The following is a 57671-nucleotide window of genomic DNA, read 5'->3' as shown; positions in this document are numbered from 1 at the left end:
TCGCACCCCAGCATGATTCCACGTGGTCTTTCACACCGGGCTATCCGAGCGTGGGTCCTTACACTTTGGAAGAATGCAATGAGAATGATAAGATTATTGTTGCAAAGAATGAAAACTACTACCGTGCTGATGAGATTACTCTGGATAAAATTACCTTCCAGGTTATGACAGATATGGATGCTCAGGCTCTGGCATTTAAGAACAATGATATTGATATCGCTCTGCGTGTGAATTCCACATTACCTTTAACCTATGAAAACAAAGATGAATTGTGGAAAGTTGAGAGTCCTTCAAATTACTTCTTAGTTGTTAATAGCGGTCCAACAGGTCCGGAATGGATGCAGGATGTCCGTGTTCGCCGTGCACTGGCACTGGCGATTGATAAAGAAGCTTTGGTCACAGCAGTCGGCGATCCTTCTTATTATGTACCGTTAGATGGTTATGTCCCGAATGGATTAAAGGGGTCAGAGAAAGATTTCCGTACCGAAAGTGATGAAAAAGAAAAATTCCTGGAATATGATCCGGAAGAAGCTAAAAATCTGTTGAAGGAAGCTGGTTATGATGAATCCAATCCGCTGAAGATTACGTATAAGTATTCTCAGACCACACTGCATGCGGACGTTGCGGCAGTTCTGCAGGGAATGTGGAAGTCGATCGGCGTAGAGTGTGATTTGGAAGTAGTCGAATCCGGCGTTTATTACAATCAGATTTTCAATGGTGACTTTGAAATTGCCCGTTATGGCTACACTGCCAGTGATGACCCATCCCAGTTTCTGACATTGTGGACAACAACGCAGCAGCAGACGCCAGCGGTGGATGATCCGGAATATGACAAGATGATGGATGCGGCGACTTACATTGTTGATTATAACGAGTACATGGAAGCATTGCATAACATTGAACACTATCTGGTTCAGGAGAATGTCTATGTGATCCCGCTGTTCAATTACGGCGATCCGATGCTGAAGAAAACATACGTTCAGAATACGACGCATGTCGGCGCTACGCCGTTCTATGGTTATTGCACGATCGAAAAGTAATGACTTTTTAGAGGTCTGGCTGTCCAGACCTCTTCCCCTGTCGGGGAAGCGATTGAAAAATCTTGATGGAAAATGTTTCAGAAAACTTTATGAAACAAATTGACAAGAGGTCTAAAAAAAGATAGAATAAAACCATTACAAAAACTTTGGATTCAGTCTGTCCGGTCATGATTGAATCGACAGTTTTTGCAGGAAAGGGGGCTTTTTAATGTTTAAATATGTATTAAAACGGATCGGCGTCGGAATTTTGACGTTGTTCATTCTGGCTACCGTTACCTTTTTTTTGATGAAGATCATACCAGGTTCACCCTTTGCCGGTGAAAATACGAAGATCCCGGCTTCGGTTCAGGAAAAGCTGATGGCGAAGTACAATCTGGACAAGCCGGTATTGGAACAGTATGTAATTTATATGAAAAATGCAGTTCGCGGGGACTTTGGCGTATCCACACAGCGCAAAGGCCGAAGCGTCAATGATATCATTGCGATCGGGATGCCGGTTACAGCCAAGCTGGGCTTTGTTTCCTTCGTTATTGCGATGGTTGTCGGAATCACGCTGGGAACGATTGCGGCATTTACCAAACACAAATGGGTCGACAATCTTGTTATTGCGATTGCGACGGCCGGTGTCAGTATTCCAGGCTTTCTCTTGGCGCTGCTGCTCATGATTGTGTTTGGCGTCTGGCTGCATATCTTCCCGATTGTCGGTTTGTCAAGCTGGAAACATTATGTGCTGCCGGCAGTTTCTCTGGCACTTTCGCCGATTGCGATGATTGCTCGTCTGACGCGGTCGAGCATGATGGAAGTTATGCGTCAGGATTATATGGTCTTAGCCCGTTCAAAGGGTTCCTCACAGTTAAAGGTTATCGTAAAGCATGGCTTGAAAAATGCAATGATTCCGGTCATCACCTATGCCGGACCGTTGATTGCGACGTTAATGACAGGGTCCTTTGTTATTGAAAGTCTGTTCTCAGTTCCGGGTATCGGAGCTGAATATGTTACCAGTATCTCCAACCGTGATTACACGATGATTATGGGGCTAACCATCTTCTTTGGCGCCTTCATTATCATTGCTAATATTATTACCGATATTTTAAACGCTGTCGTTGATCCGCGGATCAAGCTGGACAGCTAGAAAGGAGCTGGCGATGGAAGAAAAAGAACTGATGCTGGATGACAGCCTGTTTGAACCGCTGGACAGCAGTGAGAAAAACAATGAATTTATTGCCGTTGAAAGCAAAACCTATCTCCAGGACGCCTGGCGGCGTTTTAAGAAAAATAAGCTGGCTCTGTTCGGGCTCATCTTTCTGATTTTAATCACCTTGGCAGCGATCATCATTCCGATGGTTTCTCCATTTACCTACGACGGTCAGGATCTGGCCAACCGCAACGCTTTGCCGAATATGGTTCATTTGATGGGTACGGATAAATTAGGCCGGGATATTATGGTGCGGGTTATGTATGGCGCGCGCATCTCTTTGACAATTGGCTTTGTCGCTGCCTTTTTGAACCTAATCATCGGCGTCATCTATGGCGGAATCAGCGGCTTTGTCGGCGGGAAGGTGGATATGGTCATGATGCGGATTGTCGACTGCATCTATGCAATTCCCTCGATGCTCTATGTCATCCTGATTATGATGATTTTCGGGTCAAATATGTTCTCTGTTTTATTGGGGATATCGATTTCCTCCTGGGTTGGCATGGCCCGGCAAGTCCGTTCGCAGATTCAGACGCTGAAACAGCAGGAATTTTCTATGGCGGCATTTGTAATCGGCGCCAGTAAGAAACGAATCCTGTTTAAGCATCTGATTATCAACTGTATGGGACCGATTATTGTTTCGGCGACGCTGATGGTGCCTAACGCAATTTTCACAGAAGCGTTCCTGAGCTTTATTGGTATTGGCATCAGTGCTCCTCAGGCCAGCTGGGGTACTTTAGCTTCTGAAGCGCGCGGCTTGGTTCAGAGTTATCCAATTCAGATTATCTGGCCGGTTGCGGCGATCTGTCTGACCATGCTGTCACTGAACTTCATTGGTGATGGATTCGGCGAAGCCCTGGACCCGAAGAAGAGATAAGGAGGAGAAAACCATGAATGAACTGTTAAAAGTTGATCATCTGACCGTGGATTTCTCCACAGATCAGGGCACGGTTCACGCTGTGCGTGATGTTTCCTTCTGCGTTTATCCGCAAGAGGTACTGGGCATCGTCGGCGAATCCGGCTCCGGCAAAAGCCAGACGATGTATTCCGTTATGGGCTTACTGGCGGACAACGGCAAGATCATGGCAGAAGATATCCTGTTTGACGGTAAGAAAATCCATGAATCTGCATTTAAAAATCATTCGGAATATGAAAAGACGATGCAGCATATCCGCGGCAACGACATGGCGATGATTTTCCAGGATCCGATGACGTTTTTGAATCCAGTTCTGAAAATCGGAACACAGCTGATTGAACCGCTGCAGAATCACACCAAGATGTCAAAAAAGGAATGTGAACAAAAGGCAATTGAACTGATGCGTCAGGTCGGTATTCCTTCACCGGAAAAGCGGATGAATCAGTATCCTTATGAATTTTCCGGCGGAATGCGGCAGCGCATCATTATTGCGATGGCGCTCGCCTGCAATCCAAAACTGATCATTGCCGATGAACCGACCACAGCCTTGGACGTCACGATCCAGGCCCAGGTGCTGGAGCTGATTCAAGACATGAAGGAAAAGCTCGGTTCTTCTGTCATTATGATTACGCACGATCTTGGTGTTGTTGCCAGCCTGTGCAATCGGATTGCGATTATGTACGGCGGAAAGATTGTTGAGATCGGAACTGATAAAGAAATTTTCTATGAACCTAAGCATCCCTATACGCAGGGCTTACTGAACTGCATTAATAATCCGGAGGATGATGATAAAGATCTCCAGCCGATTCCGGGTTCTCCGCCGGATTTGCTAAATCCGCCGAAGGGCTGTCCGTTTGTCGACCGCTGCGAGAAAGCGATGAAGATCTGTAAGCAACAGATGCCGTCGGCCACCGCTTTTTCCAAGACGCACGAATGTGCCTGCTGGCTCAATGAATTGAAAAAAAGGGAGGGTAAAAAATGAATAACACTGAAGTCATTTTAAAAGTTACCAACCTGAAAACACATTTTGATGTCACAAAGGGCATGTTTGCCAAGAAGCAGATCGTCAAAGCCGTAGACGGCGTCAGCTTTGAAATTCATAAAGGTGAAACCTTTGGATTAGTGGGTGAATCTGGATGCGGCAAGTCTACGCTGGGCCGGACCATCGTTAAATTATATGAACCCACTGAAGGTACGATTGAATACAAGGGACAGGATATTACCAAACTGAAAGGCAAAGAACTGAAAGAGTTCCGCAAATCAGTTCAGATGATTTTCCAGGATCCATATGCATCCCTGAACCCGCGAATGACAGTCGGAGAAATTATTCGGGAACCGATGGATATCCACAATATATACAACAGCGCAAAAGAACGCGAAGACCGGGTCGTGGAGCTGTTAAAAATTGTTGGTCTAAAACCAGATCATATCCGTCGTTATCCCCATGAGTTTTCCGGCGGTCAGCGGCAGCGTATTTCCATTGCCAGAACCCTGGCTTTGAATCCGGAGTTCATCATCTGTGATGAACCGATTTCCGCATTGGACGTTTCCATTCAGGCACAGATTATCAATCTGTTGAAAAATATCCAAAAAGAAATGGGCATTTCCTACCTGTTTGTTGCGCATGATTTAAGCATGGTTAAGCACATTTCTGATCGGATTGGTGTTATGTATCTGGGCAACATGGTTGAGATTGGGGAAAGCAGCGATCTTTACCACAATCCAATGCATCCGTATACGAAGGCACTGTTGTCCGCTGTGCCGATTCCGGATCCGGAAATTGGCAAATCCAAGAAGCGAATCGTACTGCAGGGGGAACTGCCAAGCCCGCTGGATCCGCCGTCCGGATGTGCTTTCCGCACCCGTTGTCCCTATGCAACGGAAGAATGTGCCAAAGCGAAACCTCAGCCATCCATGATCAATGGCCGGCAGGTTTCCTGTTTCCAGTTTCAGGCAGGCATTAAATAAAAATCAGAATTGACACGGGATTTCGCAAGAGGTTCCGTGTTTTTCTTTTTTGTCTGTTACAGAAATAGGCAGAAATGAAAAAATAGAGTACAATAAGGAAAAGTTGAAGATTATAATGGAAAAACAAGCGTGGATTGATTATTTAAAAAGCCTGGAAAAAAATGCGATTACTGCGACAGCCTCACGTCAGCTGAAACCACCGACACAGATTCACACAAAGGTCGGCGGCATTCCGGATCGGCCACCTGATTTTGAATGGCCTTACTTTGAAAATTTAAGGAAGTGGCCGTATTCTTCCCGTCATCCGCTATCCTTTATCGCGCAGATCAGACTGGATGAATTGATTCCTTACAATATAGAGCATCTTCTGCCAAACCACGGTATTTTGTATTTCTTTTTTGATCTGGAAGCCTATGAAGATGTGGAATCATGGGTTAAAAATGTATTCTATTACGATGGTGATCTGGCGTTATTGAAACCCCATCCGCTGCCGGAAGGAATATCCGATGAGGGAAGATTTCCTGAATTCACGTTAAATTATCAAACCTTGCGGGATCATCCAAGCTGCCAGGTATATTGTAAATATTATGACAGGGAACAGAAGTATGAAAAATGGGATGAAAGCTATGAGGTTGATGCAGAAGAGGCCGGCTATGTGGCTCGTTCTATTTGTGATGATCGTGTTTTTAAACTGTTAGGTTATGGAGGATATCATCCAAAATGAGGTGCTCAGCAGTGCGGTTTATCAATATCAAAGTTTGTGTTCTGAGTCTCAGGAAGAAAGTCAGCCGCTGGATTGGATTAACTTATTCCAGACAGGCTTTTTGATCAGTTCTGACTGTCAGGAGTATTGGGGAGACAATGGGAGTCTTTATTTCTACATTCGCAAACAAAATTTCAAGTATAAAAACTTTCATCACGTTTGTGTTATGCACGAATGCGCTTGAGTTAGGTTAAATACAAAGATAAATCTGCCGACAATAATTTGTCGGCTTTTTTTATAAAAGCAGCAGACTTTGTACATAATTTGACCCGGATTGAGGATAAAAAATGGGCTCAGATTCTGTCCGAAAAGTAGCATGGATAAGCAATGAAGTATAAGGAAAACGCATTTACAATGAAAGTAAAGAAAGGAGGAGCCGTTATGAAAAAGAAAATTGTGGGATTATGCGCCTGTCCGGCAGGCATTGCCCATACCTACATCGTTGCTGACAAATTGGAAGGGGAAGCCAGACGGTTAGGCTACGAAGCAAAAGTTGAAACACAAGGCTTTGCCGGAATCGAAAATGAATTGACCCGACAAGATCTGGATGAAGCGTGCCTCATCATATTAGCCAATGACATTGCCATCAGTGGTGAGGAGCGATTTGAAGGTTATGAAACAAAAACGGTTCATTCCAGCATGCACGAAATACTCCATCATGCTCAAGAAGTTATCGAACGCTATTTTGAAGAGGAGGGATAATTATGAGCAAAACAAAGTGGCAACAAGGCTTTAATACATTTCAAAAACATCTGATGACCGGAATTGGCTACATGATTCCAGTCATTGTTGCTCCGGGAATTGTGATGGGTGTTGCTCAGGTCGCAGCATCGATGTTAGGCTTGGACATCAAATCCGCGGAAGCGCTAGTCAGCATGGATGCCCTAACTCGTTGTCTGGCCTGGATGCAGCAAGTGGCAGGACCTCAGTGCCGGGATCTGATGTATCCAGTACTGGCAGCCTATATTTCTTACTCGATAGCCAATCGAACTGGCCTGATTGTCGGCTTCTTTGGCGGCTTACTCTCCGTCCTGTCCGGCGCCGGTTTCTTTGGGGCAGTGATTACCGGCTTTCTCGGCGGCTATCTAATGAATTTCTTAAAGAAACAAATAAAGGTCAGCCGAACCTATTTACCGGTTATGAATATGGTCGTTTATCCATTAATCGGAACCCTGGCAATTTTTCTGGCTGCTTATTTTATCATCAATCCGCTGGGAAATTGGATTACTCAAAGCATCGTGTCATTAATTAATGTTATTGGTAATCTGGGAGGCGTGGCGATTAGTTTTATCTTGGCGGCAGGCAATTCCTTTGATATCGGCGGACCGGTTTCTAAAGGTTTTATGGCCATTACACTGCAGCTAGCTGATGCTGGATTCTCAAAAGGTCCTTTATCCATCGGTTCTGTAGTTCCAGCAATAGGATTTGGATTTGCGACTTTGCTAGATAAGTTTGTTTTGCGCAAACACCTGTTTACAGAAGATTTGCAGGCCAGCGGAACGCCGGCCCTGATATTAGGTTTGCTGTGTGTTGCCGAAGGAGGTCTGCCCTTGCTGCTGTCGGACCTGCTGTTTATGATCCCCATTAATTGCTTGGGCGGAGGACTTGCTGCGGCCAGTGCCTACCTGTTTGGAGTACACATGCCGAAAACTGTACCTGGAGGCATTCTTGGCGTACCCCTGATGGAGAAACCCTTGCTTTATATTCTTTCCATTCTGATCGGTGCCTTGACGGTCGCAGCATTGATTTTATTACGGAGAATGCGTCTGGCTAAAAAATTTCAAAATGAGAAGGAGGCTTAAAATGACACAAAAACGATTCTTATCCGCGACCCCCAGCGAACTTACCGCGATGACTCCGGTTGAGCTGTTAAGTGCAATCCGGATGTCTGAAGGCCGGATCATTCGCGCCGCAGCCCGGATCCGCGGTGCAAATATGATTGATCATGTAACGAATGCAGAATTAGCAGCTGCTTTTGGTGCAGATATTGTAAATATTGATACTTTCGATCCTTTTAACCCTTATATTCCAGGGTGGCCCAGCAAAGATCCAGCTCTGGATGAAGTGACAGAGCAAACAGTTCAAATTCCGTTGGGACGAGGATATACATTTCAGGAAATCAGCGAGATTGTGGGGCGACCTCTGTCTATCCTCATGTTTGCATGCAATCCTGAGGATAGGCAGCGAACAGAGCAGGTCTATGGCAAAGGGATTGTTGCGACAGTCGATAGAATGATTGAAGCCCGTCGTTTAGGCGTTAAACATATTTGTGTATCGGGTTGGGCACACCTTGAATCTTTTGTCGAATTGTTTACCGCCGTCCGCAAGGAACTTGGTGATGATTTGATTCTTCAGTTTAATCGTCCCCACGGACCTGGCATTTTGAATCAAAAAGCCGGATTTAAGGAATTGATCACAGAAGCTGAGATCGTCGCTTTTATTCAGGCCGGCGTGAACATTGTTGGGATTCCAGCTCCCGGTTCTCTGCCAGGATGGGATTTGACGCGATGCAAACACTTTGTTGATTTGATTCATGAATACGGTGCCTTGGCTTCGCTGGGTGTCCATACATCACAAGAAGGTTCGTTTCCTCAGACTGTGGAACAAATCGCTCTTTACGCGAAAATGGCCGGAGCCGACATTCACGATTTAGGAGATTCCGGCTATAACGAACAGGTTCCGGATCCGCTGAATATTTTCCATTATTCAATGGCAATCCGTGGCCGCCGGCATACGTATCGCAGAATGGCCATGTCGAACAGACGATAGGAGGAATAGAAGACAATGCTTCCATTAATACAATGGATTGAACGCGTTCCGGAAAAAGGACGCTTATTAATCAAAACCCGCAAGCAAAATCTGCAGCCTTTGCTGGATTACCTCAAAGATCAATTGGAAACCATCAATGAACTTGTTTATGTAGGTTCTGGAAGTTCTTTTAATTCCGTGATGAGTGCTAAAGGATGGATAGAACAAATCACGCGATTGAAGGTCAGCGTTATGACTCCGAATGAATATCTGTATGATCGCACAGTTCGTAATCCTAAAGCACTGACAATTTTTCCTTCCCAATCCGGGACTTCGGTGACGACCCGGAAAGCACTCCAGTTTGCTCAGCAGCAAGGTTTGCTGAATGTCGCTGTAACACAGAATCCTCAGCAGTACATGTCACAAGAATGCGGTGTTCATGTGGACATGATGTGTGCCGATGAAGAGTATAAGATGCGGACAGTGGGTTATGTTTCGGGAATTCTGATTCAGCTTTTGATCGCAGTGGAAATCGGCTTGAAAAAAGGAACAGTTACGCCGGAACAAGAAGAAAAGTGGATCGGTCAGATGGAGGCAGCTTTGGCAAGCTGGCCGGAAATCGAAGAAAAAACAAAGACTTGGTTTAAAAACAATCAAAATCAGCTTTTAGGCTCATCCATGTTTGCTGTATATGGAATTGATGGTTTATGGGGTGTTGCCTTGGAAGGGGCACTGAAATTGATTGAAATCGGGAAGACAATGGCCATAGGCTATGAATTGGAAGAAGGAATGCATGGACCGACTTTAGGTTTTCATCCCCAGCTCTGTGTGTTGGTGATGAATGACGGCGGTCGGGAAACGGAGCGTGCCCGAGGTCTGGCTCGATTTGTGAAATGTGAATTCGGCAATGGTTTTCTGATTGGCGCCAATCCGGTGGATGAGACCGATCTGGCTTGGACGCCTCAATCGGAGTTTCCAGCCTTGGAATTTCCTTGTGTCTTTCAAGTGCTGAGCTGGTGTTTGGCGCAAGCAAAGGATGTCGATCTAACGCTGCCAATTGCCCAAAACGAAAAGCCTTATTTCCAAACGCATCAATATACGGAGAAGCTTTAATTGAATCGGAATGATTGAAGTATGGAACGGAGGGAGTTTTGCAGACGCTTTTCATGTTCTTGAAGCCATGAACAATGAGTCTTCAGGTAAAAAGTAAATATAAAAAAATTAAGAAACTAAACATAAGTGCTGAAATCAGATACGGCAGTGCTTATGTTTTTTTTCAGGATATCCAGGTCATGGCAGAGAAAAAGACTGGGATTCAAAGTGGAATTGAAGATCTTTCTATCAATCAGAATCATACAGTCTTTTCTAGGATTTCGTTTATGTGTCTGTTTAAGACTTTTACTGAATTTACAGCTCGGTCTCGATCGTTTTTTATTTTCGATTCTATCGAAAGCTTGCAGCGGATAATGGATGATCGATTTTTAAGTTTAGAGTTCTGTTTCAATACTTTCAAATAAAATGCGCAGGAAATCATCAGCCTGTGTTTGTTGAATTAATCGCTGAACCTTATCGGAGTCTTGGATTAAGCGGTAAATCATGGGAAACACACATTTATTCTTCTTAACTGCAGGATTAATGATTCCTACAAAAACTAACTGAACATGAGCAGTCCCCCAAGCCACAGGTTCTTTTAATATACCCACTGCTAGCATGGTGTCAATCGGAACTGACAGAAAACAATGCGGAATCGCAACTTTTTCTGTGATCTCAGTTGAAGACATGGCTTCCCGTTCTTTGATGGCGGTGGCAAAGGCTTCGCTGATCAATCCGGTCATCACCATAGAATCTGTTAAGTGATTCAAGGCTTCATCTTTGTTATTTCCAGGAATATCCGGGAAAAACAATTCACTGCGAAATAAAGAACGCAAATATTGCAGGGATGTATAATTGTTAATCATAAATTCGACTTTTTGAATATCGCTGGCTGTGACCATTGGACTGATCAGAACTGCCGGAAGCTGAATTTCCGTCATGGACAGCGGAACGGTTGTGATAATGAAATCAGCGCTCAGAGTTGGAGTATCAAGCAGCTCATAGGAGGCAAGCACGGCCTGGATAGCTAATTGTGGGATATTCCGGCTTAAGCGCAGCCGAATGAGTTCAGAAGTCCCCATTCCACTGCCGCAGACAATAATTGTCCGGCATAAAATTGTCGGCCGCTCTTTTTCTAAGGCTGCTGCAAAATGCAGAGCAATGTAGCCAAGATCATCGTCATTGATTGCCAGCTGATGCTTCTCTTTCAGCATTTCACAGCCAATTAAAGAATAATTATAAGCTTCAACATACTGAGATTTGATCAATGAAATCAGCGGATTGGGTAAAGTTGCTTTCAGATAATAGCGGGAAAACGAGGCGTATAAATGGGTCATCAACGCTTTTTTTAAGGTTTCATCACTACGGAAATCGACCTTGCAGAGATTCAAAATATTATTCAGCATATCCTCTACCAACTCTTTCAGCCAAACTGCAGAATCCAAGACCTCTGACTGAAGGGCTTGAGTGCGATTGCCGATAATTGAGGCAAAGTATAAGCGTTCTTCATCACGGATGAGGACTTGATCGCAAAAAAGGTTCAGAATCGCAGAAGCGGCACGCTGAACTGTTGGCTGAAGAGTTTCGCTTAAGTGCGGAATAGAAAGATGGATCAGCGCACCGTTGTGAATTCGGCACAGACTCACCATTAAATATTTGAGACAGTAATGCACAAGATCTTCTTCAGGAGGAATACCTTCTTCCTTCAGTATTTGACAGATTTGACTTGTTGACTGACTGAGCGAAAACGGCATGCTTGCTAATAATTCAGGTTCTGCAGAGAGAAAGGAGGCTGTAACAAACAGCGTTTTTACCATAAAATTGCGAATGTCAATTTCGTTTCCTGCAATGTAATACCCATAATAAGGTCGATTGGCTAACTGAATTCCGTTCTCCTTCAGCGTTGCTTTTACTTCAATCATTAATTTGTTGAGTGTTGAGCGAGAGATATAAAGTTGATCAATCATTTCGTTCTGAGATAAAGTTGAATGAACTAACAGGTTTTTTAAAATCTCGAATTGCAGCTCACCACTGTTTTCAGAGAATTCAAAAACTTTTGTTTTTTCCCGCAGAAAAGCCTCAAAAAGAAGGGCATCGCGGACTTCCAGATGGTAGCCAGTCTTATCAGAAAGGATACAGGCGCCGTGCTTTTCCATCCGCGGGATCAGTTCGGCGATGTAACGTTTACAGGTGCGGGGAGACAGTTTGAGCTGCTGAGCCAGCATACCGCTGGTCAGCGGATGGTGCTGTTGGTTCAGCAGCTTGATCAGCTGAAACATTTTTCCGTTCAGCATGGAGCTCACCTCCTTGCATTACAGCTGAATATCGTTGAATAAAGTACAGATGTCGCTTACTTTGTCAAGCGAGCGAAGCTGGCCGACAAAAGTTTCATCGATCAATTTGCGCGCAAGCTGGGATAATAATTTAATGTGAGTATTCTCAGCATTGGATAGGGGAACAGCCAAGACGAGAACCAAATCAACTTGTTCATCAGGACTCCAACAGATCGGCTGCTCCAGATGGGCAAAGAAGACAGAAGGCCGGCGAATGGCTTCCAATCGACAATGAGGAATAGCGATTCCATCGCCGACACCGGTGGAAAATTCAGCTTCGCGATCCCATAATCCGTGGAGAAAGATTTCAGCATTTTCTATAATTTGTGCTTCTGCCGCCCATTGACTGGCTGCTTGAAACAGGGATTCTTTGGTCGTGAGCGAACAGTGCAGATGAATATAATCAGATTTGATAATTTCATTCATAATGGTTACTCCTTATGAATGTATTGTAATAACAAGGAAGGAGAACTTCATTTTCTACTTTTACGCTGCAGGGTGACAGAAAAAAGGAAGCCTGAATTTCAATAACAAGGGTAGTATAACAAAGATCATCCTCGTTTAAGCGCTGGCAATAATTGGAAAAAAAGAATAAGGTTCAGTCAGTTCGGAACTTGATTCGAAAAATTGACCTGTTTTTAGCAGCTTTTAATGTATAATTAAAGACAACAAGAGCGGTGCGAAGGGGGATTCAATGCGGCATCCATTTTATGAATATTTGTCCCGGAAAGGGTGGACGTATAATCAGTTAGAAACATTGTGGGCACATAATCGAAGACAGAATCTCTGGGCTCTTATTATGATTAGCCTTGGCGGCGTTATGTTTTGGTATTCCCATCATGATGTAAAGCCGGAGCTGCCGCAAGTGATCCATTTTCCGAATCATTACGTGGCTGAGGAAACGGTGGAAAAAAAAGATCGCTGGCAGGATGCTCGCGGCGATCAGCGCTATCAATGCATTCTCAGCGGCCATTTGGCAGAAACGGATCAATGGATAAATTGGGATTTGACAGTGATTGAATTTCAGGAAGAAAGCGATCCTCTCTTAGGCTATCTGCGGGAGATGGGAATGATCATTAACCAAGCCCAGTTTCAGGCAAATCAAGCTAATTCTTATCTTGATCAGCGACCCGGATTGGAAATGTTGGATGCCGGTCAATGGAATTGTGACCGAGCTTATTTGGATACCAGTGAGCAGCGGCGGAGTAGCGTCTATCTGCTTTCAGAAAACCGGGTCATCGTTTTTCGATTTACTCCGTCGATGGAATTGTCAGCGGAGCTCATGAAGCAGCTCAGCGCTGTTTTCACAAGAACGGACTTGTTTAAATCCTGAGTTTGTGAACGGAATGGATTTCAAGTGAGGTCATCGAACTGATTTATTTGTTTTTTAATTTCTTAATTCAGAAATCCGGCGTTTATCCACGCCGTTTTTCTTTTCCTGCATAGACATGAATGAGGAGGTGAGATCAATGGCGAAAATACTGATTTATGATCCGGATACCAATCAGATTTATGTCGAGTGGCGAGAGGAAAGTGATCCGATGCCGTATTCTTATGGCCGAACCTTATTGGTCAGGGAATTTCGCGGTTCCAGCCGGTCTACGGTTTTCTGGACCACGACGACCGCGATGGAAGCCTGGAACGCAACCCGCCGGACGTATGGAGCGGCGATTCCAGTCGGCTATGCGTTTAAGCGAATTTGGGAAGGCGGTCACGGTCTGCAGTCACAGCATTATGTCGGCGTATCCTTTGACGTTGGGCAGCGGCTGTCCCAATCCCAGCGCAATCAGATCTGGCGGACAGCGAACAACCTCGGCGTGTGGGGATATGTCGAACCTCTGTCCATGACGCCGACCTGGGTTCATTTCGACCGCCGTTATGCACGCGGTGCCTGCGGCGGCACATCCGGCTTCCCGACACTGCGCGAGGGTGCCGTCGGCTGCTATACCCTGGTGCTGCAGGATGCGCTGAATGCTTTAGGGTATTCCACGCGCTGGCTGGATGGAAAATTCGGCAACGCAACCCGAACAGCGCTGATTCAATATCAGCGCGACAACGGCTTAGGCGCCGATGGCATTGCCGGATGCAATACGTGGAAAAGAATTGCGGCGGAAGTCGTCGGCATCGGACGCACTCCGACGGTGATTGATCCGTAAGAAAAGCTTCAAGGCAGGCATCTGCCTGTCTTACATCGAAAAAGAAGCAGAAAACAAGAATGAGAGAGGGGAGAAATTCCAAACTATTAATGTGGAAAAATACGGTAATCCCGCTCAATGAAGGCGTTTTCTTGCTGAAAGAACGAAAAAAAACAAATGAAAGTTAATTTTCAACTTTGCAAAAAACATTTCTATGCTATAATCATTGAGTCTTATCGTATATCTTCACAGGGAACAGCGTGAAGAGTTTCTACCCAATGGCTATATATTGGACTACGATAGAACTCCAGGGGTAATTTTTGCCTGTGACTTCTATCGGACCGATAGAAGTTTTTTATTTGAAATCAGGAAGGGGAACTCATGAAAAAACAGTCAACAATCCTGCTGATCGCGCCGATCACGATCCTGCTTGTGGTCGTGCTGATCCTTCCGCTTCTGGCGGTGCTGCTGCCGACCGTATGGGAAGGCGGTGCGGTGACGCTAAGCCGCTATCTTTCCTTTTTCCAGGATCCGTATTACATCAAAATCTTTGTCCGGACCCTGCGGATCGCCTTGATCTGCACGCTGGTCTGCATGATCCTGGGAATTCCGACGGCGTATTTTATCTCCCGTGTTTCTAAAAAATGGCGTGGGATTCTGATGTCCATTGCGTTGTTTCCGATGCTGACCAACTCCGTGATCCGGGCGTTTGCCTGGATCAACATCCTGGGCAAGAACGGAATCGTCAATCAGATTCTGACTGCTCTGCATGTAGTAGATCAGCCGCTGTCGATGCTGTACACTGAATTCTCGGTTCTGATCGGAACGATTTATCTGTTTCTGCCTTTGATGATCATCACGCTGGTCGGGGTCATGGAGAATATCGACAACGATATGATGGAAGCGGCGGAAAGTTTAGGTGCCAGCCGGCTGCTTTCCTTTGTCAAGGTGATTCTGCCGATGTCGATTCCCGGTATCATCACTGGTTCAGTGCTAGTCTTCACCGGCGCTATGACAGCGTATACGACGCCGCAGTTATTGGGCGGGCCGAAAAATATGCTGCTGTCGACACTGATCTATCAGCGGGCCATGACGCTCAACGACTGGACCGGCGCCAGCGTGGTTGCGTTAGTCATGATCGTCACGACGCTGATTGTCATGAAGGGGCTGAATTTTGTTGCCGATCGTTTGGATAAGCGGGGTGAAAACTGATGCGTAAAAATAAATTTCTGACATTCTATGCCTGTCTTGTCTTCGGCTTTCTGTTTCTGCCGCTGGCGATCATTGCCGTAACGGCATTCAACACGGCGCCGACGATCAGTTTTCCGATCTCCGGTTTCACGCTGAAATGGTTTGCCAACGTCTTTGCGACGAAATCCTTTCTCAGCGGATTTCAGCTCAGCTTCATGCTGGCGATTGTTGCCACGTTGATCGCGCTGTTAGTCGGTGTGCCGGCAGCTTATGCGCTCAGCCGCAACAGTGTTAAAGGAAAAAAGCTGCTAAAGAGCTTCTTTCTCTCACCGACGATCATTCCGGGAATCGTTGTCGGTTATTCGCTGTATCAGTTCATCGTACTGAAGATGAAGCTGCCTGTCATGCAGGGACTTTTGATCGGCCACTTTCTGGTCGTTTTGCCGTATGTCATTCGAGTTGTCGGCTCAGCTTTGGAGCAGTTTGATTTCTCGATTGAGGAAATGGCCTGGACGCTGGGCTGCGGAAAGGTCAAGGCTTTCTTCAAAGTTGTGCTGCCGAATATTTCTTCGGGCATTGTTGCAGCGTTTATGCTGGCATTTATCAATTCTTTCAACAACATTCCGGTTTCAATGTTCCTGAGCGGTCCAGGTGTGCGGACATTGCCGACCGCCTTGATGAATTACATTGAATATTTCTATGATCCGACCGTATCGGCAGTCAGCGTCTTGTTGATGGCGGCGACGATCGTTATCATGTTTGTAGTTGAGAAGACACTGGGCATCGGGGCCCTGACGAAGTAGGAGGAAAAGCATGTCAAAGGTAACCTTAAATGATATCAACGTCAGCTATGACGGCAAAACTCAGATCCTCAAGGGCCTGAATTTAGAGATCGGCGAAGGCGAACTGGTTTCTCTGCTGGGGCCTTCCGGGTGTGGGAAAACAACGACACTGCGGGTCATCGCCGGGTTCATCATTCCCAGCAGCGGTCAGCTGCTTGTCGATACCGAGGAAATGACAAAAGTTCCGGTGCATAAACGGAATTTCGGACTGGTCTTTCAGAGCTATGCTCTGTTTCCGCATCTGAGTGTTTATGAGAACGTGGCGTTCGGCTTAAAGCTGCGCAAAATGGATAAAAATGAAATGGACCGTAAGATCAAGGAAATTCTTGAAGTCTGCGATCTGACAGAATATGCCCAGCGTTTTCCGAAACAGCTTTCCGGCGGTCAGCGCCAGCGGGTAGCTCTGGCCCGTGCGTTAGTCATCGAACCACGCCTGCTGCTGTTGGATGAACCCTTGTCCAATTTGGATGCCAAACTGCGTCTGAACATGCGGGTTGAAATCAAGCGGCTGCAGAAAAAGCTGGGGATCACCACGGTGTTCGTTACGCATGATCAGGAAGAATGCTTCTCGATTTCCGATAAAGTCGCCGTCATGAATGGCGGGGTGATCGAGCAGTTTGGGACGCCGGAAGAAATTTATTCCCGGCCGAAAACAGAATTTGTTGCTCGGTTTATTGGCTTTGAGAATTTCATCAAACTGCGCAGAAAAGCAGCGCAGACGTATGTGGCTGAAGATGGATCGGTCTTTGCTGTGGAGAAGGATGGCGGACAGGAAGAATGTCTGGGAACGATCCGTCCAGACGATATTCAGATCGTCAGCTCCAATGATACGGGCAGCAATACAATTTTGGCTAAAGTCGAAGTCCGCACTTATTTGGGCAAAAGTTATCAGTATGAGCTGAGCACGCCGATTGGCCGATTGGTTGTCAACGACGGTTCCGGCAACCTGGTCAATGCCGGTGAAACGATGCGGATCATGCTGCCAAGCACGAAGATTGTTTTGGTCTGAGAATCAGATTGGTATTGATTCGGGCAGGAAGACGGCTGATTTTGAAAACAGGTTTTTAGCTTCTGAGAAACGGCCGCAGGGAGAACGAAATTTCCCTGGAAATTTCAGCGGCAGTTCCATTCTCAGAATTAAAATAGAAAAACAAGCTGAACATTTTAAGGAGGAAAGAAAATGAAAAAGCTGATGATTTCGCTCTGCGCTCTGGCCATGATTGCGGCTGTGAGCGGCTGTTCCAGCAAACCGGCAGGGGATGGCAAGACAGAAGGACAGCGCACGCTGACCGTTTCCACCTGGGGTTTAAGTGAAGACGTGCTCGTTGAAGATGTGTACGGCCCGTTTGAAGAACTGTGCAACTGCAAGGTAATTCTGGAAACTGACACAACGGCCAATCGTTATACCAAGCTGTCCACCAATCCGGATTCAACGGTTGATGTCATTGAACTGTCTCAGGCAGCCGCCGCTAATGGCTATGTTGCGGACCTGTTTGAAAAGATTGACACAACACAGATTCCAAATCTGGAAAACATCATCGACGGAGCGAAAGCCACGGTTGCCCAAGGATATGGCCCGGCCTATACGCTCAACAGCATCGGCATTATCTATGATAAGGAAGCAGTCGGCTTTGAAATCACAAGCTGGTCGGATCTGTGGAAACCGGAGCTGGCGGGGAAGCTGTCGATTCCGGAACTGTCCACCACCTTTGGCCCGGCCATGGTCTATCTGGCTTCGGATTACAAGGGTGTTGATATTACATCCGATGACGGTGCTGCGGCTTTTGAAGCGCTGAATGAACTGAAACCGAACATTGTCAGAACCTATTCCAAGTCCAGCGATCTGGCCAATATGTTTGCGGCTGGTGAAATTGCGGTTGCGGTTGTCGGCGACTTCGGCGTTCCAGTGATCCAGAATGCTGCACCAAGCACAGAGTTTGTCGTTCCTGCGGATTACACCTATGCGAACTTCAATACAATTGATATCAACAAGAATTCCAAGAACAAGGATTTAGCGTATATGTATATCAACTGGCGGATTTCCCAGGAGCTGCAGTCCGTTACAGCTGTGACGCTGAACGAAGGCCCGGTAAACAAGAATGTCGAACTGACACCGGAACAGGCCGCCAACATGACCTATGGCGAAGTTGCGGAACGGGCGAAATCGATTGACTATTCGTTTGTTAATCCGCTGATGGCGCAATGGACGGACCAGTGGAACCGTACGATCAACAACTAACTGAAATGAAGCTTTCCTAAAAATGGGAAGGACAATGACAAGGCAGGGTCCGTTCGGGTCCTGCCCTGTTTCAAATTTAAGACGAAAGGAGAAACCGCCTATGAATACAATCAGAATTCGCAATGCCCGTGTTTACAACAGCTATACGCAGTCCTTTGAAGAAAAAAGTGTGCTGATCCGCGGCGAGCAGTTCGTGCAGCTGCAGGAAACCGAGGAGGAAATGCGCCAGAAAGTCGATCAGGAGATTGATGCTCAGGGCCGCTGGATGCTTCCCGGACTCATCGATATTCACATGCATGTTGAAAGCTCGATGACGATTCCGACCGAATTCTCTCGTCAGGCACTGTCCTTTGGAGTGACGACGGTGGTCGCCGATCCGCATGAAATAGCCAACGTATTTGGCTTAAAGGGGATCGAGGCGTTTATGGACAGCGAACCAGTCATGGATATTTTTTACGGCATTCCTTCCTCTGTTCCCTCGACAAATCCGGATTGCGAAACCACCGGCGGCGTGATCGGGCTGGAAGAAGTGGAAAAGCTATTGGATCATCCGCAGATCCGCTGCCTGGGAGAAGTCATGAACTTTAAGGAACTGGTCAGTGAGGACGAAACATTGATCAAACAGATCATCGCCCTGTGCCGGAAAAAACGGCCGCTTCTGCCGCTGGAAGGACATTGTCCGAAGATCAGCGGTGCGGATCTGGCCAAGTTTATCGCTTCCGGAGTCAATGCCGATCACACGCAGCAAACCCCGGAAAGCATCGTCGAGAAAATTACTAATGGCATGTTTTTGGAAATGCAGGGCAAGTCAATCAATCCGGATACGATCCGCACTTTGGTGGATCATCAGTTCTACGAATATTTCAGTCTTGTGACAGATGATGTCATGCCGGATCACTTTCTGCATGGACACCTCAATCAGGTTCTGCTTTCTGCGGTGAAATGCGGTCTGCCGATGGAAAAAGCCATTTACTGCAGCACCTTCACTTCTGCACGGCGGATGCATCTGGATGACCGCGGCGTGATTGCCCCGGGAAAACTGGCTGATTTTGTCCTGCTGGACAGCCTTGAGGACTGGCAGGTTCATCAGGTTTATAAAAACGGCGCTCTGGTCAGCGAGCCGAAAACCGGCTTTGCGGCGACAGAAAAACCGGTTTCCTTTCCACAGGAATTCTATCATTCACTGCAGCATCGCCCTTTAACGGCGGAGGATTTTGTCATCCGGGTCGCTTCTGAAACACAATCTGTTTTAGTGCATGGGATTGAAATTAATCCCCAGGCGACGTTTACCCGTCTGATCCGCACGCAGCTGCCGGTCAAGAATGGCGTAGTGCAGTGGCAGGACAGCGGTCTGGCATTGATCGCCTGCATTGAACGTTACGGCAAAGGCGGTCATATCGCACTGGCCTTTACGCAAGGCGGAATTCATAAGCAGGGCGCGGTCGCTTCCTCATGGGCGCATGATCATCATAATCTGATGGTGATGGGCTCCAATGTTCAGGATATGGTGTGTGCTGCCAATCATCTGCTTGCGATTCAAGGGGGTTATTGCGTCTGTGTCAATGAAAAAATCCAGGCGTGTGCCTCTTTGAACGTCGGCGGCATTGTTTCGGATCAGCCGCTGGCGCAGCTGGCATCGCAGGTGGAAGCAGTGCGGACAGCGATGGAAGAACAGCTGGGATATGTTCATCATAATGCGGTCATGTCCTTTGCGACCTTGTCCTTACCAGTATCACCGGAAATTAAATTGACGGATAAGGGCTTGCTGATCGGCAAGACGCTGGAATTTATCCCTTTGATTATTGAGGAACAGGCATGAGAACTCGGATTGAAAATGTGACGTTGGTCACCACTGACGAAGCCAATCATCTTTATCCCCAAGGTTGTCTGGTCATCGAGGATGATACGATTCTGGCTTTGAACGACTTCGATCTGGAAGTGGATGAAGTGATCGACGGAAAGCAGGGATTGCTTCTTCCGGGAATGGTCAATACGCATTGTCATCTGGGCATGATTCCTTTCCGGTCGTTGGGAGATGATTGTCCGGATCGGCTGCGGCGGTTTTTGTTTCCGCTCGAAAATGCAGCGATGACACGGGAGCTGGCTCAAGCTTCAGCTCGTTATGCCGCGGCAGAAATGATGCTGGGCGGCGTGACGACGGTGTTTGATATGTATTATTTTGAGGATGCGTTAGCCGAAGCGATGATAGAGATGAACATGCGCGCGGTTCTGGCGGAAACGATTGTGGATTTCGCCAACTGCGACAGTAACGAACCGTACGGCGGACTGGCGATCAGCGAACAGTTCATTGCCCAATGGAAAAACCGCCATCCTTTGATCACGCCGGCGATCGGTCCGCATGCGACCAACACCAACAGTGCCGAAGCTTTGAAACAAGCGCAGGCTATTGCTGAGCGGTACGATGTGCTGCTTTCCCTACATGCGGCAGAGATGGATTATGAAATGGAAATGTTCCGCAAAGAGAAAAATCAGACGCCGATCGAATATCTGGAATCGATTGGTTTGCTGAGTACGCATCTGGTGGCCGCGCATTGCATTCATGTCCATGATCATGATCTGAAACTGATGGCTCAGCATGGCTGTCGGATTGCGCATTGTATTGGTTCCAATACGAAGGCCGGCAAGGGTGTTGCACCATTAAAAAAGATGATAGAACAGGGGATACCGGTGGGATTGGGGAGCGACGGGGCTTCCAGCGGGAATACGCTGGATCTGTTTTCCCAGCTGCCGCTTATCGGCAAAGCGCACAAAACGGCCAATCATGACCGGTCGCTGTTTCCGGCAAAAGAGATTCTGCCGCTGGCGACCCTTGGCGGTGCCCGCGTACTGAATTTAGAGAATCAGATCGGTTCCTTGACTCCAGGCAAGAAAGCGGATTTGGTATTGGTGGAAACCCAATCGGTCAATATGTATCCGATCTATGATCCATTTTCCGTTTTGGTTTACAGCGCTAACGCGTCCAATGTGGATTCGGTATGGGTCAATGGCGTTCAGACGGTCAAGCATAAACAATTAGTTAAGCATGACTTGCGTGCTTTGCGTGCGGATCTGGAAGCGAAGATGCAAGTGTTCAAGGCCGAAGCGCTGCGGCGCAGTGAGGATTTATAAAGTAATTGAGAAGCAGTTTTGTAATTAATGAAAAGATGCGCGGAAGTTTTGACAAATAACGCACATCTTTTTGTTTTAATATCGAATATAGGTAAACTCGGCAATTCATTGCTTTCAAGTTCACTGGAATGCAGCCAGATTAGGTCCGGATGACTTTAAAGCTGCCTTAATTCATATCTGAAAGCGGCGAAAGATCGGATATTGTTATGGCAGCCGTCAAAGGGAAGAAAAGAATCGGTCTGCATTAACAATAAATAGTGAAAAGGGTGAGTGACAAGGGAAATCGTCTGAACAAGAATTTTTAAATGAATCTTTATCGAAATAACGTGGGATCAATCAGCTGCGGATCATACATCACTTTGGCATGATTGGTGATCAGCTCACGATCAAAGGCAACAAGACCGCTGTCTTTGTTAATCGCCTTAAGACGTACAATATTGTGACGGTAAGCGCCGTCTGCTTCCCAACTAAACCAGCTGTCCTGTTCATAGACATGAAATTTCAGCGGCTGAGGATGATCCGCCCGCAGTTCCCCGCGCAGATAACGATCATCCGTTGTAATGATGAGCTGAAAGGTATCCAAGGTGTTGTTTGTCACACGGTAATCTAAGTAATTGTAAACGATGGAGGTTCCTATGCCGAAAGGTACCTGCCGCCCGAAATCTGGAAATAAATCAAACCGACCATGATGATGGTGCTCCGTGATTGTCAAGGAACTGTGCAGAATCATCCAATGAATCAAATTGGTCATTTGGCACATCCCGCCGCCAATGCCGCTGGACGGATGATTGCCGGAGATAGTCAAACCTTCCTGATAGCCTTTTTCCGATGTACACTCGCCAACCAAATGCCAGAATGAGAATGTTTCGTTAGGCCTAATCAGGATCTTATTGAGTTTGGGGGCAGCCAGCGCCAGATTTACAGCCTTGTTTTCCTGCAGCTGCTGATCAACATCACCTAACTTGCGGCGGATTAGTGAATTATGTCGGTTGATTACATGGGGAAGCAAGGAATCACTGTAAGTTTCGGCAAACTGAGTATGATGAAGGCGGTCTTGAAAGTTCCGTTTGAAGATTTCCTTCTTTCGTGACAGCTGATAGGCGCGCGGCCCCAACTGATATAAATGAATTCGCTGCATCGGTTTATCCCTTTCTTAACTGATCGGCACACCTGCTCCTTACTCAGCAATCAACGTTAGCTGGAAGGCTGAGGCTCCTTGGTTTGTTCTTTTCTATATCGTAGCAATTATGTTGACAAATGTCAATGAAAGAAAAACAGGTTTTCTGCTTGTGTCCTGCCAGAGTTTGTTTATAATAATACACAGGAGGATTTTACTTGATGAAAACAGTATGGAGTAAAACGCAGGGGGCAGAACGTGAAGCGTTATTTGCCTTCAATGAAGCGTATAAGCATTTTATTTCGGTCTGCAAGACGGAACGGGAATGCGTGAAAGAAACCGTTCGACTAGCGGAAGAAAACGGTTACCGCGATCTGAATGCAGTGCTGGCAGCGAAAGAAAAAATTCAGGCCGGCGACAAGTTTTATGCGGTGAACAAAGATAAGGACATCGCGCTGTTTGTGATCGGCAGTGAACCGCTGGAAGCGGGCATGAATATCGTTGGAGCGCATATTGACTCTCCACGCCTGGATCTGAAGCAGCACCCGATTTATGAAGATCAGGGATTGACCTTGTTGGATACCCATTATTATGGCGGAATTAAGAAATATCAGTGGGTTGCTCATCCGATGGCTCTGCATGGCGTTGTCTTTAAGAAAGATGGCACGCGGATTGATTTGAACATTGGGGAAGATGATAACGATCCGGTTGTCGGCATCAGTGATCTGTTAGTCCACTTATCTGCGGATCAGATGCAGAAGACCGGCGCAAAGGTCGTCGAAGGCGAAGATCTAAATGTTTTGGTTGGAAGCATTCCGGCTGAATCGGACAAGGAAGAAAAAGAGCCGGTTAAAAAAGCGATCTTGGCTCTGTTAAAAGAAAAATACAACATTGAAGAGGATGATTTCCTTTCCGCTGAAATCGAAGTTGTTCCGGCCGGCAAAGCCCGTGATTATGGCTTAGACCGCAGTCTGGTTCTGGGCTACGGACACGATGACCGGGTTTGTGCATATACTTCGGCATTAGCGACGTTCGCGATGGAAAATCCACAGCGTACCAGCGTCTGCCTGCTGGTGGATAAAGAAGAAGTGGGAAGCAATGGCGCCAGCGGCATGCATTCGCATTTCTTTGAGAACACCGTTGCGGAAATTCTCAATGCGATGGGCGATTACAGCGAATTAAAAGTTCGCCGCGCTTTGCAAAACAGTAAGATGCTGAGCAGCGATGTCAGCGCGGGTTATGATCCGAACTATCCATCCGTGAATGAAATGAAAAATACGGCGTTTTTGGGAAAAGGGATTGTTTTCAACAAGTATACCGGCTCCCGCGGCAAGAGTGGATGCAACGATGCCAATCCGGAATTTATCGCTGAGCTGCGCCGGATTATGGAGGAAGAGAACGTGATGTTCCAGACTGCTGAGCTGGGACGTGTTGATCAGGGCGGCGGCGGAACCATCGCGTACATTTTGGCCAACTACAACATGGAAGTCATTGACGCCGGGATTGCAGTGCAGAATATGCACGCGCCATGGGAAGTGGTTTCCAAGGCTGACGTGTATGAAGCTTACCGTGCCTACATTGCATTCTTGAAAAAAGCATAATCGGATTTATTGCCGATCCTCAATTCCAAAATCATAAACTAAAGATAAGGTCATCATTAGAATGAACAAAGCTAAGGATGGCCTTTTTTGATTTGTAAGCACAATGTATTCCTGTTCTGTTTTCTTTGTGTGATAATAGTTGAAGGATAGGGCATAACGAATGCCAACCGTCTTATCGTTTACTGTAGAAATTCATTATTGATGGATAAAGGCAGAAAAAAGAGGTGACCAGTCTATGGCTTATAGTGAATTGGTGAAAAATTTCAGCAGAATAAGGGATTATATGCGAGAGTTTTACGTTTACGGATTTAAAAGCAGAAATGAATTTACCAAGAAAAGTGGACGCTCTTATGATGACGAAAAACGTCGATTAGAAAGCTGGCTTAAGGATTATATGCAATTTAGACAGACCGCAGAGGGGAAAAATGTTTTTCTCTCGATTGATACACGGATTACAAAACATAATCCACTTTACAAAGCATGGAAAACCAAGAGCTTCACTGAGGGTGATATTACACTTCATTTTATCTTGATGGATATTCTCAATTCCGCGGATCATCCGTTATCGTTTAATTCGATCAGGGAACAGATCGATGAATATCTATTGGACTTCGAAGAGCCTAGATTTTTCGATGAATCCACAGTGCGCAAAAAGCTCAATGAATACATTCGTGAAGGAATTGTGGTTGGCGAAATGTGCAGCAAGAAGAAAGTTTATCATGCAGCGGATCCAGCTCCCTTGTTGGATGTCGATGCAGTTCATTTCTTTTCAGAAGTTGCGCCTTGTGGAGTAATGGGTTCTTTTCTTTTAGACAAATTGGAAAATCATGAAGATCACTTGGCTTTTAAGCATCACTATATAACCGACACAATGGACAGTGAAATCCTCTGTGATATATTTAGCGCCATTCATGGGAAAAACGAAATGATGTTGAAAATGATGAATCGGCATAAAGCGCAAATCAATGAGAACACGGTGATCCCGTTAAAAGTGATGATCAGCGTACAAAATGGACGTCAGTATCTTATGGCCTATTCCTTTCGATTTCGACGCATTTCAGCCTACCGAATCGACAATATTGTTGCAGTGCAGATCAATGAGGTCAGCGATCGCTTCGATGAACTGCGAGCAAAGCTGGAAGGCATGCTTCCCCATATTTGGGGAGTCAGTACGCAAGGCGGATCGAACATGCGAATGGAACATGTTGAATTTACTATACGCTATACAGAGCAGGAGCAGCATATACCAAGACGGCTTGAAAGAGAGAAGCGCTGCGGCACTGTCGAACAGCTGGACTCGCATTCCAGCCGATTCAGCGCGGATGTTTATGATGCCAGTGAATTGATCCCTTGGATCCGAACCTTTCTTTGCCGTATAACGGAATTCAGCTTTTCTAATAAAACATTAGAAAAGCAGTTTAAAGAGGATCTGGAAGAGATGTATAAGCTTTATGGCTTAGAAAAGGAGGAGAACCATGCTTTTCAATGAACTATACAGCGCCTATTACAATACGGTTGCAGCTCTGCTGAAGCAAGCCATGGATCATCCGCTTTCCGATTCAGAGTTGAGCGAAATTATCCATCAACATGCGTTTGAAGAGAGTGAGCTATATATTCGTCCGGCATTGAAAGATCAGCGGTGGCAGCTGATTCAGACAGAGGGGACAACCTGCCTCAAGAAAATCCCGTCCATGCCGCTTACAACGTTACAGAAACAATGGTTAAAGGCGATTGGCATGGATGTGCGTATGCGTCTGTTTACGGAGGATACTTTTGATTTTCCTGATGTTGAGCCCTTGTTTATTCCTGATGATATTTTGATCTTTGATCAATATTCTGATGGTGATGATTATCAAAGTGAAACGTATATCAATAATTTTCGAATTCTCTTACAGGCGATTCGTACACATACGCCATTAAGTATTGTGCAGGAAAACAAACATGGACAAAAACTGACCGTTTTAATTCAGCCAGATTATTTAGAATATTCACAAAAAGATGATAAGTTTAGGCTGATTGGCGCAGGAAGCTACTTGGGGAATACAATTAACTTAGCGGGGATTATCAGCTGTCAACCGATCAAGGAGAATCCCCCGACGGATTTAAGAAAAAGAAATCCGTTAAAGCTGAGGAGTGTAATCTTTGAACTTGTCGATCAAAGAAATGCTTTGGAAAGAGTGTTAATGCATTTCGCTCATTTCAAGAAACGGGTTCAAAAAATAGATGTGAATCACTATGAGGTTACTTTATTCTACGATAAGGAAGATGAAACGGAGATTGTGATTCGGATTCTTTCCTTTGGACCTTTGCTCAAAGTGAAAGCACCCGTTCATTTTGTGAATTTGATAAAACAAAGATTAATCGATCAGAGAAGCTGCGGAATTTGAAAGTTCGCAGCTTTTTTTCCATGATCAAAAGACATTGCATCGTTACAATAGAGTTGTCATCAGCCGCTAAAGATGAATGAACAGGGGGCAATCTTGGTTTCCGGCGCAGTCCCTAAAATCTTTTCCATGGTAGCTGGAGGTACTTTGTCCCCTTATCAATGGATGATGGAGGTTCTGGAGAATGAGCGTTATTCTCGAATTGTAGCTTAAAAATAACAGGCGAAGATCACCGTGATCAGCAGCTTGAAAAGGAGGAAAGAAAATGTTTGAAATTAAAGGAAAAGTGAATACAGCGATTTGTTATGCCAAGGTCGTCGAGTCGGGGGCCATTGATCAGATTCGCAGAATGTGTGACTATGCTTTAACCCAGGATAGTCAAATAAGAATTATGCCGGATGTCCATGAAGGTAAAGGCTGCACGATTGGAACGACCATGACGGTTTTAGATAAGGTATGTCCGAATATCGTCGGCGTGGATATCGGCTGTGGGATGTATACCGTAAAGCTGAAGGAAAAAGAACTGGATTTTGAGAAAATCGATGAAGTCTGCCATCACATTCCTTCCGGTATGAATGTCTGGGAAGGTCGGAAGGAACATTTTGATTTGACGCAGCTTCGGTGTTATCGTTCACTAAGAGATACCCGTCGTTTAGAGCGTTCGCTGGGAACACTCGGTGGAGGAAATCATTTCATTGAAATTGATCGTGCAACAGAGGGGAGCTATTTTCTCATCATTCATTCTGGAAGCCGAAATCTTGGGAAACAAGTTGCGGAGTTCTATCAGCAGTTGGCCGTGGATCTGCATATGGGAAAAGAGGGTTACTACAAGCAACGGGAAGAGATCATTAGAACCTATAAGGAATTGGGGAAAAGATCGGAAATCCAGTCAGCCTTAAAAGCGTTGAAAGATTCGTATGAAACTCAGTTCTTGCTTGTTCCGGGAGATCTCTGTTGGCTGTATGGTTCGTTTCTGGACGATTATCTGCATGATGTTGAAATCTGTCAGATCTTTGCCCGCCGTAACCGTGAACGAATGGCAGAAATTTTTCTCGATCAGACTGGAATGACCAATTTGGAAGCCTTCCATACGATTCATAATTATATTGATACACAGGAAATGATTTTGCGCAAAGGGGCAATCGCTGCTCACCGTGCAGAGAAAGTGCTGATTCCCATCAATATGCGCAATGGATCCATTCTTGCTCTAGGAAAAGGCAATGCAGAATGGAATTATTCCGCACCCCATGGAGCGGGACGCATCATGTCCCGTGCTCAAGCGAGAGCATCACTGGATCTAAAAGATTATGAAGCATCCATGCAAGGAATTTATACAACGTCGGTCAATAAAAAAACGATTGATGAAGCGCCGATGGCTTACAAATCATTGGAGGATATTTTGGATGTGGTTCGAGAATCCGTGGAAGTTATTGATATCATGAAGCCGGTTTATAACTTTAAAGCATCCGATGAACAGCCAACCTGGAAAAAGCAGAAAGAGGGATAAGATGGAGAAGCAAATCATAACTAAGCTGCATAACTTAGAAGCAAAAGAGAATATCAAGATTTTACTTGCTGTAGAATCTGGAAGCCGGGCTTGGGGCTTTGCCTCACCAGACAGTGATTATGACGTTCGATTCATCTATGTTCGCCCGCAAGAAGAATATTTAAGACTTGAGAAAAAGCGGGATGTCATCGAGTTGCCGATCGAGGAAGAATTGGATATCAATGGATGGGATCTTCAGAAAACGTTAAGGCTTTTGCATAAGTCAAATCCTACGTTATGGGAATGGGTTTATTCACCGATTATTTATCTGGAAACTGAATTTTTAGAAACCTGCCAAAATGAAATGAACGCTTACTTCTCAGTAAAACGAAGTCTGTATCATTATCTCAGCATGGCAGAAAAAAATTATCGTGAATATCTAAGGAAAGACGATGTCAGAATGAAGAAGTATTTTTATGTCTTAAGACCGATTCTTGCTTGCCGCTGGCTTCTTAACCGAAAAACCCCACCACCCGTCTTATTTACAGAACTATTGGCAGCCGAGCTTCCCACCCCACTTGAGACTGAGGTTTATTCCCTTTTAGAATTAAAACAGCATTCACCAGAAGTTAAGATTATTCCGCGAATTGACAAACTCAATGCTTATCTGGATATCTCCGTTGCTGAAATAAAAAAGGAATTACAGAGGATGGATGAATCTCCGGTGGCCGATTGGAAAGAACTGAATGCCTGGTTTCTCCGGGAATTGAATAAGAATTAAGACATAAAGGCAAAGAAGCGAGCGTTTTTTTGCTTCTTAGTTAAAATGGAGGAAGGGCTCAAATTTAACACTTCAGATAAAAAAATCGGAGTGCGGTATCCATTCAGGAAATCGCATTTCCGATTTTTTTATTCCATTTCCGGATCGACTTCATCCAGATGTCCTTCATCCAGATAATAGCGTGTATCTTTAGCAATGACGCGGGTCAGAAGCAGCACGGCAATTAAATTGGGGATCGCCATGAGTCCATTCAATGTGTCGGCAATCGTCCACACCAGATCCAGCTGCATCGTACAGCCCAAATACAGCACGATAATCCACAGAAAGCGGTAAGGTTTAAGCACCTTTTTGCCAAACAGATACTCCATGCACCGTTCGCCGTAATAACTCCAGCCTAAAATGGTCGAATAGGCAAACGTCAGAATGCCAAAGATCAATAACGGCGTACCGATGACAGGAATCTGTGCGAAACACAAGGTTGTCAGCGTGCCGCCCTCCAGACCGACCGTGGAAATGGCGGGATTGGCTAGAATGCTGGAAACCAGCACCAGTCCTGTGATCAGACAAACGACGACCGTATCCCAGAACGTCCCGGTGGAAGCGATCAGGGCCTGACGCACTGGGTTGCGGGATTGTGCGGCAGCGGCGACAATCGGAGCGGAGCCCATCCCGGATTCATTGGAAAACAAGCCGCGTGCGCAGCCATAACGGCAGGCTGTCATGATCGTACTGCCGATAAATCCCCCAGCCATAGCCCGCGGTGTAAAGGCTGCCTGAACGATCAGCTCAATCGCGGGAATCAAATAGGCCCGATTGTAGAATAAGATATAAAAGCAGCCCAAGGTATAAAATAAAGACATGAACGGCACGAGTTTTTCACAGACATTGGCAATGGACTTCACGCCGCCGAAGATGACCAGAAACGTAACGACGGCCAGCACCACCCCAACAACCGGCGCGGAAAAACCAAAGTTGGTCACCAGCGCGTCCGCAATCGCATTGGACTGCACGCTGCAGCCAATTCCGAACGCCGCCAGTCCTGTCAGCAGGGCAAACACCACACCCAGCTTAGGATGACCGATCTTTTCCAGCACGACCATTGCCCCGCCCAGATAAGTTCCATCTTCGGTTTTGCGCCGATATTTGACTGCGATCAAGCTTTCCGCATATTTAGTCGCGATTCCGAATAAGCCTGTCAGCCAAGTCCATAACACAGCTCCCGGTCCGCCGGAAACGATTGCGGTCGCAACACCGATGATGTTGCCGGTTCCGATGGTGGAAGCCAGTGCTGTGGTCAGCGCCGCAAACGGACTGATGTCGCCTTCGGTTTTATCCGGGGTGACCGACAGCTTGATTCCTTTAAAAATCCAGCGCTGCACACCACGGGTCCGTAGGGTCATCCAGCAATGCGTCCCTAAAAGCAGAATGATCAGCGGCGGTCCCCACAGTACCTCGTTGAACTGACTGAAAATTTCATTGAATAATTCCATAATTAAAATCCCTCACCGGTATATTTTACCTCGGCCCGTTTCAATCGCAAAGTAAAATTTGATCTTAACCTGTATTTTTGTGTTAAAACCTTTGTTCTTTAACAGAAAATTGAGTAAAATGAAAACTAAAGATCACAGCTTTCCACCCGCTTTGCCGGATTGTGGAAAGAAGGTTTAGCTTAAACCTAGAAACGGAGGCGTATCGCTATGAATTTGATCCAACCTGATTATCAAACAGGAATTCTGGGGGTTATCAACGCCTGGCGTCAGCGTCTGGGGCTGCAGGTGCATCATCCTGCCGATCCGCAGCTGAGTGCCTGGCTGAACGATCATGCATGGGATCAGATCGTTGTTTTATTGATCGACGGCATGGGCTCGCGCCTGATGGAAACGATGCTGGATGAGGAAAGCTTTCTGCGCCGGCATCAGCTGAAAGAAGTCACAACGGTATATCCGTCGACCACCTCGGCGGCGACCACCAGCGTATTAAGCGGAAAATCACCCGCGGAAAATGGCTGGATTGGCTGGCATCAGTATTTTAAAGAACTGGACGATTCGCTGATCCTGTTCATGAACCGCAGCTATTATGGAACGCATTCCTATCCTGATTATTCCTATACGCATATCCCATTTCTGAATCAGAAGGAAGAGCTGCATCAGCTTGGAAAAACCGCGCTGGAACTGTATCCGGCATTTCGTGAGGGCGGAGCGCACAGCTTTGATGAGCTGTGCTGTCAGATCGCTATGCACAGTCAAGCGCAGGATGCCCAGTTTATCTATGCTTATTGGGATCATTTTGATTCATTGATGCATGCGAAAGGACCTTCGGATCCGCAATGCAGGGAAGAATTAAAGCAGATCGATCAGCGCTGCCGTCAGCTGGCAGCCCAGCTAAATCCCCGGACCGGTTTGATTATTCTTGCCGATCATGGTCAAATTGACGTGGACAACATAAATTTAAAAGACGATCCGGAATTATTGGACTGCCTGCGGTTTGGGCCAACCGTTGAACCGAGGGGAACAGTGTTCTTTGTTAAACCTGGCCAACAGGACTCGTTTGTCCGTCAATTCGAAGCGAAATACGGAGATCGGTTTGTGCTGAAACCTTCTGCGCAATGGCTGGAAGAAGGGCTGTTTGGTCCAGGGCAGCCGCATCCGCGAACCTTGGAATTTCTCGGCGATTACTTTGCGGTAGCGATTGCGGAAAGCTGCATCGGCTTGTGGGAAAACGGGAAACCGCCTTTTAAGGGACAGCATGCGGGATTGTGTGCCGAGGAAATGATGATTCCGGTCATCGTGGTGTCCAACGAGGACAGTGAATGAATACCTGGTTTGATCCGGCGGATTTCAGTCGGCCTGTCATCACCGCACAACGGCATGTGACAAGCCGTCATGGCTCGGCGGTACCGATCACTTTGCCGCCGGTGGGCGTCCTGTTTGAAATGGGGCGGGCGCTGGATCAGCTGACCCAGGACTTCACAACGGAAGTGATTGCCGATCGGCTGCCTTGTTTTCTGGATAACCCGCCCTGTCTGCGCCTGAAAGATCATCCGCAGGTCTGCTTTACCAAAGGCGGCTATGGTGCGCCAGCGGCAGTAGATACGCTGGAAACGCTCTTGGCGCTGGGGGTAAAAAAGGTGATTATCGCAGGCTTATGCGGCGTTTTCGATCCGCGGGTACAGGTTGGCGATGTTGTGATTCCGACGCGGATTCACAGTGAGGAAGGGACATCCCGTCATTACGCTCTCGATGCAACTTGGGCTTTTGCCCATCCTGAGCTTTGCGCTAAACTGCGGGAAGCGATGCGAAAAACCTTGGAAGTCAAAGCTTTCGATACGGTCACCACGGATGCGGTGTACCGTCAAACCCTGAATAAAGAAGCGTATTGGCGCTCGCTGGGCTGTGTCGGCGTGGATATGGAAGCCTCTGCCCTGCTGCAGGTTTGTGCCTGTTATCATGTTCCGGCAACCGCAGCTTTGTTAGCTTCTGATGGCCATCCCTTATCGGAAAGTGAAGGCGACTGGGATTGGGGCAGCGTCGATTTTGCCGCTGTTCGCAGGCAATATATTCATCAGATCGTTGAAGTCAGCGTTCAACTGGCGCAGAGGGATTAAAATTTTAATTTCAACATCGAGCTTCGTGACTTTTAGATAAAAGTGATGAAGCTTTTCTCTTTTCCGCGGGATTTCTGATATACTGAAATCAATCAGATACAGCGCTGAGAAATGCGCAGAAAGGGAGGCTTGAAAGGATGATTCGCAAAGCGTTTAAAATGAAGCTGTACCCGGGCAAGGAAGTCGAATACAAGCGGCGGCATGATCAGCTGTGGCCTGAAATGGAACAGATGATCCATGACTATGGCGGACATGAATATTCGATCTTTTTAGACCCGGAAACATTGACCCTGTTTGCCGTCTTGGAGATTGAGGACGAAGCCCGCTGGGCCGCATCCGCTGAAACGGAAATTTGTCAGAAGTGGTGGGCCTCGATGGTTGAGCTGATGGAAACCCATCCGGACAACAGTCCGGTCAGCATTGATTTAGTCCCTGTATTCTATTTGAAATAGGAGGAGGATCAAAATTATGACAACTGAAAAACTTCGCTGGGCTGCCGAACAATACGCCCAATGGGGCGTGGATGTCGAAGCGGCGCTGGCAGCGCTGGCACAGATTCCCATTTCCATTCATTGTTGGCAAGGCGATGATGTGATCGGCTTCGACGGCGCCGGGGATCTCTCCGGCGGGATCCAGGCGACCGGTAATTATCCCGGACGGGCGCGCAGCTTTACTGAGTTAAAGCAGGATATCGAAACAATGTTGTGTTTGATTCCCGGCCATCACCGCCTGAATCTGCACGCCAGCTATGCCGTCTTTGAACCCGGGCAGAAAGCTGAGCGCGATCAGTTGGAAATTCAGCATTTCCAATCCTGGATTGATTTTGCGAAGGAGCGTGGATTAGGTCTGGACTTCAATCCGACGCTGTTTGGGCATCCACTGGCTCAGACGGCAACCCTTTCCAATGCCGACGAAACAATCCGTCAGTTCTGGATTCGCCATTGCCAAGCCTGCATTCGAATCGCTGAGAGCTTCGCAGATCAGCTGGGCACGAGCAGTTTAGTCAATATTTGGATTCCCGACGGACTGAAGGACATCCCGGCCGATCGGACTTCACCTCGTCAGCGGCTGAAAACGTCGCTGGATCAAATTCTGGCGATGGATTACGATCGCTCCAAGGTCAAAGTTGCGGTGGAATCCAAGGTTTTCGGCATCGGAATTGAAAGCTATACCGTAGGCTCGCATGAGTTTTACATGAATTATGCCGCTCAAAATGGGCTGCTTTGTCTGCTCGACTCCGGTCATTATCATCCGACAGAAACAATCAGCGATAAGATCTCAGCGATGTTGATGTTTACGGATGAGCTGGCACTGCATATCAGCCGGCCGGTGCGCTGGGATAGTGATCATGTCGTTTTGTATGATGATGAAACACGCCAGATTGCTCAGGAAATTATCTGCAGCGGGGCTGAACGAATTCGAATTGCCACAGATTATTTTGATGCCAGCATCAACCGGATCGCCGCCTGGGTGATCGGCGTGCGCAGTGTTCAGAAAGCCTTGCTGAACGCCCTTTTAACACCGCAGGAAAAAATGGCCAAGCTGCAGAAGCAACAACGCTTTACCGAACTGATGGCGCTGCAGGAACAATTAAAAATGGCGCCGATCGGTGAGGTTTGGGAAGTCTTTTGCCTTCGTCAGGGCGTCCCGGGGGAAAACGCCTGGCTGAAGGTTGTGCAGGATTATGAGAAAGAAGTTCTGTTAAAACGAAATGAAGAGAAAGAGGAAATCGCATGAAATGTTTGGAGACCACCTGGATGCAGGACATGATCAGAATATGCGGCGACGGCTTTCGCCAGGGCTGGCATGAGCGCAACGGCGGAAATCTGTCCTATCGGATAAGTCAGGAAGCCATAGCCGAGCTTGGTGATCAGCTGCATTACGATCAGCCGTGGCAGTCGATTGGCACAGAGGTAAAGGGGCTGGCCGGGGAATTCTTTGCGGTGACCGGCAGCGGCAAATATATGCGCAATGTGGAATTGAAGCCGGAAAGCCATTTGGCGATCATTGAGATCAGTCCGGATGGGCTGCAATATCGGATTGTCTGGGGACTTACCGAAGGCGGCAGACCGACCAGCGAGCTGCCGACCCATTTGATGAATCATGAAGTGAAAAAACGGATAACCCAAGGCCGGCATCGTGTGATCTATCACGCCCATCCGGCGAATCTCATTGCGCTGACGTTTTTGCTTCCGCTGGACAGCGCGGTTTTTACGCGGGAATTGTGGGAAATGGCAACCGAATGTCCAGTCGTCTTCCCTGAGGGTCTTGGTGTTGTGAAATGGATGGTGCCCGGCGGCAAGCCGATCGCAGAGGAAACCAGCGTATTCATGGAACAGGTCAACGCGGTTGTCTGGGCGCATCATGGATTATTCTGTTCCGGTACCGACTTTGATGAAACCTTCGGTTTGATGCACACGATCGAAAAATCCGCAGAGATTCTGATCAAGGTGCTATCCGTCAGTCCAAACAAGCGGCAGACGATCACGACCGCGGATCTGATCGCCCTGGCCGCGGATTTCCATGTCACCTTGAATCCGGAAGCTCTGCATCTTTACGATGAGGGAGCTGAACACTAGCGGAAAAATCACAGACAGGAAGCAATAAAAACAGAGTGAATCTGAAGCCTTGTCCCAGGGCTTGGAATTCACTCTTTTTACTTTCTGATTATCAATTTTAAGTCTGCCGAAAATATTCGCTGACTTGTCAGCAATGAGCCGGTTCAGACTTTTTTAACCCATAACCGCAATGACGACTTAAGCTGACTTCGGTTTGTTTCCGGAATTTTCTTCTTTCATCATCTGACGGTACTGCTGCGGAGTGAGACCGAAGCGGTTCTTAAAAACCCGGCAGAAGTAATGCTGCGAAGTGAAACCACACTGCTCGGCAATTTCCCACATCAGAAGCGGCGGTTCACTTAATAACAAAGTTCGGGCCTGGGTCAGCCGTTTTTCGTTGATCAGTTCGCTGAAGGTGCAGTGGACTTCTTCTTTGATGATCCGGGAAAGATAGGAAGCAGAGACATGAAATTGATCAGACAGCTGGTTTAACGAAAAATCACTGTCCGTCACATGCTGCTCAATCTCCTGCAGCACCTGCGTGATCATGGAACGATCCTGATGCTGCGGGACGACGATCCGGGAGGTGGTGATCTGCTGCTGAAGCAGGACGGCACAGCGATCCAAAACAGCCAGCAGCTGTTCTTCACTGACCGGTTTTAACAAATAATCGACGACATGATAGCGGCAGGCTTTCTGGGCATAAGCAAAATCACTGTAGCCGGAGATAATGACAAACCGCAGCCGCGGGTCTTCATGATACCGTTCAATAATTTCCAGCCCGCTGACCAACGGCATATTGATATCCATCAGGACAATGGAAGGACGCAGTGTTTCGATCTTCTCACAGGCTTCTTCGCCCTGGGCAGCGACAGCGACAACCTCCATGTCTGTACGGCAGCGGCTGACCATCTTGGTCAATCCCCGCCGGGTCAGGGCTTCATCATCACAAATCAATACTTTCCACATGTTTCTTCTCCTTGATTGCCGGGATTCTGAGGGTTATGATCGTTCCCTGTCCAATGCCGCTGTCCAGGGTCAGACCGTAGTCTGCACCATAGGTTAAGCGAATCCGCTGATGAACGTTCACCAGACCGAAACCGGCCCGGCTTTGACCCTCTTCCATGGCCTGACGCAGCTCCCGTAATGTTTCTTCCTGAATTCCGACTCCGTTATCCGATACCCGAATCTTAACATCATCCCCATTGCGGCAGGCTTCAATCGTCAGCTGACAGCGATGCGGACAGGGCTTAATGCCATGGATTACTGCGTTTTCGGCCAATGGCTGAAGCAAGAGTTTCAGCATCAGCAGCGGTTCAGTCTGGGCATCAGCCTGGATTGTAAAATCAAACTGATCTTCAAACCGCATTTTCTGAATTTCCAGATAATAGCGCACGTGGTCCAGCTCCCGCGGCAGCGGGATAAACTCATCACCGCGGCTTAATGAAATCCGATAGAAGCTGGACAGCGTGCTGATCAGCTGAAGCATGTCCTGATCCTCATGATCATAGGCCATCCAGTGCAGCATATCCAACGTATTATAGAGGAAATGCGGATTGATCTGCGCCTGCAGGATGCGCAGTTCTGCACGGCGCTTCTGTTTTTCGTTGCGGAGCAGCTGATTCATCAGCTGCTGAAGCTGAGCTGTCAGTTTATTAAAGGAATGAGCTAACATCGCGATTTCATCGCTGCCCTGCGCTTGAGCTCGAATCGTCAGATCACCCCCGCCAGCTTTGTCCATTGTCTGGCACAGCTGGGCGAGCGGCTGACTGATCGTCCGCGAAAGCAGGATCGCGGCGAAAATCGTCAGTCCCAGCAAGAAAATCCAGACCACAGCCAGGGTGCTCAGCAGGGAATAGGTGCTTTCCATCAAAACAGCGCGCGGGACCTGCGTGCACAGAAACCAATCTTCCGTCATGGGAATCGGAGTGAAGTAGAAATAGGAACTGCCATCAGCGACATAACGGGTGGAGGCCGGCGGATCAGTTCGTAACGGTTCGCTGAACTGGATCAGTTGCTTGGTGCTTAACGTTTCCGGCAGCACTGTGTAGTTGCGTCCCTGGCTGTCCATGATCCAGGAAACACCGCCGTAAAAATCAATTCCCTGGGCCAGCTCCGTCAGCCGGTTCAAGGCGATCGCGCCGTTGATAAAGCCATAGGGAACTCCATCTTTGCGCAGCGGATAACAGATTAAAGCAATCGGGGCATTGTCGGTCTTGGAGGTAACCGGTTCGCTCAGAATAAAGGCTTCACCGCCGGTCATCGCGCGTTCAAAGTAATCACGGCCAGATACGTCGATCGTCTTATCCTGGGCAACCCAGCCGATCCCATCGGTCTTGCCGATCGCAAACGTTCCCCATTGATTGCCGAACCGCTGACCGACATCGGCATTGAGCGTATCGACAAACGGCCGGATCATATCAAAATCCATTGACTGAACCGCCGGGTTCAGCGCGATGATTTCCAGTTCGCTGACCCGCTGCGCCAGCCAGTCTCCGGCTTCCCGGGCTTTGGCGTCGAACAGCTGGATGCTTGTCGAGGAAACTAGCTGCTGATTGGCATGGGAAACCGTCAGATAGACAAGACTCATCAAGACGGCGAAGGCAATAGTGATAAGCGTGCTGAAGGTCACGATCATGCGGGTGCGGAATTTCATGGGATCACCTCAGGTTGATAAAGTGCAAATTTTAGAAAATATGTGCAAATACAAACAAATTCACATCAAGTATAATGCTAATGTAATCACAAATTAGTGATCTTGTAAAGGGAGGAAAAAGAAATGAAGAAAGTAACGCTATTGGTGTTGGCCGCCGTCATGACATTCAGTTTGGCAGCCTGCTCGCAAACCCCAGCGCAGCCGCAGACCAGCGATGAACCGCAGACAGCTGAGGTGAATACGGAAGCCGACGTCATCGTCTTAGGGGCCGGCGGAGCCGGGATGGCCGCCGCGATTACCGCCAAGGAAAACGGCGCCAGCGTCATCGTGCTGGAAAAGATGCCGATGGTCGGCGGCAACACGCTGATTTCCGGTGCAGAAATGGCCGCGCCGGGCAACTGGCTGCAGGAAAAGGAAGGCATTACCGATTCGGTTGAACAGTTCTATGAAGATATCATGAAAGGCGGCGACAATATCGCGGATCCAGACGTAGTGCATGTCCTGGCGGAAAATGCCCTGAGCGCTGCCGAATGGCTGCGGGATGACGTTCATGTCCAGTTTGAGGATTATATGTTATTCTTCGGCGGACATTCTGTCAAGCGCAGTCTGGTACCGCTGAATGCCAGCGGCGTGGAGCCGATTCAGAAATTAAAAGCAAAGTGCGAAGAACTGGGTGTTGAAATTCAAACCGATACTCCGGCAACGAAGCTGATCACCGATGAAGCCGGCAAAGTCATCGGTGTCGAAGCAGAACAGGCAGGACAGACTGTGACCTATACCGCTCATAACGGCGTCATTATTGCGACCGGCGGCTTTGGTTCCAATCTGGAAATGCGGAAAAAGTATAACCCGATGATGGATGAAAAAATTCTGTCTACCAACAGTGTTGGCTCTACCGGCGACGGCATCACGATGGCCGAAGCGATCGGCGCCCAGCTGGTGGGTATGGAATGGATTCAGACCTATCCGACCTGTGATGCGGAAACCGGACGGTTATTGTATGTCGGCGATGTTCGTTTAGACGGCCGGGCGATCCTGGTGAATCTGGAAGGCAAGCGGTTTGTTGAGGAACTGGAACGCCGCGACGTCATCTCCAAAGCCGTGACGGAAACAACGGATGGATTCTCCTATCTGTTCTGGGATGAAGCTTCGATGGTAGCTTCCGGTGTGGGTGAACAGCACAAAAGCGAATATGATGATCTGATTGAACGCGGCATGTTAGTCAAAGCCGATACGATTGAGGAAGCCGCGGCGCATTTCGGCATTGATGCTGAAAACCTGAAAGCTACGGTTGCCAAATATAACGAATATTGCGAAAAGGGCAAAGATGAAGAATTCAACAAACGCGGCGATCTGATTGCCTTCGGTGAAGGGCCGTACTACATTATGAAATCGATTCCGGCGATTCATCATACGATGGGCGGAATTAAGATCAACCCTGAAGCCCAGGTTGTCAATATGGATGGCCAAGTCATTGAAAATCTGTATGCAGCGGGTGAAGTCACCGGCGGTATCCACGGCACAAACCGTTTAGGCTCGGATGCGATTGCGGATATCATGGTCTTTGGCCGGATTGCAGGTGCTAACGCCGCAGCCAATCAATAAACAAAAATTTATTTTACCAACTGAAAAGCTCTGTCCTTTCTCCACGAAAGCGGCAGCGCTTTTCCTTTTTGCTCTGGAAGCAAGGTGAGATTGGTAGACACAGCTGGATTTTATAATTGGAAGATCAAGGTGATTCACCGAAAAACAAAGTAGGTCGAAAGTTTCTCTGATAAAGATGCTTACCCCCATTGCTTGCCACTCTCTAACACGGGAAGCGAAGCCTTAAATTAAGACAAGAAATACATTATTTTTTGAAAGTGCGATGAACTGTAAAAGCAGCGAAAGAAAAGCGGAATCCCTGGATCAAGCCTGAAGGGCGATCCTGTTCCGCTTTCTTTGATTTATAAGATAAAAGAATAAGCCTGTTTTAGAGCTTCAAGGACATCATGATCGTCCAGCGGACCCTCAGGCAGTCGTATGACGATATCAAATCCGAGAATTTCAGCCTGAACTGATGAAATCTTAGCCGGCGTGATCAACATTGTCAGCATGTCTTCATGATGGGCCATCGCCGCGGCGTGGGGTAAGGCGCTGGGTGAAGTCGGTGTCAGCGGAGTTTGCCGGAAGCAAAGCAGCGCATCCGCATGCTTTAACCGTTCGCCAAAACCAATCGTAGACATCAACGCCGCAATGCCATCCTGACATTTCCCTTTGAGGATGGCCTGAACAGTATAGCCGAGGCCATGACCAGCACAGGCCCCCGGTTCCGGCGCCGCGATTTGTCCAAGCCAGTGAAGCAGCGGTGAGCGGGGAAGTGTATTTCGATAAAGATCCAGAGGATCGCAAAGGGCAATAAAGGTTAAGCCGCGCAGCGTTTTTCTCATCTCGCCATCCTCAGCCTGGATGATTTCACCTTGTTGATTACAGATCAATTTCATGCCTAAAGCCTCAAGCATTCCTCTGCCGCCGTCTTGGGGACCTTCATCACTTAAAACAAGATAAAAGCGCCGGCAGCCCTGCGTCATAGCATGCAGAATCATCATGCCGTATAATGTTGAATCTGATTCATCAGCTATGGCAGAAAGCTCAAGAATGGCATTGTTGCCCCGGACTGCATAACTGATCCGATGGGAAGCTGGGGAGGGAAAGAAAACTCGCCGACAGACGGACTGACCGATTAAGGCGTCAACGTAGCCATGCCGATGATCGCTTAAATTGCAGGAAAGCGACTGACATTGAGAACCCGGAATAGTGGCCTGCAGGATTTCCGTGAAAGCCCGTGCATCCCAGCCATTGTCAAACGGCTCGGCCGCCAGAACCAGCCGCGAGCGCAGTGTCTGCCGCATGAAAAACCGTCCCTGCAGCTGAACCGGGTGACGATCATTGGCCATCAAGGTAAAGCCTTCTTTCAGAAAGAACGGCAAGGAAGCCAATAAAACGATGACCTGCAGCTCAAAGTGATGATGTTTTTTAGCATAACGGCGCGCCTGATGCAGCAGTTCGCTGGATAAACCCTCGCCTTGATGCTGCTGCGAAACCACCAGCAGATCAATCTGCCACCGCTGCGGATCCAAGGCTAAAAGTCCAACCAGCTGACCTTCACTTTCTTCCGCTGCAAAAATTTCCCATTGCGGCAGAGGTTTGTTGGGAACGACTTCTGAAACATCCCAGCTGCAGGCTTTGACACAGGTTTGCCGCTCAGCGTTAAGCATACGGCGGCTGAAATCCAAAAAGGACTGAATGTTGGGGGACTGACTCGCAGGTAAATGACGGATTTTCATGGTTAACCTCTCCTGGCTGTTTCTTTCATTTTATCATAATCCGGACGTGCAGAAAACGTTCTTTGACAGCGCTTACAAAAAAGCCGGATTATTTATCCAGCTTACAGGGATTGATAATGTTGATTCAGCCAGGATTTCCATTCGCTCTGAAGCCTGTCAGAAGCCTGGTCGAGGCTTTCCTGCAGACTCATCTGCGGTTGCTGCAAGACCAGCACATCGCAGAATCCAGCCTTAATCAAGTCGGCTTTGGGGAATGCCAGCTGTCCGCATACAGCCAGTACCGGAACGTGAGCTTGCTGGCCATGCCGCAGGATGCCTAACGGGACTTTCCCCTGCAGACTTTGCGAATCCAGACGGCCTTCACCGGTGAGGATCAGGTCAGCCTGCTTTAACTGTTCATCCAGCTGCATCCATTGCAAGCACTGCTCCAGTCCGCTGCGGATCTCACAATGAAACAATCCGCTCAGCATCAGGCCGCAGGCTCCGGCTGCTCCCAAGCCTGGCTGATCAGCCAGGACACAGGATTTCCATTTTTCCACCTTGCGTGTCAGTGTTTCTGTCGCCTGATCCAGCTGTTCGATCAGGCGTTGATCAGCCCCTTTCTGCCGTGCAAAGACCCGTGCTGCTCCAAGGGATCCAAAAAGCGGATTCGTGACATCGCACAGGCAAACTAACTGTGCCGGGTATTGATTGAACAAACTTTCAGAATCATCTATCGCGTCAATCTGATTGAGCGTGGCACCGGTGGGCAGAAAGGCTTTTCCCTGATGGAAAAAACGAATGCCCAAGGCAGCCGCAATGCCGCAGCCGGCATCATGCGTACCGCTGCCGCCCAAACCCAAATATAGAGTTTTGCATCCAGTCTTCAGTGCCGCTTTCAGCTGCAGTCCGGTGCCATAGGTTGACATTAAAGAAGGATCATGCGGATCACATAAACCTAATCCGCTGCATTGTGCCAATTCAATGACCGCTTCATCCTCCCGGCGCGCCCAAGCGGCCGTCAGCGGTCTGTTCATCGGGTCGTAGAATTGACCTTCCTGCCGTGCAAAGCCGCCGCTTTTGACAACCGCTTCTACTAACCCTTCGCCGCCGTCACTGATCGGCAACACCGTGACTTGGACAGAAGGGAGTATTTCCTGAGTAACCATTTGAATCAGTTCCCCGATCTGACTGCTGGATAAACAGCCTTTAAATGAATCTGCAGCAACTATGATTTTTTCCATTACTCAACCTCCATTTCCATTCCCGTTTTCTTTTTACTTCTTTTTGATTATATCATCCTTTTCGCGTTTTTCTCTCTGCAATCCTGTGGCATAGGACGAAACGATCACTTCAAAATTTATTTTTTATTTATTTCAAGATAACCGAAAGAAAGCGTTGGAGTAGGCAGAAATCAAAAAAACGGGTATGATAAGTTTAAACAAGAAAAGAAGGGATGGTTTAAGATGGAAAAAGCTTACGATTTTACATTGTATGACAGCGAGGGTAATGCCGTATCGCTGCATGATTTTTTAGGACAAAAAGTCGTCGTCTATTTTTATCCGAAAGACAGTACTCCAGGCTGTACGAAGCAAGCCTGCAGCTATCGTGATCATTTTGCGGAATTGACCGCACGCAATCTTAAGGTTATCGGGATTTCCAAAGATTCTGTGACTTCGCATCAGAAATTCATTGCCAAGCAGAACTTGAATTTTACGCTGCTTTCGGATCCGGATCGGATTGCGATTGAAGCTTATGGTGTCTGGCAGGAGAAAATGATGTATGGCAAAAAGGTAATGGGCGTAGCCCGGACGACCTTTGTGATCGATGAGCAGGGCATGATTCTGAAGCGCTTTGACAAGGTGAAGCCGGATCAGGATGTCGCTCAGGTTCTGGCGCTGATTGACAGTCTAAAGGCTGAGTAAAAATTCATTTGACGGTACAGTCTGGGATTAAAGGCTGTGCCTTTTTTTCATTAAAGAGGATGAAGTTAAACTGTTTTGATAGCTGAAAATCAGTCCCAAACCATGTGAACATTGGAGCGGGAAGCAGAGAGAAGAGGTTGAAAGACTGCGACTGGTTTGTATTCTTTGCGAAGCAGAATTATAATATGTTTATCGAACCGAAGAAAATATACGTATGTAGTTTAAAGAAGCTGCGGTAAAAATTCAGAAATTTTCATGAATCTATGTTTATCCTGTCTAGCAAAGCAGTTACAGCTGCGAAAAAGGCTGCGGGATAGTAAGGCATCGGCAGGCTGATGTGTGAACAAGATAAGGAAAGGAGCAGAGGGATGAGCAAGATACTACTTCTTGAAGATGATTTAAGCCTTATCAACGGACTCTCTTTTGCATTTAAAAAGCAGGGCTTTGAACTGGAAATCGCAAGAACCCTGCAGGAAGCTAACGAATTATGGGCAAAGGACTGCTATGATTTGTTAGTTTTAGACGTGGCTCTGCCGGATGGATCCGGTTTTGATTTTTGTCAGAAGGTACGGCAGACTTCCAAGGTTCCGATTATCTTTTTAACCGCTTCTGACGAGGAAATAAGCATTATTATGGGATTGGATATCGGCGGCGATGATTATATCACAAAACCGTTCAAGCTGGGCGTACTGATGTCCCGAATTAACGCCTTGCTCAGACGGACAAAAGATTTCTCGTCAACGGCCACTGAGCTGCAGTCCAATGGAATTCAGGTATTCCTTTTGCAGGGACAAGCGTTCAAGAAAGGACAGCTTCTGGATTTGACCGCTGCCGAGTATAAGCTGCTTTGTCTGTTGATGAAGAATCCCAATGTGGTACTCAGCAAGGAACAGATTTTGGATAAACTGTGGGATTGCGAAGGCAATTATATTGACAGCAGTACGCTGACGGTTTACATGCGCCGCCTAAGAATTAAAATTGAAGACAATCCAAGTGAACCGCAGCGAATTCTGACGGTCCGGCGCATGGGATATAAATGGAATGTCATGGATTGAGGAAACTTATGAAACTTTTTGTTAATCAGGAGATAAAAAATTTTTTCATGATCCTGGCGCTTGTGCTGGCTGCTTTTCTGATTTTGGCCGAGTTGCTTTTGTGGCAGTTTTATCAGCAGTTTTCCTGGGAACTGTTCCTTCTTTTCGGATTGGCTGCGGGTTCGGTATGGGGCATCTGCTTCTGGTATTTTCGCCGTCAGAATAAAATTATGGAAGAAGCGGTTTCCCAGATCAATGCCTATCTTGACGGAGAAGTCAGCGCCCGGATTGACTGTGATCACGAAGGTGAGTTATACCGGCTGTTTCATTCTGTCAATTCGCTGGCCGCAATCCTCAATGCCCATGCGGCCAATGAACTGCGGGAAAAAGAATTTCTGAAAAATACGATCTCAGATATTTCCCATCAGCTGAAAACACCGCTAGCCGCTCTGAATATTTACAATGGACTGCTGCAGGAAGAAGCTGATGCCTTGCCGGCCGTAAAAGAATTTGCTGTCTTGTCGGAACAGGAACTGGATCGGATTGAAGCGTTGGTACAGAATTTGCTGAAGATTACGAAACTGGATGCTGGTTCCATAATAATTGAGAAAACTGAGGAAAACATTGCCGAGTTGATGCGGGACATTGAACTGCATTTTGCATATCGTGCCAAACAGGAACAAAAGGAACTCATCCTCGCAGGGTCTGATACGCTCACGATTCTTTGTGATCGGGAATGGCTGAGCGAGGCCCTTGGCAATCTTGTGAAAAACGCTCTGGATCATACGGAAAAAGGGGATCAGGTTTATATTGAATGGAAGGCTCGCTCCACGGTTGTGCAGATTCTGATAAAAGATAATGGCTGCGGAATTCATCCGGAGGATCTGCACTATATATTCAAACGGTTTTACCGCAGTCGTTTTTCCAAAGATAAGCAGGGAATCGGACTGGGCTTGTCTTTGGCAAAAGCCATCATCGAAGCGCATAACGGTACGATCACAGTTGACAGTGAATTGGGAAAGGGAACGATTTTTACCCTGGATTTCTTAATTCCTACAAAATTGTAGGCTGACCGTAGGGTGGCAGTAAGATTCATGTGCTATTCTTTCAGGCATAGGCAGGGAAGTCTGCCGAATAACCAAGTCATTCAAGAAAGAGGTGTTTGCACTATGAACTTGTTAGAGGTCCATCAATTATGTAAAACCTATGGCAGTGGGGATAACGCTGTCAAGGCATTAAAAAACGTCAGTTTTTCCGTGCCCAAAGGAGAGTATGTAGCGATTGTAGGCGAATCCGGTTCCGGCAAAAGTACGCTCTTAAATATGATCGGTGCTCTGGATACCCCAACATCCGGCAAGGTGATGATCGACGGAAAAAATATTTTTTCCATGAATGATCGGAAACTAACTCTGTTTCGTCGCCGGAATATCGGTTTTATCTTTCAGGCGTTCAATCTTGTACCGGAGCTTACTGTGGAGCAGAATATCATTTTTCCGCTGCTGCTTGATTATCAGAAGCCTAACCGAAAATATTTGGAGGAACTGCTTGCGGTCCTGAATCTGAAAGAACGCAGGAATCATCTGCCCAGCCAGCTTTCCGGCGGTCAGCAGCAGCGCGTGGCAATCGGCCGGGCGCTTATTACACGGCCTTCGCTGATCCTTGCGGATGAACCCACTGGCAATCTGGACAGTCAGAACAGCCGAGAGGTCATTGCTTTGCTGAAAGAATCATCAAAAAAATATGAACAGACGATTATTATGATTACGCATAACCGCAGCATTGCTCAGGCGGCGGATCGGGTGCTGCAGGTTTCAGACGGCGTACTGAGTGATTTTGGAAGGTGCCGTGAATGAGAAGCTATCTCAGTCTTGTGCCGATTTCCGCAAAGGTGCATCGGCGGCAGAACCGGATGACGCTGCTCTGTATTATTTTTGCGGTATTCATGGTAACCGCTGTATTCAGTATGGCTGAAATGGGCATGCGGATGGAGCAGGCCCGGCTGATGGAGAAGCATGGGAATCTGTCATTCTTAGATTTGATAGGCAGCGCAATGGGACAATCCCTGCTGGGCATCGCGGTCGTTTTGTTCCTATTGATTCTGCTTGCGGGAGTCTTAATGATCTCAAGCAGCATCAACAGCAGCGTAGCACAAAGAACCAAGTTTTTTGGAATGATGCGATGCATTGGAATGAGCCGGCAGCAGATTATCCGTTTTGTGCGGCTGGAAGCTCTGAACTGGTGCAAAGCGGCGATCCCGATAGGGCTTGCGGGCGGAGTAGTCATCACATGGGGACTTTGCGCCGTCCTGCGCTTTCTTGTTGGAAAAGAATTTTCGACTATTCCGCTTTTTGGCGTCAGCCTTTTTGGCATAATCTGCGGTATTTTCGTAGGGATCATTACGGTATTAATCGCCGCGAGTTCCCCGGCTAAACGGGCTTCCAAAGTTTCGCCGGTTACGGCCGTTTCCGGAAACGCGGAAGACAAGAAAACAATACACCATTCTGCCTCTGGCCGATTTGTCAGAATTGAAACCGCTCTTGGGATCCATCATGCGGTTTCCTCGAAAAAAAATCTCATCCTGATGACAGGTTCGTTTGCCCTCAGCATCATCCTGTTTCTGAGCTTTTCAGTGATGATTCGCTTTGTAAACTATCTGATGCCGCAGTCGGCTGCTGCTTCGGATCTTGATATTTCAAGCGGGAATAGTTCCAAAGCTATTTCCGCGGACCTGATTGAAAAAATCCAAGCTATGCCGGGAGTAAAAGTAGTTTATGGCCGCCGAAGTGATTTCGATGTTTCCGCAGTTTGGCAGGGAAAGACTTCCTATTCTGATTCTTTGGATCTGATTTCTTATGACGATTTTGATTTAAAGTGTCTGAAAACTGACGGGGTGCTGAAAAGCGGCAGTGACTTATCCAAGGTATATGGAGACAGCCGTTATGTCCTGGCGACTTCGGATCAGGACAGCCCTTGGAAAATCGGAGATCATATCCAGATTGGAGAGGAATCCCTCGAAATTGCCGGCCTGTTGAAATATGATCCGTTCAGCAGCAATGGCTTGACAGAAGGGAAAATGACGCTGATCACTTCCAGTGAAACGTTTGTCCGGCTTACCGGAACGACGGAGTATTCGCTGGTTATGATTCAGCTGACAAGCGATGCGACGGATGAAAATGTCCGGGCGATTCAGCTTGCCGTCGGAGATGAATATAGCTTTCATGATCAACGCGAACAGCGTACTGCCGGCACTTATGCCGCCTTCGTTTTCTGTGTTTACAGCTTTTTAGCGATCATTGCTTTAGTTACGGTGCTGAATATTATCAACAGCCTTTCAATGAGTGTGTCGGCACGAATCAAGCAATATGGAGCGATGCGGGCGGTAGGCATGGACGAACGTCAGCTCATAAAAATGATTGCGGTCGAGGCCTTTACCTATGCTTTCTGGGGGTGCGCCGCCGGCGTTATAGTCGGGCTGCCGTTAAACAAATGGCTTTACGAGATCCTGATTACCGAACATTTTCCTTATGCGCTTTGGCATTTGCCGCTCACTTCCCTGATTGTGATCCTTTTGATGGTTTTCTTTGCCGCGGCAAGTGCTGTTTACGGCCCAGCAAAACGGATTCGAAGCATGGCCGTCACGGCGGCGATCAACGAATTGTAACCATCTGGTGAGCTAGTTTGATGAAGCGACAAGGAAAAGCAGTATTGCCCCCAGCTGTCATTTTCCAAGGCTGGCTGTTAAGCGTCAAAGATTCATCGGCAGTGTTGTTGTAAAAAACTTTATAGTGCATGGAAACAGAGCGTGCTGCTATTTGCTGGCAAAAGCTCTGTTTTTTCATGTCAAGTTGTCCTGCTTTGTTACGGTTGCCGCTAATTTTCTTAGCTGCTGTGGTCTTCTCGATTTTTAAGTTCTATCTTGGAATCGGTTCAGGACTCAGCATGAAAACCGGGGATTTTTTATTTGAATAAAAAAATTAGGAAAATAACGGAAATGTAAGCGCTATGATCGTATCTGCGGCGAAGAATGTCGAAATTAAAAAAATGAGGTCATTTATGCAATTTGACATATTCACTTTACCTAAAACATAGTATAATGAAGATAAGTAAAGGAGCAGAATGGGTGAGCAGCATGAATAAGAAACAACAACAAATCATTGGCAATACGCTGGTGGAAGAATATGCCGTACCGCTGAAAGCGGAGGAAAATGCGACCTTGCAGCTGCTGGAGTATGCCGACCGGATTGCGAATTTAGACGCGTTCGTCGTTGATTATATTCGCTTGGAGGAACTTCAGATGTATTCCGAGGATCGCGGAATTCCAGTATATACCGATGTCGAAAGCCTGGCGATCGTCAAGCACGATCTGGCAAAAGATTCGATCCGGACATGTCTGGTAAAAGGCTTTTATATGAACGTGGATCTGTCGGTGATCTTCGATATGCAGTCCAAGTCAATTCGCTTTAACCGCAGCCGGTTCAGTACGCTGAACACGGAGGACATCATTGCCGCAGTGGTCGCCGCACCGCAGTCCTAAAGCATAGAAATAAAGACATTTCTGAACAGGATGTCTTTTCTTTTTGATCAAAAAAAGGTAAACTAAGCCAAGGATAAAGGAGGAATCGCCTGTGGAAACAATCGAATTAAAAACTGCGATTCTGCACAGCCTGGATATGAATCTGGGGATGCCGGTGGTATCGCAGGTTGAATTGGAACCGACAGATTTTTTAAATACCTATCTTCAAAAACGGCTGCAGCGCCTTGCGGGCAGCGATAACTGCAAGACCAGCACGGCTTCGGGAATCGACGGCGTGAGTTTGGATGAAGCTTTAAAATGGTCAGAATGGCAGGCGTTTTATCAGTTCACGCTGCAGCTGCTGCAGAAAATATTTACCTATCGTCAAAGCAATGGCGGTCAAAGTGCGGATGTTCTGATGGCTTTGTTAGAAATCGACCGTCATTTGAGCTTGTATGTTGGGGTTTTGGATTACCGCAGCTCACTGATTCACCATCTCCAGCAGGATGAGCGTCAGACCCGTCTGGAACTGGTTGAATATCAGACGACGCTGCCGGGCGCTTCAGCCGGACTGAGCTTTGAGTTCTGCACGGATTTGTTTACCGGACTGACCCAGCTGATTGAAAAGAAGGAAAAAGGCTTTACGCCGCTTTCTGAGCTGCTTCTGAATCAGCAATTTGAAATGACGCCGAAGGAAAAAATCAAGGCGGCGCAGAAAATTGTACAGGAGATCCATCCCAGCGATGATCTGACGGAGATGAACCGGCGGGTTGAGTTTAAGCAGAAGGTTGCGGAATCGCTGCAGGAAAAGGAAGAAGTCAATCTGGAAGAAGTGTTTGAGGAAATCTATGTCGATGACCCATCGACGCTGTTCGAGGCCAAGGCGAAGCTGCAGGATCGGGGGCTGGATCAGCAGCGCATGGTCGTGACCAGTTCGGCTTACGACGCGAAGCTGAAAAAACAGAAGCTGGTGACGGACAGCGGTATTTCGATCGTGCTGCCGATTGATTATATGCATGATCAAAGTCATGTCGAATTCATCACCAATCCTGACGGAAGTTTGTCCATTCTGTTGAAAAACATCACGCATATCTATGATAAATAAGGTTTTTGTGCACTGTGTCTTTCGAGATAAAAGGACAGAGATGAACTAGGGTTGAAGGCAAGGCTGCGACGAATGAAAATAATTTCAGGAATAAATGTAAAAATTCTCTTTTTTCCAAAATCGCATGGATTTGCGTCTTGACAACGGTCAGCGTTTCGCTTAAACTGAAGCCATATTCAAATTCAGTGAACAGGAGAGTAGCTTGAGATAACCAAGAGCGAGCCAAAACAGAGTGGAAGTTTGGCGGCACTGTCGAAAGCGAAACGCACCTGGGAGAAGTTCAGATGAAGCCAGTAGTCTGAAACGTGAGTCTGCGTTAACGAATGAGGGGTTGGAATCTTTGTATTCCGGCAACTAGGATGGTACCGCGATGGAAGTCGTTCCTGGATTTGAGGAACGGCTTTTTTGTTTGGAAAAGAGGGGTAATATGAGAAAGATGAAGAACATGCTGATCCTGGCTGTGATGATTTTCAGCCTATGGATCACAACCGGTCTTTCGCTGAGTGCGGAAGAAACCAAACCGACTTCGGGGAATCCGGATAACCGGCTGGAGGAAATTCTGCAGCGGGGGAAACTGATCGTTGCGACGTCGCCGGATTTTGCGCCGCAGGAGTTTATTGACGATTCCAAAAAAGGACAGGCGCAGTATGTCGGATCCGACATCATGATGGCGCAGTATATCGCCGATCAGCTGGGCGTGGAGCTGGAAATTCAGGCAATGGATTTCGCGATGGTGCTCAGTTCCGTCGATCTGGGTGAAAGCGACATGGCGATCAGCGGTTTCGGCTGGAAAGAAGACCGTGAGATCTCCTTTGAATTATCAGACGGTTTCAACAAGACCGGCGAAGCCGCCTGCCAGGGATTGTTGATCCGGCGCGCGGATGCCGAACAATTTCCAACGCTGGAGAGTTTTGACGGCAAACTGATCGCGGCCCAGGCTGGCTCATTGCAGGAAAACTATGTGCAGACCCAGCTGCCGCAGGCAACGCTGGAAACGATCACTTCTATGGATATCGGCATTCTGAGCCTGACGACCAACAAGGTTGACGCGCTGGCTTCCGATTGCGACGTAGCGAAAGGCTATGCCTCCAAAGATGGTTCATTGATGTTGGCGGATGCCCGCTTTGATACGTCGAAGGAAGATCAGCATGACGGCAACGTGCTGGCTGTGAAAAAAGGCGAAAAGGAACTGATTGCGGCCATTAACGAAATCATTGAAAAGATCAATGAAGAAGGTCTGTATGAACAATGGAAAAACGAAGCCAAGGTGCAGGCCAAGAAATTGGGCATTGAATTCGACGGTTCTGAAGATGTCATTGTGGAAACCAAAGCGCCGGGCGTCTTCGACGTCTTTGTGGAAAACTATGATATTTTCCTCAACGGCTTGCTGGAAACGCTGAAATTGGCGGCGATTACCGTGTTCTTCGGTACGATCTTCGGCGCGCTGATCGCGATCATCAAGCTGTCAAAGAATCCGCTGCTGCGTTTCTTAACGGCAGTGTATGTCGAAGTGCTGCGCGGCACGCCGATTCTGGTTCAGCTGTATATCTTCCGTTTCTTTCTGCCGATGGCCTTCCCATGGCTGAATCTGTCCAAATATGCCTGTGTTGTCATCGCGCTGGTTTTTAACAGCTCAGCCTATGTCGCGGAAATTATCCGCTCCGGCATTCAGGCTGTGGATAAAGGGCAGAGCGAAGCGGCCAAGAGTCTGGGCATGTCCAATCGCCACATGATGATGAAAATCATTCTGCCGCAGGCGGTCAAGAATATCCTGCCGGCTCTGGGCAATGAATTTGTAACGATGATCAAGGAAACCTCGCTGGCCTCCACCTTCTATATTGGAGAACTGATGTATACGCGGACGCTGTTAATGAGCACGAAGTTCTATGCCTGGCAGCCGCTGATCATCATTGCCGCGATTTACTTTGTCGTGACCTTCGTCTTGTCAAAGGGCGTTCAGTATATGGAAAAGAGGTTGAGTGTCAGTGATTAATTCTGGAAAAAAATTAATTGAAGTCAAAGGGCTGAAAAAGAACTTCGGCGCGTTGGAAGTCTTAAAAGGAATTGATGAAACGATTCATAAGGGGGAGGTCGTGTCGATCATCGGCCCGTCCGGCAGCGGAAAATCGACGTTTCTGCGGTGTTTAAATCTTTTGGAAAAACCGAGCAGCGGCCAGGTGATATTTGAAGGCGTGGATATCGCGGACAAAAAGATCAATATCGATCATCATCGGCAGAAGATCGGCATGGTGTTCCAGCACTTCAATGTCTTCCCGCATCTGACGGTATTGGAAAACATTACGATTACCCCGACGCTGGAAAAGAAAGTGCCGCAGAAGGAAGCTGAAGACAAGGCGATGAAGCTGCTGAAGCAGGTCGGTTTGGAAGAGAAGGCGCACGAGTATCCGCGCAAGCTTTCCGGCGGTCAGAAGCAGCGCTTAGCGATTGTCAGAGCGATGGCCATGGAGCCGGATGTCATGTTGTTTGACGAGCCAACCTCGGCGCTGGATCCGGAAATGGTCAAGGATGTTCTGGAAGTCATTCAGCAGCTGGCGGAGGGCGGCATGACGTGCGTCATCGTCACGCATGAAATGGGCTTTGCCCGCTCGGTCAGCGACCGCGTGCTGTTTATGGATGAGGGCCGGATTGCCGAACAGGGCAGTCCGCAGCAGATCTTTGATCATCCAAATCATCCGCGGACGATTGAATTCTTAAGCAAAGTGCTGTAAAAATTTATTTTTGACACAACCTAGTTGAAGGACCCGAATCGCCAAAGAAAGAGGCGGATCGGCCAAAGCTGGATAGAAAATGAAAAGGAAGTGGAGGTGCCCCAATGAAAACAACCTTTCAGTATGATCACTACTATGCTTATCAGGAATTGACCGAAGCGTTAAAAACGCTGGTCAGCCGCCATTCGGATATCCTGACGATGGAATCACTTTGCAAAAGTGAAAAGGATCGGGATGTCTGGGCGATGACGCTGACGAACCGGCAGACCGGCGATCCGCTGGCTAAGCCGGCGTTCTATATCGACGCCAACACGCATGCCGGTGAGGTGACCGGCTCGATGGCAGCGCTGCACACCTTGGATGTTCTGTGTACGAATTATGGCGAGGATGAAGCGCTGACGAAGCTTGTCGATACGATGACCTTCTACGTCATTCCGCGGATCAGTGTGGACGGCAGCGAGGTGTATCTGACGGCCCCTTACGATCTGCGCTCGGCAGATCGGCCGTATCTGACACCGGTTCAGCAGCCGGGCTTAGTGCCTGAGGATATGGATCAGGACGGCGTTATCCGGATGATGCGGATCAAAGACAAGCATGGCGCGTGGAAGATCTGTCAGCACAATCCGGCCCTGATGGAAAAGCGCAAGCCGGATGATCGTGAAGGCGAGTTCTACACCGTGGTCAGCGAAGGCATGGTTCAGGGAGAAGTCAAGGGGGAGATTCAGCCGGCCCCGGTCTTATGGGGACTGGACTTCAACCGCAATTATCCGTTCGGCTGGTTTCATGAATCCCGGCAGGCCGGCGCTGGAGCGTATCCGTTAAGCAATCCGGAAAACAAGGCGGTTGTGGATTTTGTCCTGGCCCATCACAACATCGGTGCAGTGGCAACGCATCATACCAGCGGCGGCGTGATCCTGTATCCGCCGGGAACTCGTCCGGAAAAGAGTGCCGATCCTGACGATATGCGCCGACTGCGTGAGATCGCGGCCATGGCGACGGAGGAAATGGGCTATCCGGCGATCAATATTTTCGATCACTTTATGACGGATCAGGAAAATTATTCGTCCGGAGCTTTTGACGACTGGTGCTTCCAGGATCAGGGAATCCCAGCTTATACGCTGGAGCTGTGGAATCTGTTGGAGCGGGCAGGCTGCAAGATCGACTGGGATCGCCGTGATGCCAAGAGTGAAGCGGAATGTCTGGATACCTTAACGAAGGTGCTCGCCTGGTGTGCGGAAAACGCTCCGGACAGCTTTGAAGCCTGGACGCCGTATCAGCATCCGCAGCTGGGGCTGGTGGAAATCGGCGGACTGAACCTGAAGTTCACAGAAGAAAATTGTCCGAATGCGTTTTTGCTTCAGGAAGTTGAAAAAACAACGAAGTTCTGTCTGCGCTACGCCCGGTCGCTGCCGCAGTTAGCGATTGACAAGGCCGAGGTGAAATGGCTGGGCGAGGATTTAGCTGAAGTCACGGTAACCGTCGGCAACGAAGGGTATCTGCCGACCTATTTGAGCCAGGAAGCAAAGCTGTTGAAAACTGCGAAGCCGGTCAAGGTTTCGCTGCAGGGACAGATCCAGAGCTTCATCGCCGGTCAGGCAATTCTGGAAATCGGCGATCTGGAAGGCTATTCCGGAGCGAATGCGAATTACCGCTCGTGTGAAGTGACAACTGGCGAACATGCGCCTTTGACGCAAATGGTGCGCTGGCTGATTCAGGCACAGAAAGGGGCGGAGGTCACGATCACCGCTTTCCAGCCAAAAGCTGGCCGGGCAATGCTGAAACTTGTGCTGTAAGCTGAGAATCGGAAACAACGCAATAAAAATAAGAAAACAGAGGAAGTCTTACGCTGCAGAGCGCGGATTTCCTCTGTTTTGTTTTTGAGCGGGGAAGAATTATGCCGTGTAGTAGTAGATGACAAATCCGGTTTTCAAGTCGATGCAGACCACATAGTCGATTCCATCTTCCTGAGCTTTCCAGCTGTCGAAATCTCCGCCGATCGTTTCCTGGATGCCGGCGTACTCCCATGCGGTTTCTTCCCGGAGCTTAATGAATTCCCCGGCAAAGCCCTCAGCCAGCTGCTTTCCCTGTTCTGATGTTAGATTGACTGACGGCCATAGCGAAGCATCAGCACCGTAATCCCGGAAATGCAGCGAGGTCATGCGCTCAGAATCCAGGGTGATCTGCAGGTTATAACGGTAGCTGTCCGCAATCCGTGTATTCGGATCATCGTAGCTGGCTAACAGATAGAAATTTGGATTCGGAATCGTTCGGCTGTTGATTCCGTCCAAAACCGCCTGCGGAACATAGGCGGACAAATGCTTTTCAATTTCATTGAGCGACATGAAAGCGTCGGCATCACCCTGATCAAGATTGAAGGCGGCGCCTTCGCTGACCAGAACCCGTTCCAGATGCAGATCTTCAGACTGCCGCATCATCAGGCTCAGCGTCGCTTCCCCAGAGGCATAGACGGTGCTGTCCTGAATCTCAATTTCAGCCAGTACGCGGATCTGGTCACGGTAAACTTCCGGCGCTTCAGGGTATATCTCGCATTTGGAGCTGGCAAAGCGCAGGAGTTCCTGCCGGTCAGCTTCACTCTGATCCCCCATCAGCGTTTTCAGAGCTGCATCATCCTGCTTGACCAAAGCCGTGCAGAACTGCTGGGCCAAAGCCTGAGCCTGTTCAAGCTTCGTTTTTTTGCTTTGCGGATTAAACAAAGCGAGGACCAGAACTACCGACAGCACCAGAATCAGGCCGCCGCCCGCCCAGACCGGCAGTTTTTTATAGTTCAGGATGTTTTCGATCCGCTTCCGCAGCGAACCGCCGGTAAAATTGAGCGTATTGGGAAAGGATTGGGCACTGCTGGCCAGATGGACTAAGGCATGGGAATAAACTTGTCTGCCAGGGCTGTCGTGGCTGCGGATCACCGCTTCATCGCAGGCCATTTCCATGTCCTGGCTCATCAGAATAAACGCTGTCCAAACTAACGGATGAAACCAGTAAAGACAGACAAGGACATAAGCGAACAGCTTGACCCAAGGATCGCGGCGCTGCCAATGCATTTGTTCGTGAAGCACAACGCTGCGTTCTTCACTTTCACTCAAGCCTTCCGGAAGCAGGATCCGCGGATGAAGCAAACCGATCAAAACGGGTGTGCTTAAATTGGAACAGTGTTCAATCCCAGACTGGATTTCTGTGCCGCCAACGTAACGACGGATAAACCTGCGGTAATGAAACAGACTGAATCCAGCGAGCAGGCCGGCGCCGATCAGCCAGACTGCGCCAAGCAGCAGAGTGGAATTCAGCGGAAGGCCAGGCTGGGTGTCTGCGGTTGCTTCCTGAACGCTTGGCGTCTGCGTCAGGGTGGTTTCATGGACCCCCATATTAGCAGGGGAAGGAGAAATCAGAACCTCGGCTGCCTGATCACTGAAGGTGAAGGCGCGGTAAGGGACAAGGCTGACCGGGCCCGTCAAGGATATCGGCATCAGCAGCCGCAGAAACACCGCCGCCCATAAAAGATAAGAATAAATCTTGGGGGCAGACCGCAGCAGCCGGCGCAGCAGGAAGACCGCAATGAAGACAAAGCATACCGCCACACTGTTGTGAATCAGCAGCCTAAGCAGCGTGTTCATCGTCAGACTCCTGATGCTGATCAATCAGCGCTTTTAACTGCGCAGCCTCATCTTCGCTGATTTTGCGGCCGGACATAAAGGCAGTCAAAAATACTGGCAGTGAGTTGTCAAATAAATTTTCCAGCACCTTGCGGCTTTCATACTGCTGCACCTGTTCCTTTTTAATTAACGCGGTTACCACTGCATTTTCATTTTTGAAAAAGCCTTTGACACAAAGTTTTTTCAATACCGTATACGTCGTGGTGCGCTGCCAGTTTAGCTGTTTCAGACATAGCTGAGCCAGCTCGCCTGAGGTCAGTGGTTCATTATCCCAGATAATGCAGGCAAAGCGATACTCCGCTTCGTGCAGCTTGAGTTCCTGTTCCATAAAACACCTCCTGTCTATTTGAATAGACATCTTTCTAAGCTCAGTCTATCATGATAGACACGAAGTGTCAATCAAGGAATGCGTTGAAAGACAAGAAAACTATGATAAGATTAAAAGAATCAGGAAGGATGGAATCATGAAACAAACAAAAAAAGAACCGCAGGCTCCACGTCTGCCAGCTGAGTTGGAAAAGGTGGTGCTGAGGGCGGAACTGGTCCGACAGGACAAGCTGATTGGCTATGCGATCGTTGATGATCTGTGGCCGGAAGAAAAAGCGCAGGGGAAGGAATTCAGCGAGTGCTGTCTGACCAAAGTCACAATGGCGCCGATGAGCGAAAAGAATTACTTTGTCGATGTGATTTTTGATCACTGTGATTTATCGAACTGTCAAATGAGTGAAAGCACGCTGCGAAGGGTCGTATTCGATCATTGCCGCATGACCGGCGCGGATTTATCACGCTGTGTCATGCAGGACGTCGTTTTTCTCAACTGTGCGCTGGATTATTCCAACTTTGCCTTTTCCAGCTTTAAAAGCTGCCGGCTGGCCGACTGTGTCTGCACGCAGTCCTCGTTCAGTGAAGGCAAGTTCACCGCGTTTGAAATTCAGCGCTGCAAGCTGGATGAAAGCGAGTTTTTCCACAGCCATCTTCAAGGGGTGGATCTGTCTTCCTGTACGATTGAGGGCATTGCGCTGTGTGGAGATGAACTGAAGGGCGTGATCGTCAATCCTTCCCAGGCTGTGGATCTGGCAAGGGTCTTGGGGATTATCATTAAGGAAGAATAACGCCTTCAGACTTACACAAATATTTCACAATTTATCCATGTTCTTCACACATGAAGCCGATATAATATAGACAATCAAATGAGAGTTTGATTAATTTCTTTCCCCCGTTAAGCCAGACTCCCTGGCAATAGAAAAAACATTCCCTCAGGAATGGAAATAGAAAGGCGCCCGGTAAGCGAATTTCTATTTTTTTTTACTTTTTATAATAAAATCGACAGTGACGAAACTGTAAGTTGTCTGTAAGCTCAAACGATGGAGAAGCAGGACATTCCCGTTTATAATGAAGCCAGAAATCAAGGAGGAAAGACTTCATGAAAAAAAGAACCAGATGGTTGCTTCTGAGTTTAGGCGTGGCGGCAGGTTTGCTTTGGTGGTACAAAAAACAAAAGGAAGCCGAAGATGATTAAGAATCTGCGCTGGCTCCTCACGACCCTGCTTGTCTTTTGGGGCATGAGTCTTTGCCTTTTAGATCAATACAATCCAATGCTGAACCTGATTACGG

General features: G+C 47.7%; 51 protein-coding genes, 2 pseudogenes and 1 other annotated feature (1 of these 54 cut by a window edge). Of the genes and pseudogenes, 41 read left to right on the top strand and 12 right to left on the bottom strand.

Annotated elements, in window-relative coordinates:
- From BN162_RS08735 to BN162_RS08685, 11 genes are all read left to right on the top strand, one after another.
- Window positions 1-1040, top strand: the 3' portion of a protein-coding gene (locus tag BN162_RS08735; RefSeq protein ID WP_020224710.1) for a peptide ABC transporter substrate-binding protein. The gene continues 607 nt to the left of window position 1, outside the view; only the last 1040 of its 1647 coding nucleotides appear in the window; the start codon falls outside the window, past its left edge; its stop codon occupies window positions 1038-1040.
- A 208-nt stretch (window positions 1041-1248) separates the two neighbouring features.
- Window positions 1249-2172: an ABC transporter permease gene (locus BN162_RS08730; RefSeq protein WP_020224709.1), complete on the top strand. Its 924-nt coding sequence runs from the start codon at window positions 1249-1251 to the stop codon at window positions 2170-2172.
- A 13-nt stretch (window positions 2173-2185) separates the two neighbouring features.
- A complete protein-coding gene (locus BN162_RS08725) occupies window positions 2186-3112 on the top strand; it encodes an ABC transporter permease (protein WP_020224708.1) in 927 nt (308 codons plus the stop codon).
- Between the two features lie 13 nt (window positions 3113-3125).
- Window positions 3126-4133, top strand: a complete 1008-nt coding sequence (locus tag BN162_RS08720; RefSeq protein WP_020224707.1) for an ABC transporter ATP-binding protein — start codon at window positions 3126-3128, stop codon at window positions 4131-4133.
- Entirely contained in the window at window positions 4130-5119 is a 990-nt protein-coding gene (locus BN162_RS08715; protein ID WP_020224706.1) for an ABC transporter ATP-binding protein, read from the top strand. The genes BN162_RS08720 and BN162_RS08715 overlap by 4 nt, the downstream gene beginning before the upstream one ends.
- A gap of 115 nt (window positions 5120-5234) precedes the next feature.
- A complete protein-coding gene (locus BN162_RS08710; RefSeq protein ID WP_040451742.1) occupies window positions 5235-5843 on the top strand; it encodes a DUF1963 domain-containing protein in 609 nt (202 codons plus the stop codon).
- Window positions 5821-6066, top strand: coding sequence for a DUF1963 domain-containing protein (locus BN162_RS19260; protein ID WP_081587867.1), 246 nt, complete (start codon window positions 5821-5823; stop codon window positions 6064-6066). The genes BN162_RS08710 and BN162_RS19260 overlap by 23 nt, the downstream gene beginning before the upstream one ends.
- A gap of 197 nt (window positions 6067-6263) precedes the next feature.
- On the top strand, window positions 6264-6584 hold the full coding sequence (locus BN162_RS08700) for a PTS fructose transporter subunit IIB (protein ID WP_020224705.1): 321 nt from the start codon (window positions 6264-6266) through the stop codon (window positions 6582-6584).
- A gap of 2 nt (window positions 6585-6586) precedes the next feature.
- Window positions 6587-7684 carry a PTS transporter subunit EIIC gene (locus tag BN162_RS08695; protein ID WP_020224704.1) on the top strand — a complete coding sequence of 366 codons (1098 nt, stop codon included), beginning with the start codon at window positions 6587-6589 and terminating at the stop codon, window positions 7682-7684.
- Window position 7685: 1 nt separating this feature from the next.
- Window positions 7686-8651, top strand: coding sequence for a DUF7916 family protein (locus tag BN162_RS08690; RefSeq protein ID WP_020224703.1), 966 nt, complete (start codon window positions 7686-7688; stop codon window positions 8649-8651).
- Window positions 8652-8666: 15 nt separating this feature from the next.
- Window positions 8667-9743: an SIS domain-containing protein gene (locus BN162_RS08685; RefSeq protein WP_020224702.1), complete on the top strand. Its 1077-nt coding sequence runs from the start codon at window positions 8667-8669 to the stop codon at window positions 9741-9743.
- Between the two features lie 374 nt (window positions 9744-10117).
- Here the strand turns inward: BN162_RS08685 and BN162_RS08675 are convergent, their stop codons facing one another.
- Window positions 10118-12016, bottom strand: coding sequence for a BglG family transcription antiterminator (locus BN162_RS08675; RefSeq protein WP_020224700.1), 1899 nt, complete (start codon window positions 12014-12016; stop codon window positions 10118-10120).
- Between the two features lie 18 nt (window positions 12017-12034).
- The gene (locus tag BN162_RS08670) at window positions 12035-12481 is read right to left on the bottom strand and encodes a PTS sugar transporter subunit IIA (RefSeq protein WP_020224699.1); all 447 of its coding nucleotides are present in this window, start codon (window positions 12479-12481) and stop codon (window positions 12035-12037) included.
- A gap of 268 nt (window positions 12482-12749) precedes the next feature.
- Here BN162_RS08670 and BN162_RS08665 point away from each other — a divergent pair, with 268 nt between their 5' ends.
- The 8 genes from BN162_RS08665 to BN162_RS08630 all read left to right on the top strand — a co-directional run bounded on the left by BN162_RS08665 (window position 12750) and on the right by BN162_RS08630 (window position 21591).
- A complete protein-coding gene (locus BN162_RS08665) occupies window positions 12750-13388 on the top strand; it encodes a hypothetical protein (RefSeq protein WP_020224698.1) in 639 nt (212 codons plus the stop codon).
- A gap of 136 nt (window positions 13389-13524) precedes the next feature.
- Window positions 13525-14211 (top strand): peptidoglycan-binding domain-containing protein, encoded by a 687-nt coding sequence (locus BN162_RS08660; RefSeq protein WP_020224697.1) that lies wholly within the window; start codon window positions 13525-13527, stop codon window positions 14209-14211.
- Between the two features lie 360 nt (window positions 14212-14571).
- Window positions 14572-15402 carry an ABC transporter permease gene (locus BN162_RS08655; protein ID WP_020224696.1) on the top strand — a complete coding sequence of 277 codons (831 nt, stop codon included), beginning with the start codon at window positions 14572-14574 and terminating at the stop codon, window positions 15400-15402.
- The gene (locus BN162_RS08650) at window positions 15402-16184 is read left to right on the top strand and encodes an ABC transporter permease (protein WP_020224695.1); all 783 of its coding nucleotides are present in this window, start codon (window positions 15402-15404) and stop codon (window positions 16182-16184) included. Before BN162_RS08655 ends, BN162_RS08650 begins: the two co-directional genes overlap by 1 nt.
- 10 nt (window positions 16185-16194) lie before the next feature.
- Entirely contained in the window at window positions 16195-17232 is a 1038-nt protein-coding gene (locus BN162_RS08645) for an ABC transporter ATP-binding protein (protein ID WP_020224694.1), read from the top strand.
- A gap of 171 nt (window positions 17233-17403) precedes the next feature.
- Window positions 17404-18462 (top strand): ABC transporter substrate-binding protein, encoded by a 1059-nt coding sequence (locus tag BN162_RS08640; RefSeq protein ID WP_020224693.1) that lies wholly within the window; start codon window positions 17404-17406, stop codon window positions 18460-18462.
- Between the two features lie 100 nt (window positions 18463-18562).
- Window positions 18563-20281 carry an adenine deaminase C-terminal domain-containing protein gene (locus BN162_RS08635; RefSeq protein ID WP_020224692.1) on the top strand — a complete coding sequence of 573 codons (1719 nt, stop codon included), beginning with the start codon at window positions 18563-18565 and terminating at the stop codon, window positions 20279-20281.
- The gene (locus BN162_RS08630; protein ID WP_020224691.1) at window positions 20278-21591 is read left to right on the top strand and encodes an amidohydrolase; all 1314 of its coding nucleotides are present in this window, start codon (window positions 20278-20280) and stop codon (window positions 21589-21591) included. Before BN162_RS08635 ends, BN162_RS08630 begins: the two co-directional genes overlap by 4 nt.
- 313 nt (window positions 21592-21904) lie before the next feature.
- On the opposite strand, the gene BN162_RS08625 is transcribed toward BN162_RS08630, so the two are convergent.
- Entirely contained in the window at window positions 21905-22729 is an 825-nt protein-coding gene (locus tag BN162_RS08625) for a VanW family protein (RefSeq protein WP_020224690.1), read from the bottom strand.
- A gap of 200 nt (window positions 22730-22929) precedes the next feature.
- Between BN162_RS08625 and BN162_RS08620 the strand changes: the two genes are divergently transcribed.
- From BN162_RS08620 to BN162_RS08600, 5 genes are all read left to right on the top strand, one after another.
- Window positions 22930-24309, top strand: a complete 1380-nt coding sequence (locus BN162_RS08620; protein WP_020224689.1) for an aminopeptidase — start codon at window positions 22930-22932, stop codon at window positions 24307-24309.
- A gap of 235 nt (window positions 24310-24544) precedes the next feature.
- Window positions 24545-25798 carry a WYL domain-containing protein gene (locus BN162_RS08615; protein WP_020224688.1) on the top strand — a complete coding sequence of 418 codons (1254 nt, stop codon included), beginning with the start codon at window positions 24545-24547 and terminating at the stop codon, window positions 25796-25798.
- Complete coding sequence (locus BN162_RS08610) at window positions 25785-26696, top strand: hypothetical protein (RefSeq protein WP_020224687.1); 912 nt, start codon at window positions 25785-25787, stop codon at window positions 26694-26696. The genes BN162_RS08615 and BN162_RS08610 overlap by 14 nt, the downstream gene beginning before the upstream one ends.
- A gap of 262 nt (window positions 26697-26958) precedes the next feature.
- Entirely contained in the window at window positions 26959-28200 is a 1242-nt protein-coding gene (locus tag BN162_RS08605) for an RtcB family protein (RefSeq protein ID WP_020224686.1), read from the top strand.
- Window position 28201: 1 nt separating this feature from the next.
- Window positions 28202-28960, top strand: coding sequence for a nucleotidyltransferase domain-containing protein (locus BN162_RS08600; RefSeq protein ID WP_020224685.1), 759 nt, complete (start codon window positions 28202-28204; stop codon window positions 28958-28960).
- A 128-nt stretch (window positions 28961-29088) separates the two neighbouring features.
- Here BN162_RS08600 and BN162_RS08595 read toward each other — a convergent pair whose 3' ends face one another.
- Window positions 29089-30450, bottom strand: coding sequence for an alanine/glycine:cation symporter family protein (locus tag BN162_RS08595; RefSeq protein ID WP_020224684.1), 1362 nt, complete (start codon window positions 30448-30450; stop codon window positions 29089-29091).
- 207 nt (window positions 30451-30657) lie between these two features.
- Here BN162_RS08595 and BN162_RS08590 point away from each other — a divergent pair, with 207 nt between their 5' ends.
- The 5 genes from BN162_RS08590 (at window position 30658) to rhaD (ending at window position 35143) form a co-directional block, all read left to right on the top strand.
- Window positions 30658-31773: an alkaline phosphatase family protein gene (locus tag BN162_RS08590; RefSeq protein WP_020224683.1), complete on the top strand. Its 1116-nt coding sequence runs from the start codon at window positions 30658-30660 to the stop codon at window positions 31771-31773.
- The gene (locus tag BN162_RS08585) at window positions 31770-32564 is read left to right on the top strand and encodes a nucleoside phosphorylase (RefSeq protein ID WP_020224682.1); all 795 of its coding nucleotides are present in this window, start codon (window positions 31770-31772) and stop codon (window positions 32562-32564) included. Before BN162_RS08590 ends, BN162_RS08585 begins: the two co-directional genes overlap by 4 nt.
- A gap of 137 nt (window positions 32565-32701) precedes the next feature.
- Complete coding sequence (gene rhaM / locus BN162_RS08580) at window positions 32702-33016, top strand: L-rhamnose mutarotase (RefSeq protein ID WP_020224681.1); 315 nt, start codon at window positions 32702-32704, stop codon at window positions 33014-33016.
- A 16-nt stretch (window positions 33017-33032) separates the two neighbouring features.
- The gene (locus BN162_RS08575; RefSeq protein WP_020224680.1) at window positions 33033-34301 is read left to right on the top strand and encodes an L-rhamnose isomerase; all 1269 of its coding nucleotides are present in this window, start codon (window positions 33033-33035) and stop codon (window positions 34299-34301) included.
- Window positions 34298-35143: a rhamnulose-1-phosphate aldolase gene (rhaD, locus tag BN162_RS08570; RefSeq protein ID WP_020224679.1), complete on the top strand. Its 846-nt coding sequence runs from the start codon at window positions 34298-34300 to the stop codon at window positions 35141-35143. The genes BN162_RS08575 and rhaD overlap by 4 nt, the downstream gene beginning before the upstream one ends.
- A gap of 177 nt (window positions 35144-35320) precedes the next feature.
- Here rhaD and BN162_RS08565 read toward each other — a convergent pair whose 3' ends face one another.
- The 3 genes and pseudogenes from BN162_RS08565 to BN162_RS17880 all read right to left on the bottom strand — a co-directional run.
- Window positions 35321-36091, bottom strand: a complete 771-nt coding sequence (locus BN162_RS08565) for a response regulator transcription factor (RefSeq protein ID WP_020224678.1) — start codon at window positions 36089-36091, stop codon at window positions 35321-35323.
- A pseudogene (locus BN162_RS19255) lies at window positions 36069-36365 on the bottom strand (sensor histidine kinase); the annotation flags it as partial. The gene BN162_RS08565 and the pseudogene BN162_RS19255, both read right to left, overlap by 23 nt.
- 117 nt (window positions 36366-36482) lie before the next feature.
- Window positions 36483-37712 (bottom strand): annotated as a pseudogene (locus BN162_RS17880) (cache domain-containing sensor histidine kinase); the annotation flags it as partial.
- A 189-nt stretch (window positions 37713-37901) separates the two neighbouring features.
- Here BN162_RS17880 and BN162_RS08555 point away from each other — a divergent pair.
- Complete coding sequence (locus tag BN162_RS08555) at window positions 37902-39383, top strand: flavocytochrome c (RefSeq protein ID WP_020224676.1); 1482 nt, start codon at window positions 37902-37904, stop codon at window positions 39381-39383.
- 341 nt (window positions 39384-39724) lie between these two features.
- Here the strand turns inward: BN162_RS08555 and BN162_RS08550 are convergent, their stop codons facing one another.
- Both BN162_RS08550 and BN162_RS08545 read right to left on the bottom strand, forming a co-directional pair.
- Window positions 39725-41104, bottom strand: a complete 1380-nt coding sequence (locus BN162_RS08550) for a GNAT family N-acetyltransferase (RefSeq protein ID WP_020224675.1) — start codon at window positions 41102-41104, stop codon at window positions 39725-39727.
- A gap of 101 nt (window positions 41105-41205) precedes the next feature.
- Complete coding sequence (locus BN162_RS08545) at window positions 41206-42327, bottom strand: glycerate kinase (RefSeq protein WP_020224674.1); 1122 nt, start codon at window positions 42325-42327, stop codon at window positions 41206-41208.
- Between the two features lie 222 nt (window positions 42328-42549).
- Here BN162_RS08545 and bcp point away from each other — a divergent pair, with 222 nt between their 5' ends.
- The 5 genes from bcp (at window position 42550) to BN162_RS08520 (ending at window position 47703) form a co-directional block, all read left to right on the top strand.
- A complete protein-coding gene (gene bcp, locus BN162_RS08540) occupies window positions 42550-43008 on the top strand; it encodes a thioredoxin-dependent thiol peroxidase (RefSeq protein ID WP_020224673.1) in 459 nt (152 codons plus the stop codon).
- A 368-nt stretch (window positions 43009-43376) separates the two neighbouring features.
- Complete coding sequence (locus BN162_RS08535; protein ID WP_020224672.1) at window positions 43377-44063, top strand: response regulator transcription factor; 687 nt, start codon at window positions 43377-43379, stop codon at window positions 44061-44063.
- Between the two features lie 47 nt (window positions 44064-44110).
- Window positions 44111-45109: a sensor histidine kinase gene (locus BN162_RS08530; RefSeq protein WP_244264192.1), complete on the top strand. Its 999-nt coding sequence runs from the start codon at window positions 44111-44113 to the stop codon at window positions 45107-45109.
- Between the two features lie 102 nt (window positions 45110-45211).
- Complete coding sequence (locus BN162_RS08525; protein WP_020224670.1) at window positions 45212-45895, top strand: ABC transporter ATP-binding protein; 684 nt, start codon at window positions 45212-45214, stop codon at window positions 45893-45895.
- Window positions 45892-47703, top strand: coding sequence for an ABC transporter permease (locus BN162_RS08520; protein WP_020224669.1), 1812 nt, complete (start codon window positions 45892-45894; stop codon window positions 47701-47703). The genes BN162_RS08525 and BN162_RS08520 overlap by 4 nt, the downstream gene beginning before the upstream one ends.
- Here the strand turns inward: BN162_RS08520 and BN162_RS08515 are convergent.
- The gene (locus tag BN162_RS08515; RefSeq protein ID WP_040451736.1) at window positions 47690-47881 is read right to left on the bottom strand and encodes a hypothetical protein; all 192 of its coding nucleotides are present in this window, start codon (window positions 47879-47881) and stop codon (window positions 47690-47692) included. The two genes, BN162_RS08520 and BN162_RS08515, sit on opposite strands and share 14 nt — an antisense overlap.
- 290 nt (window positions 47882-48171) lie before the next feature.
- On the opposite strand from BN162_RS08515, the gene BN162_RS08510 reads away from it, so the two are divergent.
- The 5 genes from BN162_RS08510 to BN162_RS08490 all read left to right on the top strand — a co-directional run bounded on the left by BN162_RS08510 (window position 48172) and on the right by BN162_RS08490 (window position 54182).
- Complete coding sequence (locus BN162_RS08510) at window positions 48172-48576, top strand: hypothetical protein (protein ID WP_147612163.1); 405 nt, start codon at window positions 48172-48174, stop codon at window positions 48574-48576.
- Between the two features lie 91 nt (window positions 48577-48667).
- Window positions 48668-49660 (top strand): nucleoid-associated protein, encoded by a 993-nt coding sequence (locus BN162_RS08505; RefSeq protein WP_020224667.1) that lies wholly within the window; start codon window positions 48668-48670, stop codon window positions 49658-49660.
- A 176-nt stretch (window positions 49661-49836) separates the two neighbouring features.
- Window positions 49837-50048, top strand: a binding site (T-box leader).
- Between the two features lie 39 nt (window positions 50049-50087).
- Window positions 50088-51653, top strand: coding sequence for an ABC transporter substrate-binding protein/permease (locus BN162_RS08500; RefSeq protein ID WP_020224666.1), 1566 nt, complete (start codon window positions 50088-50090; stop codon window positions 51651-51653).
- A complete protein-coding gene (locus tag BN162_RS08495) occupies window positions 51646-52389 on the top strand; it encodes an amino acid ABC transporter ATP-binding protein (protein WP_020224665.1) in 744 nt (247 codons plus the stop codon). The genes BN162_RS08500 and BN162_RS08495 overlap by 8 nt, the downstream gene beginning before the upstream one ends.
- A 104-nt stretch (window positions 52390-52493) precedes the next feature.
- Complete coding sequence (locus tag BN162_RS08490; protein WP_020224664.1) at window positions 52494-54182, top strand: M14 family metallopeptidase; 1689 nt, start codon at window positions 52494-52496, stop codon at window positions 54180-54182.
- A gap of 99 nt (window positions 54183-54281) precedes the next feature.
- On the opposite strand, the gene BN162_RS08485 is transcribed toward BN162_RS08490, so the two are convergent.
- Window positions 54282-56018, bottom strand: coding sequence for a M56 family metallopeptidase (locus BN162_RS08485; RefSeq protein WP_020224663.1), 1737 nt, complete (start codon window positions 56016-56018; stop codon window positions 54282-54284).
- On the bottom strand, window positions 56002-56385 hold the full coding sequence (locus BN162_RS08480) for a BlaI/MecI/CopY family transcriptional regulator (protein ID WP_020224662.1): 384 nt from the start codon (window positions 56383-56385) through the stop codon (window positions 56002-56004). Before BN162_RS08480 ends, BN162_RS08485 begins: the two co-directional genes overlap by 17 nt.
- Before the next feature lie 136 nt (window positions 56386-56521).
- Between BN162_RS08480 and BN162_RS08475 the strand changes: the two genes are divergently transcribed.
- The gene (locus BN162_RS08475) at window positions 56522-57169 is read left to right on the top strand and encodes a pentapeptide repeat-containing protein (protein ID WP_020224661.1); all 648 of its coding nucleotides are present in this window, start codon (window positions 56522-56524) and stop codon (window positions 57167-57169) included.
- Window positions 57170-57671: the final 502 nt, after the last annotated feature.

This window comes from Holdemania massiliensis AP2, from assembly GCF_000327285.1.
In the GTDB taxonomy this organism is placed as follows: domain Bacteria; phylum Bacillota_I; class Bacilli_A; order Erysipelotrichales; family Erysipelotrichaceae; genus Holdemania; species Holdemania massiliensis.
The sequence above is the reverse complement of the archived record's forward strand: the minus strand, read 5'-3'. Positions and strand labels throughout refer to the sequence as shown.

What these genes read in the sequence shown, in the direction of transcription:
- BN162_RS08730 (WP_020224709.1), top strand. Translation starts at nt 1,249, where the DNA reads ATGTTTAAATATGTATTAAAACGGATCGGCGTCGGAATTTTGACGTTG.
- BN162_RS08725 (WP_020224708.1), top strand. Translation starts at nt 2,186, where the DNA reads ATGGAAGAAAAAGAACTGATGCTGGATGACAGCCTGTTTGAACCGCTG.
- BN162_RS08720 (WP_020224707.1), top strand. Translation starts at nt 3,126, where the DNA reads ATGAATGAACTGTTAAAAGTTGATCATCTGACCGTGGATTTCTCCACA.
- BN162_RS08715 (WP_020224706.1), top strand. Translation starts at nt 4,130, where the DNA reads ATGAATAACACTGAAGTCATTTTAAAAGTTACCAACCTGAAAACACAT.
- BN162_RS08710 (WP_040451742.1), top strand. Translation starts at nt 5,235, where the DNA reads ATGGAAAAACAAGCGTGGATTGATTATTTAAAAAGCCTGGAAAAAAAT.
- BN162_RS19260 (WP_081587867.1), top strand. Translation starts at nt 5,821, where the DNA reads ATGGAGGATATCATCCAAAATGAGGTGCTCAGCAGTGCGGTTTATCAA.
- BN162_RS08700 (WP_020224705.1), top strand. Translation starts at nt 6,264, where the DNA reads ATGAAAAAGAAAATTGTGGGATTATGCGCCTGTCCGGCAGGCATTGCC.
- BN162_RS08695 (WP_020224704.1), top strand. Translation starts at nt 6,587, where the DNA reads ATGAGCAAAACAAAGTGGCAACAAGGCTTTAATACATTTCAAAAACAT.
- BN162_RS08690 (WP_020224703.1), top strand. Translation starts at nt 7,686, where the DNA reads ATGACACAAAAACGATTCTTATCCGCGACCCCCAGCGAACTTACCGCG.
- BN162_RS08685 (WP_020224702.1), top strand. Translation starts at nt 8,667, where the DNA reads ATGCTTCCATTAATACAATGGATTGAACGCGTTCCGGAAAAAGGACGC.
- BN162_RS08675 (WP_020224700.1), bottom strand. Translation starts at nt 12,016, where the DNA reads ATGCTGAACGGAAAAATGTTTCAGCTGATCAAGCTGCTGAACCAACAG.
- BN162_RS08670 (WP_020224699.1), bottom strand. Translation starts at nt 12,481, where the DNA reads ATGAATGAAATTATCAAATCTGATTATATTCATCTGCACTGTTCGCTC.
- BN162_RS08665 (WP_020224698.1), top strand. Translation starts at nt 12,750, where the DNA reads ATGCGGCATCCATTTTATGAATATTTGTCCCGGAAAGGGTGGACGTAT.
- BN162_RS08660 (WP_020224697.1), top strand. Translation starts at nt 13,525, where the DNA reads ATGGCGAAAATACTGATTTATGATCCGGATACCAATCAGATTTATGTC.
- BN162_RS08655 (WP_020224696.1), top strand. Translation starts at nt 14,572, where the DNA reads ATGAAAAAACAGTCAACAATCCTGCTGATCGCGCCGATCACGATCCTG.
- BN162_RS08650 (WP_020224695.1), top strand. Translation starts at nt 15,402, where the DNA reads ATGCGTAAAAATAAATTTCTGACATTCTATGCCTGTCTTGTCTTCGGC.
- BN162_RS08645 (WP_020224694.1), top strand. Translation starts at nt 16,195, where the DNA reads ATGTCAAAGGTAACCTTAAATGATATCAACGTCAGCTATGACGGCAAA.
- BN162_RS08640 (WP_020224693.1), top strand. Translation starts at nt 17,404, where the DNA reads ATGAAAAAGCTGATGATTTCGCTCTGCGCTCTGGCCATGATTGCGGCT.
- BN162_RS08635 (WP_020224692.1), top strand. Translation starts at nt 18,563, where the DNA reads ATGAATACAATCAGAATTCGCAATGCCCGTGTTTACAACAGCTATACG.
- BN162_RS08630 (WP_020224691.1), top strand. Translation starts at nt 20,278, where the DNA reads ATGAGAACTCGGATTGAAAATGTGACGTTGGTCACCACTGACGAAGCC.
- BN162_RS08625 (WP_020224690.1), bottom strand. Translation starts at nt 22,729, where the DNA reads ATGCAGCGAATTCATTTATATCAGTTGGGGCCGCGCGCCTATCAGCTG.
- BN162_RS08620 (WP_020224689.1), top strand. Translation starts at nt 22,930, where the DNA reads ATGAAAACAGTATGGAGTAAAACGCAGGGGGCAGAACGTGAAGCGTTA.
- BN162_RS08615 (WP_020224688.1), top strand. Translation starts at nt 24,545, where the DNA reads ATGGCTTATAGTGAATTGGTGAAAAATTTCAGCAGAATAAGGGATTAT.
- BN162_RS08610 (WP_020224687.1), top strand. Translation starts at nt 25,785, where the DNA reads ATGCTTTTCAATGAACTATACAGCGCCTATTACAATACGGTTGCAGCT.
- BN162_RS08605 (WP_020224686.1), top strand. Translation starts at nt 26,959, where the DNA reads ATGTTTGAAATTAAAGGAAAAGTGAATACAGCGATTTGTTATGCCAAG.
- BN162_RS08600 (WP_020224685.1), top strand. Translation starts at nt 28,202, where the DNA reads ATGGAGAAGCAAATCATAACTAAGCTGCATAACTTAGAAGCAAAAGAG.
- BN162_RS08595 (WP_020224684.1), bottom strand. Translation starts at nt 30,450, where the DNA reads ATGGAATTATTCAATGAAATTTTCAGTCAGTTCAACGAGGTACTGTGG.
- BN162_RS08590 (WP_020224683.1), top strand. Translation starts at nt 30,658, where the DNA reads ATGAATTTGATCCAACCTGATTATCAAACAGGAATTCTGGGGGTTATC.
- BN162_RS08585 (WP_020224682.1), top strand. Translation starts at nt 31,770, where the DNA reads ATGAATACCTGGTTTGATCCGGCGGATTTCAGTCGGCCTGTCATCACC.
- rhaM (WP_020224681.1), top strand. Translation starts at nt 32,702, where the DNA reads ATGATTCGCAAAGCGTTTAAAATGAAGCTGTACCCGGGCAAGGAAGTC.
- BN162_RS08575 (WP_020224680.1), top strand. Translation starts at nt 33,033, where the DNA reads ATGACAACTGAAAAACTTCGCTGGGCTGCCGAACAATACGCCCAATGG.
- rhaD (WP_020224679.1), top strand. Translation starts at nt 34,298, where the DNA reads ATGAAATGTTTGGAGACCACCTGGATGCAGGACATGATCAGAATATGC.
- BN162_RS08565 (WP_020224678.1), bottom strand. Translation starts at nt 36,091, where the DNA reads ATGTGGAAAGTATTGATTTGTGATGATGAAGCCCTGACCCGGCGGGGA.
- BN162_RS08555 (WP_020224676.1), top strand. Translation starts at nt 37,902, where the DNA reads ATGAAGAAAGTAACGCTATTGGTGTTGGCCGCCGTCATGACATTCAGT.
- BN162_RS08550 (WP_020224675.1), bottom strand. Translation starts at nt 41,104, where the DNA reads ATGAAAATCCGTCATTTACCTGCGAGTCAGTCCCCCAACATTCAGTCC.
- BN162_RS08545 (WP_020224674.1), bottom strand. Translation starts at nt 42,327, where the DNA reads ATGGAAAAAATCATAGTTGCTGCAGATTCATTTAAAGGCTGTTTATCC.
- bcp (WP_020224673.1), top strand. Translation starts at nt 42,550, where the DNA reads ATGGAAAAAGCTTACGATTTTACATTGTATGACAGCGAGGGTAATGCC.
- BN162_RS08535 (WP_020224672.1), top strand. Translation starts at nt 43,377, where the DNA reads ATGAGCAAGATACTACTTCTTGAAGATGATTTAAGCCTTATCAACGGA.
- BN162_RS08530 (WP_244264192.1), top strand. Translation starts at nt 44,111, where the DNA reads ATGATCCTGGCGCTTGTGCTGGCTGCTTTTCTGATTTTGGCCGAGTTG.
- BN162_RS08525 (WP_020224670.1), top strand. Translation starts at nt 45,212, where the DNA reads ATGAACTTGTTAGAGGTCCATCAATTATGTAAAACCTATGGCAGTGGG.
- BN162_RS08520 (WP_020224669.1), top strand. Translation starts at nt 45,892, where the DNA reads ATGAGAAGCTATCTCAGTCTTGTGCCGATTTCCGCAAAGGTGCATCGG.
- BN162_RS08515 (WP_040451736.1), bottom strand. Translation starts at nt 47,881, where the DNA reads ATGAAAAAACAGAGCTTTTGCCAGCAAATAGCAGCACGCTCTGTTTCC.
- BN162_RS08510 (WP_147612163.1), top strand. Translation starts at nt 48,172, where the DNA reads ATGAATAAGAAACAACAACAAATCATTGGCAATACGCTGGTGGAAGAA.
- BN162_RS08500 (WP_020224666.1), top strand. Translation starts at nt 50,088, where the DNA reads ATGAGAAAGATGAAGAACATGCTGATCCTGGCTGTGATGATTTTCAGC.
- BN162_RS08490 (WP_020224664.1), top strand. Translation starts at nt 52,494, where the DNA reads ATGAAAACAACCTTTCAGTATGATCACTACTATGCTTATCAGGAATTG.
- BN162_RS08485 (WP_020224663.1), bottom strand. Translation starts at nt 56,018, where the DNA reads ATGAACACGCTGCTTAGGCTGCTGATTCACAACAGTGTGGCGGTATGC.
- BN162_RS08480 (WP_020224662.1), bottom strand. Translation starts at nt 56,385, where the DNA reads ATGGAACAGGAACTCAAGCTGCACGAAGCGGAGTATCGCTTTGCCTGC.
- BN162_RS08475 (WP_020224661.1), top strand. Translation starts at nt 56,522, where the DNA reads ATGAAACAAACAAAAAAAGAACCGCAGGCTCCACGTCTGCCAGCTGAG.